Raw genomic sequence first — 55,963 nt, forward strand, 5'->3', positions numbered from 1 at the left:
GCCCAGCGTGCACGGCTGCTCAACGCAGTGCTCGCGGACCTTTACGGCCCGCAGACGCTGATCGCCAATGGCCTGCTGCCCGCCGAGCTGGTGTTTGGCCACAACAACTTTCTCTGGCCGTGTCAGGGCGTGAAGCCCCCTGAAGGCACGTTCCTGCACATGTACGCCGTCGACCTGGCGCGTACCCCGGACGGACGCTGGTGGGTCACTGCCGACCGTACCCAGGCGCCTTCGGGTGCCGGTTATGCGCTCGAAAACCGCCAAAGCGTCGCGCGCGCCTTGCCGGAGACCTATCGCGACCTGCAGGTCCGGCACCTGTCGGGTTTCTTCGACGCGTTGCAGCAGACGCTGGCCCGTCAGGCGCCCACCAGCAACGAGGCACCGCTGATCGTCCTGCTGACGCCGGGCCGTTTCAACGAAAGCTACTTCGAACATTTGTACCTGGCGCGACAACTGGGCTATCCGCTGGTCGAGGGTGGTGATCTGACGGTGCGCGATGCCACGGTCTACCTGAAAACCCTCAGCGGCTTGCGTCGGGTTCACGCCATCATGCGCCGTCTGGACGATGACTTCTGCGACCCTCTGGAATTGCGTACCGACTCCGCGCTGGGTGTACCGGGGCTGCTTGAGGCCGTGCGTCAGGGCAACGTGCTGGTCGCCAATGCGTTGGGCAGTGGTGTGCTGGAGTCTCCGGGGCTGCTGGGCTTTTTGCCGAAAATCAGTCAATACCTGTTCGGCGAGGATCTGATCCTGCCCTCGGTGGCGACCTGGTGGTGCGGAGAGCCGCCGGTGCTGGCCCAGGCGCTGGAAAAACTGCCGGATCTGTTGATCAAGCCGGCGTTCCCCTCGCAACATTTCGCGCCGGTGTTTGGCCGTGATTTGAATGAGGAGCAGCGTCTGGTCCTTGCCCAGCGCATGCAGTCGCGGCCCTATGCCTACGTCGCGCAGGAGCTGGCGCAGTTGTCCCATGCTCCGGTGCTACAGGCTGATGGCACCGGTTTACAGCCGCGCGCCATTGGCATGCGTGTGTATGCAGTGGCCAGTCTTGATGGCTATCGTGTGCTGCCGGGCGGCTTGACCCGAGTGGCCGCTGAAGCCGACGCCGACGTGGTATCGATGCAGCGTGGCGGGGCGAGCAAGGACACTTGGGTGCTGGGTGAGCGCTCGCACCTCGGCGAGCCGTGGAAAGGCCAGCGTAAGCTGGGTGTCTACGACCTGATTCGTCGCGACCCTTATCTGCCGTCACGGGTGGTGGAAAACCTGTTCTGGTTCGGACGTTACTGCGAGCGCTGTGACGACAGTGCACGCCTGCTGCGTATCATGCTGACGCGCTACGTCGACGACGATGACCCTCTTGCGCTGCAAGCCGCCGTCGCGCTGGCCGAGAGTCTGGGCATGCTGCCCGAGGCGCAGGAAGGCGAAGAGCTGAAGGATCGCCTGCTTGTCGCGCTGATGGGTGACGAGTGGCCGTTCAGCCTGCGCGCCAATTTGCAGCGTTTGCAGTGGGCCGCTTCGCAAGTGCGTGGCAAGTTATCCAAGGAAAACTGGCAGGCGCTGGTCGAGTTGCAGCGCGAAGCCTTGAGTCTGGAAACCGAAGAGCCGGATTTCGGCGAACTGCTGGATTTTCTCAACCGTCTGGTGATGTCGCTGGCAGCGCTCTCCGGTTTTGCGCTGGACGACATGACCCGCGACGAAGGCTGGAGCTTCCTGATGATCGGGCGACGTATCGAGCGCCTGAAGTTTCTCAGTACCAGCCTGTCGGCGTTTTTGCGCGGGCTGGTGGTTTTCGAACAGGCCGGGCTGGAGTGGTTGCTGGAGCTGGGCAACAGCAGCATCACCTATCGCTCGCGGTACATGGCGGTGCCGCATCTGATTCCGGTGCTGGACCTGTTGTTGCTCGACGAGCAGAACCCGCATGCGGTGCTGTTTCAGCTCAAGCTGGTGCAGCGCTCGTTGCGCCGCCTGAACGACGAGTTCGATGCGCCACGCGACAGCAGCCTGACGGTGTTGGCGCAGCGTCTTGCCGCGTTCGACCTGGGCAGCCTGGAGAATCCTTTGTTTGGCCAGAGCAGTATCGACGCCTTACTCGACGGGCTGGCGGACCTGCTGCAGAGCATTGGCGACAGCAGTGGCCTGGCGTCCGATCGCTTGGCGTTGCGCCATTTTGCCCACGTCGATGATGTCAGCCAACGTACGGTGTCTGTCTGATGAGCGCTTTCTACCAGATTTTCCATGACACACATTACAAGTACGACAGCCCGGTCTCGTTGGCCCAGCAACTGGCGCACCTGTGGCCGCGCAGCAGTCCCTGGCAGCGTTGCACCGAGCAGGCGCTGGAGATTCTTCCTGAACCCACCACGCGTCGCGATGAGCTGGATGTATTCGGCAACCCGCTGACCCGTCTGGCCTTCGAGCGTCCACATGATGAATTGCAGGTCAATGCGCGGTTGCGTATCGAGGTGATGGAGAAGCCGTTTCTGGACTTCAATCTGTCGCCCGAATGGGAAGTGACCCGCAGCGCGCTGACATACAGCGCCAAGCCGATGACCGAAGATATTCTGGAGGCCTGCCGCTATCGTTTCGAATCCCCCTACGTTCACCTGAAGCGCTCGTTCGTCGAGTTCTCGCAGGTCTGTTTCCCGCCGGGCCGTCCATTGTTGCTGTGTGTGCAGGCCTTGATGGAAAAGATCTTCGAGGAGTTTACCTTCGATGAAGAGGCCACTCAGGTCGCCACGCCGCTGGTGGAAGTGCTGGAGCGGCGGCGAGGCGTGTGTCAGGACTTCGCCCATTTGATGCTGGCGTGTCTGCGCTCCCGTGGCCTGGCGGCGCGCTATGTGAGCGGCTATCTGCTGACCCAGCCGCCACCGGGCCAACCCCGGTTGATCGGTGCCGACGCCTCGCACGCCTGGGTCTCGGTATTCTGTCCGGCCTCTGGCTGGGTGGACTTCGACCCTACCAACAATGTGCAGCCTGCGCTGGAGCACATCAGCCTGGCCTGGGGGCGCGATTTTTCTGATGTCTCGCCGTTGCGTGGCGTGATTCTGGGCGGCGGCACGCATGATCCTGAGGTGCGGGTGACGGTGATGCCGGTCAGCGCCTAATTACCTGCTCCCGTGAATCGTTCTTCAGAAGGGCGCTCCGTCGCGAGCGTCCGCGGGACCATTTGACGCACGTTCTTGGAACCCCGGCCCTGATCGGGCACTCTCTTCTTACATCAGTTTTACGTTAATCAAGTCCTGCCCTGGAGATTCAAATGATTCGCACGCTTGTAGCGATTTCGCTGTTGTCATTGGCCAGTGGTCAATTGCTGGCTGCCGAGTGCTCGGTCACAGTCGATTCGACCGATCAAATGATGTACGACACCAAAGCCATTGAGATCGACAAGAGCTGCAAGGAATTCACCGTCAACCTGACTCACTCCGGCAGCCTGCCGAAGAATGTCATGGGCCATAACTGGGTGCTGGGCAAAAAGGCCGACACCCAGGCAATCGTCACCGACGGCATGGCGGCGGGCATCGACAAGGACTATTTGAAGCCGGACGACAGCCGCGTCATCGCCCACACCAAAGTCATCGGCGCTGGCGAAAAGGACGCGGTGACGTTTGACGTGTCGAAGCTCGACCCGGCACAGGAATACCAGTTCTTCTGCACCTTCCCCGGGCACATCAGCATGATGAAAGGCGCTGTGACCCTGAAGTAACGACAGGTCCCTTGAGGCGGGTGAGGAGCGTCGCACGACTTGGGGTCATCGTTCCTCACGCTCCAGCGTGGGAATGCCTTGGGTGACGCTCTGCGTCACAGATCTGCGCCACGCCGTACATTCCGGATAGGACGTAGAGCGTCCAGAAAGGCGTACCCACGCGGAGCATGGGCACGATAGTGTTGCGGCTCTCTCGTTCCGCACCCTCTCACGGCGCGTACGGCAATTCGCGTTTGTGCTGAGTCTTGGCGTAGGTTTCGCAAATGATCCGGAACGCTTCTTCGCGCACCGGCTCGCCGTGCAGGAAGGCGTCGATCTCGGCGTAGGTCACGCCGTGCGAGGCTTCGTCCGGTTTGCCGGGTGACAGGTCTTCCAGGTCCGCAGTCGGTACTTTCTCGACCAATGATTCCGGTGCGCCGAAATGGCGGGCGATGGCGCGTACCTGGTTTTTCACCAGACCGCTCAACGGTGCCAGGTCGCATGCGCCGTCGCCGAACTTGGTGAAGAAGCCCATCACCGCTTCGGCCGCGTGATCAGTGCCGATCACCAGCCCATGATAGGCCCCGGCGACGGTGTACTGCGCGACCATGCGCATGCGCGCCTTGGTGTTGCCGAGCACGAAATCCACCGAGGTCGCCGGAAGTCCATCGAACGCCTTCACCTCGGCGGCCAGTGCCTTGACGCTGCTGCCGATGTTGATGGTATGGCGCTCGTCCGGCTCGATGAAATCGACAGAGGCCTGGGCTTCGTGCTCATCGGCCTGCACCACATAAGGCAGGCGCACCGCGATGAAGCGATAAGCATTGTCGCCCGTGCTTTCACGCAGTTCCTTGACCGCACGCTGAGCGAGCAAGCCGGCCGTCAGCGAGTCGACCCCGCCGCTGATACCGAGCACCAGGGTCTTGAGCCGTGCGTTCTGCAGGCACTCCTTGATGAAGTTGACGCGGCGGGCGACCTCGGCCTGCAGCGCGTTCTGGTCCGCGAAAGGTGGCTGGACCTTGAGCTGTTCAGCAATCTGGCGCTGTACGGCGTGCATGATTCACTCCTCGTAAATAGGACAATTCAAGCGGGTTTTTCCGGGCTCGGCAAATCCGGCACCTTGAACACATGCCGCAGGTAGGCGACAAAGTTCGGATCCTTGCACTGCGTCTTGCCGGGCTCGTCAGAGATTTTCGCCACGGCCTGACCGGCGCAAGCCGTCATTTTCAATACCATGTTCATCGGCGCAATGCCGGGGATGTCGGCCGTCAGGTTGGTGCCGATACCGAAGCTGACATTGATGCGTCCGCGCAACGCACGAAAGATATCGAGCGCCTTGGGCAGGTTCAGCCCATCGGAAAACACCAGCGTCTTGCTCATCGGGTCGATACCGAGCTTCTGGTAATGCGAGATGCATTTTTCGGCCCACTTCACCGGGTCGCCCGAATCATGGCGCAAACCGTCGAACAGCTTGGCGAAGTACAGATCGAAGTCGTTCAGGAAGGCATCAGTGGTGATGCAGTCGGTCAGCGCGATCCCCAGCAGGCCGCGGTATTCGCGGACCCAGCAATCGAGCGCGGCGATCTGACTGTCGATCAGACGCGGTCCCAACTGCTGATGGGCCATGATCCATTCGTGAGCCATGGTGCCCAAGGGTTTCAGGTCCAGCTGACGGGCCAGATGAACGTTGCTGGTGCCGACGAACTGACCTGGAAAGTCGTTTTTCAGGACACCAAGCATTTCTTCCTGCACACGATAGGAAAACCGCCTGCGCGTGCCGAAGTCCGCCACTTTCAGCTCGGCCAGTTCATCCGCCGTGGCATGCGTGGTCAGCCATTCGAACTTGTCATACAGACGATCCCGCGCCTGACTGAGCAGGGTATCCGGGTAACGATGCCGGTTGCGCACTTCGCTGACGATGGCCAGCAGCGGCACTTCAAACAAAATGACATGCAGCCACGGCCCATGCAGGCGAATGCACAGTTCGTCATTCTCGATGGTGGTTTTCACGTAGCGGGTATTGAAGCGGAACAGCCCGAGAAAGCGCAGGAAATCCGGTTTGATGAAGGTGATGCGCTCCAGAAAAGCCAAATGTTCAGGGCTCAGCGACAGCTCGCACAACAGCTCGATCTGGTGCTTGATTTCATCCAGATAGGGGCGAAGGTCCTCCCCGTTGCGGCAACGGAACTCCCACTCGACGTCCACGTTCGGGTAGTTGTGCAGGACGGCCTGCATCATGGTCAGCTTGTAGAAATCGGTATCGAGCAGGCTTTGCACGATGCTATTGGAAAAGGCGCTCTCGCTCATTGAATCAGGCTCTCCAGAGCAGCCGGATAAAGTGGGGCGCGTGACTTCCTGTCTGTCACCATGGAAGGCTCACGGCCGGATGGGTGTGCATTGTCGCCCTTAAGCGGGGGGTTGATCCAACTGTTCCAGCATCCACTGTAGAAAAACCCGGATTTTGGGCACGTCGGCGGTGTGTTCCGGATAGGACAGGTAGTAGGCGCTGTTAGTGCTGGGCAATGCGTAATCCCAGGCAATCACCAGTTTGCCCTCGGCCAGTTCCTCCTCGACCAGAAAGCGTGGCAGCAGCGCAACGCCGCAGCCAACCTGGGCTGCGCGGATGCACATATAGAAGGTTTCAAAGCGCGGCCCGTGATAGCTGTGGTCGGTGTGATAGCCCTGGCTTTCGAACCATTCATGCCAGGCTTCGGGGCGGAAGGCATTCTGCAGCAGGACCAGCTCGCTCAGTTGGGTCGGGTCGCTGAGCGGCTCGTCCGGCAGGCTTTCGGGGGCGCACACCGCCACCAGTTCCTCGCTGAACAGCTTCACGCTTTCTGCACCGGGCGTGGCGGCCTGGCCGAAATAGAACGACACGTCGCAACGGCCTTTGATCAGATCATCGGATTCCTGCTCGTTGATAAGGTCCAGATGAATGTGCGGGTGACGCAAGCGCCAGCCCTTGAGGCGCGGCACCAGCCAGCGGGCGCCGAATGTCGACGGGGTGGAGACGCGCAGTACTTCGGTTTCTCCGCCGTAGGAGCGCAGGAAGTGGGTGGACATCTCAATCTGGGTCAGGATCTTGCGCACTTCGGCCAGGTACAGCGCCCCGGCTGGCGTCAGTTGCAGACGGCGGCGCACGCGCTGGAACAACAGGTGCTGAACCAGCTCTTCGAGTTGCGCGACCTGCTTGCTGACGGCGCTCTGGGTCAGGTTGAGTTCTTCTGCCGCGCGCGTGAAGCTCAGGTGCCGGGTCACTGCCTCAAAGCATTGCAATGCGGCTATCGAGGGCAGATGACGTTTGTTCAGCATGATGACTTCTCTGTTTGCGGCGCGAAGGGGCTGGCGTAAGCAATATGAATTATCGGAATGATATCTCGCTTAAAGGTCGTTTGTCGGGCGCATGCAGGGAGGTTATTACTGGCGCCGCGTGACGCGCTTTTCAGAATCTGACGATGGCTGCAGCAGGTCCCGTTTAATCCGCTAGCCTCAAATGGTGCGTCTCGTAGCGTTCGCGCACCGGGCGTGTGCAATTCGGTGACGTGTGCTGTTACAGGTGGGTTGCCCATCACGGCATGTGCCGGTTGCTACTCGAGTACGCTTGGGTTGCTCTTTTTTCGTCCGGGGTTGCACCTTGCGTGCTCGAAGCAACCAGAGTGCCCCTATTGCGCGGCGTTGCATGATGGATCGATACGAAGAACACGACATCTCCCTCAACTAAAAAGCGATGGCACGCGCCTTGCTCTGAGCAACTCTGTATCTGTTTGATCATGAAAGTGCCAACTAAAAAAATATCCTCAGGAGCACCACTTATGTCGCATACGTTTTACAGGAAAGGTTTTCTGGCAATCGCAGTGGCTACTGCATTGGGCGTGTCTTCGTTTGCACAGGCGGACGTGAAAATCGGCGTAGCGGGCCCAATGACCGGCGCGAACGCGTCGTTTGGTCAGCAATACATGAAGGGCGCGCAGGCAGCAGCCGACGCGATCAATGCGGCAGGTGGTGTCAACGGGGAGAAAATAGTACTGGTCGCGGGCGATGACGCCTGTGAGCCCAAGCAGGCCGTGGCGGTTGCCAACCGTCTGGTGGATCAGGAAAAAGTGATTGGTGTCGTCGGTCACTTCTGCTCGTCGTCGACCATCCCTGCTTCGGAGATCTACGGCGACGCTGGCATTATTGCCATTACGCCAGGCTCGACCAACCCGGCCGTGACCGAACGTGGCCTGAAAGAGATGTTCCGCATGTGCGGCCGTGACGACCAGCAGGGTGTCGTTGCGGGTGACTACATCGTCGACGTGCTCAAAGGCAAGAAAGTCGCCGTTATCAACGACAAGGACACTTACGGTAAGGGCCTCGCTGACGCAACGGCCAAGCAACTGACCGCGCGGGGCGTCAAGCCGATCCTCGAAGAGGGTCTGACCCGTGGCGAAAAAGATTTCAGTGCGCTGGTCACGAAGATTCGTTCGGTAGGCGCTGACGTCGTGTACTTCGGTGGTCTGCACCCGGAAGCCGGTCCGCTGGTTCGTCAGATGCGCGAGCAGGGCCTCAAGGACGTCAAGTTCATGTCCGATGATGGCGTCGTGACCGACGAGCTGGTCACCACTGCAGGTGGTGCACAGTACGTCGATGGCGTGTACATGACCTTCGGCGCTGACCCGCGCGCATTGCCGGACAGCAAGGCTGTCGTGGACCAGTTCCGCAAGGCCGGTTACGAGCCTGAAGGCTACACCCTCTACGCGTACGCTTCGGTACAGGCCCTGGCGGCCGGTTTCAATGGTGCCAAGTCCAACAAGGGTGACGCAGCCGCCACGTGGCTCAAGGCCAACCCGGTCAAGACCGTCATGGGCGAGAAAGCCTGGGATGCCAAGGGTGACCTGAAAGTCTCCGACTACGTGGTTTACCAGTGGGACGCCGCCGGCAAGTACAAGCAACTCGAAAAACAGAAGTGAGATAGACCTCGCGTCGGCCCTGCGCGTCAGGCGCTGATCCGATGATGGGCTCGCCCAGGAGCGAGCCTGCATCTCTTTTATCGTTTTCGGACCTGTCGGTCATGCCTCACGAGGGCGTGACTGACAGGGTGCTGAGCTGCCTTTTTGTGTGAGCGTGCGTGATGGATGGAATCTTCCTGCAACAAATGGTCAACGGACTCACCCTCGGGTCTGTCTATGGCCTCATCGCCATCGGCTATACGATGGTCTATGGCATCATCGGCATGATTAACTTCGCCCATGGCGACGTGTACATGATTTCTGCCTACCTGGCCGCCATCGGCCTCGCGGTTCTGTCTTTCTTCGGACTGGAATCCTTTCCGTTCCTGATTCTCGGTACGCTAATCTTCACCATCGTGGTGACCGGTGTTTACGGCTTCGTCATCGAGCGCGTGGCGTACAAGCCACTGCGCAACTCGACCCGTCTGGCGCCGCTGATCAGCGCTATCGGTATTTCCCTGATCCTGCAGAACTACGCACAGATCAGCCAGGGTGCGCGCCAGCAAGGCGTGCCTACACTGCTCGAAGGTGCGTGGCGCTTTGAAGTCGGCAGCGGCTTCGTGCAGATCACCTACACCAAGATCTTCATCCTCATTGCCGCCTTCGTCGGCATGGGCGTGCTGACCTACATCATCAAGTACACCAAGCTGGGCCGCATGTGCCGGGCCACCCAGCAAGACCGCAAGATGGCCTCGATTCTCGGTATCAACACCGACCGGGTCATTTCCTATGTGTTCATCATCGGCGCGGCCATGGCGGCGTTGGCCGGTGTGCTGATCACCATGAATTACGGCACGTTCGACTTCTATGCCGGCTTCATCATCGGCATCAAGGCGTTTACTGCCGCCGTGCTGGGCGGGATCGGCTCGTTGCCGGGTGCCATGCTGGGCGGTTTGATCCTGGGGGTTGCCGAGTCGCAGTTCTCCGGTCTGATCAACTCCGATTACAAAGACGTGTTCAGTTTCGGCCTGCTGGTGCTGATCCTGATTTTCCGTCCCCAAGGCCTGCTGGGTCGCCCACTCGTGGCGAAGGTATAAGTATGTCCGTTCCTGTTGCTGTTCCTGTTTCCAAACCTGTCGACATCAAGAAGAGTCTGATCGATGCCGTGGTTGCCGGGTTGCTGGCGCTGATTGTGTTCGGCCCCATCGTCGGGATCGTGCTCGATGGCTACAGCTTCAACCTGCAACCGACCCGCGTGGCCTGGCTGGTGGGCGTGGTCATGATCGGTCGCTTCCTGATCAGTCTGTTTCTGCAGACGCCCAGCGGCCTGCGTGTTTCCCAGAGCTTCGAAAGCTCCGACTCCGGCGTGCATGTGCTCAAACCGGATCATCGATCGCGCCTGTACTGGATCATTCCGCTGCTGATCGTGATTGCCATCGTCTTCCCGATTTTCGCCAACAAGTACATTCTGACTGTGGTCATCCTCGGTCTGATCTACGTGCTGCTGGGCCTGGGGCTGAACATCGTGGTCGGTCTGGCGGGGCTGCTCGATCTTGGCTACGTGGCGTTTTATGCCATCGGTGCCTATGGTCTGGCGCTGGGCTATCAGTATCTGGGGCTGGGCTTCTGGTCGGCGTTACCGCTGGCGGCGATTGCGGCGGCGCTGGCCGGATGCATTCTTGGTTTCCCGGTGTTGCGCATGCATGGTGACTATCTGGCCATCGTGACCCTCGGGTTCGGCGAGATCATTCGTCTGGTGCTGAACAACTGGCTGTCGTTCACTGGCGGCCCGAACGGTGTGCCGGTGCCCGCGCCCACCTTCCTGGGGCTGGAATTCGGCCGACGCGCCAAGGATGGCGGGGTGCCGATCCATGAATATTTCGGCTTCGATTACAACCCTGACCTGAAATTCATCTTCATCTACGCCGTGCTGTTTCTGGTCGTGCTGGCGGTGCTGTTCATCAAGCATCGCCTGACCCGCATGCCGATCGGGCGTGCCTGGGAAGCCTTGCGCGAGGACGAGATCGCCTGTCGTTCGATGGGCCTCAATCACGTGCTGGTCAAGCTGTCGGCGTTCACGATTGGCGCATCGACCGCAGGCCTTGCCGGGGTGTTTTTTGCCAGCTATCAGGGCTTCGTCAACCCAACCTCATTCACCTTTTTCGAATCGGCGCTGATTCTGGCGATTGTGGTGCTGGGCGGCATGGGCTCGACCGTCGGTGTGGTGATCGCCGCGTTTGTGCTGACCGTTGCGCCTGAGCTGCTGCGCAGCTTCTCCGAGTACCGCGTGCTGCTGTTCGGGATTCTGATGGTGCTGATGATGATCTGGCGACCACGCGGCCTGATTCGCATCAGCCGCACCGGGGTGAAACCGCGCAAGGGCGCGCTGGTGACTGAGGAGGCTGCGCGATGAGCACTGAAGTGATTCTCTCCGTAGAGCACCTGATGATGCACTTTGGCGGCATCAAGGCCCTCAGCGACGTCAGCCTCAAGGTCCGTCGCAATTCGATTTTCGCCCTGATCGGCCCCAACGGTGCGGGCAAGACTACGGTCTTCAACTGCCTGACCGGTTTCTACAAGGCCACTGGCGGACGCATCGAACTGCACACTCGTGGCAAGACCACCAATGTGATCAAGCTATTGGGCGAGCCGTTCCAGGCGACCGACTTCGTGTCGCCGAAAAGCTTCCTCAGCCGGGTGTACTACAAGATGTTCGGCGGCACCCATCTGGTCAACAGGGCAGGGCTGGCGCGCACGTTTCAGAACATTCGCCTGTTCAAGGAAATGTCGGTGGTTGAAAACCTGCTGGTCGCCCAGCACATGTGGGTCAACCGCAGCCTGATCAGCGGGATCCTGAATACCAGGGGCTATCGCAAGGCCGAAGAGGACGCGCTGAATACCGCGTTTTACTGGCTGGAGGTGGTCGATCTGGTGGACTGCGCCAACCGTCTGGCTGGCGAATTGTCCTATGGGCAGCAACGCCGTCTGGAGATTGCGCGAGCCATGTGCACGCGGCCGCAGGTGATCTGCCTGGATGAGCCGGCTGCCGGCCTCAACCCGCAGGAAACCGAGGCGCTCAGCGGCATGATCCGTCTGCTGCGTGACGAGCACGATATGACCATCGTGCTGATCGAGCATGACATGGGCATGGTCATGGGGATTTCCGACGATATTGTGGTGCTCGACCATGGCAACGTGATTGCGATGGGGGGGCCGGAACAGATCCGTAACGATCCGAAGGTGATTGCCGCGTATCTGGGCGCTGATGAAGAGGAGCTGGTATGAGCAAGCCGATCCTCGAACTGAAAGAGATCGATGTGTTTTACGGGCCGATTCAGGCCCTGAAGAAAGTCTCGCTGCACATCAATGAGGGCGAAACGGTGAGCCTGATCGGCTCCAACGGCGCGGGCAAGTCCACGCTGCTGATGTCGATCTTCGGTCAGCCGCGCGCGGCCAGTGGGCAGATCATCTATCAGGGCACCGATATCACCCAGAAGTCCTCGCATTACATCGCCTCCAACGGTATTGCGCAGTCACCGGAGGGGCGGCGGGTCTTTCCCGACATGTCGGTCGAGGAAAACCTGATGATGGGCACCATTCCGATTGGCGACAAGCATTCGGCCGAAGACATGCAGCGCATGTTCGAGCTGTTCCCCAGGCTCAAGGAGCGCCGCAATCAGCGAGCCATGACCATGTCCGGAGGCGAGCAGCAAATGCTCGCCATCGCCCGCGCGCTGATGAGTCGTCCGAAACTGCTGCTGCTCGATGAGCCAAGCCTGGGGCTGGCCCCGATCATCGTCAAACAGATCTTCTCGACCCTGCGTGAACTGGCAGCCACAGGCATGACGATATTCCTGGTCGAGCAGAACGCCAACCATGCGCTCAAGCTGTCCGACCGGGCTTACGTCATGGTCAATGGCGAGATTCGCCTGTCCGGCACCGGGCAGGAATTGCTGGTAAATGAAGAGGTAAGGAACGCTTATCTGGGCGGGCATTGAGTTCGTCAAAACCCTGCCGTTTTCTTCGCGCGCCCCGGATGCTCAAACATCCGGGGCGCGGTCGTATGCAATTGTGGAAAACAATTTTGGCGCGGCTGATAAGTGCGACATAAAACCGCTGCAAATGGTTGTTTTGTCACCGTTTTGACTTGTTCAGGTTTACTGTGGAACCGGCTGTTAATAACTTGGGAGTATTTGCCTGCAGCCCTTTATGCATAAGGCCTGTAGAAGAGTGGTTAAATTTCGCACAGTGGTTTTCAACCGGCCTGATGGGGCGTTTGTCAACAGCATGGGGGCTGGTCGTTCATACAGGTTTTTCAGGTGAACAGCCTGTGGATAAGTCTGTTAACAAGCCTTGGAAAGACTGCCCCGGACGTTATAGGGTCTGGGCTACAGGCCATCACCGTTTTCTGACGCTTTCCGGCCTCTTGTCAGTGTCGGGCAAAGTCAAGGAAAAAACTTCGCCTGATACGCTGCAGGCCCCGAAACACGTGATGTCCAGCGCCACTCACTTGCCCCCAGAGATTGTGGGTCTGACTGTGGATAAGGTGGGCAAAAGTACCTGCGAGGCCCGTGGCGCAAGGCTTGCTCCGGGTTGGTTGTTTTTTGTACAAATGCACTCGGTTGTTGCATCGATGTCCCGCTGACGGGCATTCTGCTGCCCTTGCCAGAAACTTATTAACAGGCAGCGCTGTTTTTGCGCCATGTCAGGAGAATGAAATGACTTCCACTGTATTCATCACGGGCGCCACTTCCGGTTTTGGCGAGGCGTGTGCCCGCCGTTTCGCCGAGGCGGGCTGGTCGCTGGTGCTGACCGGTCGACGCAAGGACCGTCTGGATGCCTTGAGCGCCGAGCTGTCGAAGCAGACCAAGGTGCATACGCTGGTGCTGGATGTGCGTGACCGCAAGGCGATGGAGAGCGCCATCGCAGATTTGCCTGAAGAGTTCGGCACCATTCGCGGGCTGATCAATAATGCCGGCCTGGCGCTGGGAATCGATCCTGCACCCAAGTGCGATCTGGATGACTGGGACACCATGATCGACACCAACGTCAAAGGTCTGGTCTACACCACGCGTCTGCTGCTGCCACGCCTGATCGCGCATGGTCGCGGCGCGAGCATCGTCAACCTGGGTTCGGTCGCCGGTAACTACCCTTATCCGGGTGGCAACGTCTACGGTGGCACCAAGGCCTTTGTCGGGCAGTTCTCGCTGAACCTGCGCAACGATCTGATCGGCACGGGCGTGCGAGTCACCAATCTTGAGCCAGGGCTGTGCGAGAGCGAGTTTTCGCTGGTACGTTTCGGCGGTGATCAGGCCAAGTACGATGCGACCTACGCAGGTGCCGAGCCGATTCAGCCTCAGGACATCGCCGACACCATCTTCTGGATCATGAACACGCCAGCGCACGTCAACATCAACAGCCTGGAACTGATGCCAGTCAGCCAGACCTGGGCCGGCTTTGCGATTGATCGCAACCGCGGTTGATTGATGTGCTGATCGGGCCGCGCAGATGCGGTCCGATCAGCTGGGTCTGATCAGCTATCTGCCGGCGTTGGCGGCGGGAATGCGCTGACGAAGCGATTTTCGACGAAATCTGCCAGGCCGATGTAGCAGGTGGCCAAGTGGTAGGGCGTCGTCGACGGCATATCGCTGCGGCTGACTCTGCCATCGGGCTCGACGCACTCGTTCCAGCCCCTGGCATGCAGAAAGCGCTGCTCGAAGGCCGACAGCTGCCGGGTCAAGGCCGCTTCGCAGTCGGGGCGCAGGGCCATCGCCCGCAGGTATTCCGCTTGGGCCCAGATACGCTGGGTGGCATCGCGCACCGTACCATCGAGCGCCAGCATCGCCGTCACAGCCCCGCTGTCAGGATCGACACCCTGCGCCTGAGCGTAGACGAACGCGCGGGTCATGGATTCATGCAGCTCGCGCCCGTGTAGTTCCGGGGACGATTGCAGCAGGAAGAACCATTCGAACTGATGACCTGGCTCGTACCAGTTATCCACAGCGCCCAGAGGCTTCTCCAGCATCACGCCGGTTGCCGTATCGACGAAACGGCGTTGCATGTGGATAACCAGCGCGTCCAGTGCAGCCTGTGTGGCAGGGTCGGCACGCACCGACAGGGTGGCCAGAAAGGCCTCTGCCAGGTGCATCAAGGGGTTTTGCAACGGTCCGGTGCCCAGTATCGACCAGTCTTCATCGAGCTGCGCCTCGTACAGCCCGTCGTTGTCGGCAAAGCGTTCGGCCACAACGTTGAGCGCTGCGTTGAGCACCGACTCTGCCAGCGGGTCCTGAGCTTTCGCCCAGTAGTGTGCACAGGCAAAAATAATGAAGGCGTGGGTGTAGAGGTCCTTGCGGCGATCCAGCGGCTTGCCCTGTGGATCGATGCTGTAGAACCAGCCGCCATGCTCGGCATCGTGGAAGTGCTGTTGCAGGGAGCGGAACAATTCACCGGCCCGCGCCCGTGCATCCGGCACTTGTGCGTGATCGATGAGGCTGGAAAACAGAAACAGCTGACGGGCACAGGCCATGGCGCGATAGCGTTGCGGCGGCAACGGTTGATCGCCGGCGTCGAGTGCTTCGTAAGGCAATGCCAATTGTGCGTTCCAGCCAGGACCCTGCCACAGCGGAACGACGACCTGCATGAAGTGCTGCTGCAAGGCGGCGAACAACGAGGTCAATTCAGGCGTGGAGGCGGAGCGGGTCACATGAGGCATCGGCTGGCATCGCGGCAGTGTCGAAGTGCGCAGCATGTTATCAGGATTGCTGCACGAGGGCGGGTGATGATCGTTCCTCACGCCAGGCGCGTGAGGAACCTCTGGCAGTCAGCCAATCAGCGCCAGTCGCTCATTGATCGCGGCTTCGATCCCTTGGGCATCCAGGCCGCACTCGGTGAGCATCTGCGCAGGCTTGGCATGCTCGACGTAGACATCCGGCAAACCCAGGTGCAATACCGACTTGAGGATATTGGCGCGCGCCAGGAATTCGCTGACCGCAGCACCTGCACCGCCCATGACGGCGTTTTCTTCCAGTGTGACCAGCAACTCGTGGTTGGCGGCAGCTTCGCTGACCAAGGCTTCGTCCAGTGGCTTGACGAAACGCATGTCGATCACCGTTGCATCGAGCTTCTCGGCCACCACCAGCGCCTCGGCCAGTTGCACGCCGAACGCCAGTATCGCAACGCCCTGGCCCTGACGCCGCACAACGCCCTTGCCGATCTCGACCGGGTCAAGACTGGCCTCGATCACCGCATTAGGGCCGGTGCCGCGTGGGTAGCGTACTGCCGCGGGGCCGGTATGCAGGTAACCGGTGCTGAGCAGCTTGCGCAGTTCGTTTTCATCGCTCGGCGTCATCACCAGCATGCCGGGGATACAGCGCAGGTACGAGAGGTCGAAGCTGCCTGCGTGAGTCGGGCCGTCTTCACCCACCAGCCCGGCGCGGTCGATGGCGAACAGCACGTCGAGGTTCTGTACCGCGACGTCGTGGATCAGCTGATCGTAACCACGCTGCAGGAAGGTCGAATAGATCGCTACCACCGGCTTGCTGCCTTCGCACGCCATACCGGCCGCCAGGGTCACTGCGTGTTGCTCGGCAATGGCCACGTCGAAGTAGCGCTCGGGGAAGCGTTCGCTGAACGCAACCAGGTCCGAACCTTCCTTCATCGCCGGCGTGATGCCGACCAGCCGTGCGTCAGCGTCGGCCATGTCACAGATCCACTGGCCGAACACACCGGAGTATTTCGGTGCGCTGATCTTTTTCTGCGCGGCAGGCGCATTCAGCGGCTCGAGCTTGGTAATGGCGTGATAGCCGATCGGATCGACTTCGGCCGGCGCAAAACCCTTGCCCTTCTTGGTCACCACATGCAGAAACTGCGGGCCTTTCAGGTCACGCATGTTGCGCAGGGTGGCGATCAGGGTCGGCAGGTCGTGGCCGTCGATAGGACCGATGTAATTCCAGCCCAGCTCTTCGAAGAGCGTACCCGGGACCAGCATGCCTTTGGCGTACTCTTCGGTGCGCCGCGCGATTTCCCAGGCACCGGGCAGGCGCGAAAGCACCTTTTTGCTGCCTTCACGCATGCTGCTGTAGGTGCGGCTGGAAAGAATCTTGGCCAGATAATTCGATAGCCCGCCGACATTGCGCGAGATCGACATGTCGTTGTCGTTGAGGATCACCAACATGTCGGCGGCCACTTCCGGCGCGTGGTTCAGCGCTTCGAAGGCCATGCCGGCAGTCAGCGCACCGTCGCCGATCACGGCAATCGATTTGCGCTCGCTGCCCTGCAGGCGCGAGGCAATCGCCATGCCCAGCGCGGCGCTGATCGAGGTGCTGGAGTGCCCGACACCAAAGGTGTCGTACTCGCTTTCGCTGCGACGCGGAAAGGCCGCAACCCCGTCCTTCTGGCGCAGCGTGGACATGCGCGCGCGACGGCCGGTGAGGATCTTGTGCGGATAGGCTTGATGACCCACGTCCCACACCAGACGGTCGTCCGGGGTGTCGAAAACGTAATGCAGCGCGATGGTCAGCTCGATGACCCCGAGGCCGGCACCAAAATGCCCTCCGGTCTGGCCAACGGAATACAGCAATTCCAGGCGCAGTTCATCAGCCAGGGTTTCCAGCTCGGCTTCGCCCAGACGGCGCAGGCCGTGCGGGGTGTCGGCTCGGTCGAGCAACGGCGTGACCGGGCGCTCGCGTGGGATCTCTTTGAACGTCGTGGGCATCAGGCGAATCGTTATAAGTAAAAGAGGCGGCAGTTTACCTTATGCATCGCACGCTGCCCATGAAGTGAGTCGGCGGATGACCTGCCGACTGACATGTGTACTCACTGAGACCACCGTGACGCGTGGTTGATTCAGCGGATTTTCCGGTTCGGGTGACAGTGATCAGTGGCGACGTTCGACGATGTAGCGTGCCAGCTGGCGCAACGGCTCTGCGGCGGCATCGAACGGGCTCAGTGCCTGCAGCGCCTGATCACGCAGTTCCAGTGCGTAGTGTTTGGCCGCTTCCAGGCCCAGCAGCGCCGGGTAGGTCGGCTTGTCGCGGGCGATGTCGGCGCCCTGGCGCTTGCCGAGGGTCGCGGTATCGCTTTCGACATCGAGAATGTCGTCCTGAACCTGAAAAGCCAGGCCGATTGCACGCGCGTAGACCTGTAGGGCATCGAGGCGGGGCTGATCGGCGTGACCGCTGGCCAGTGCGCCAAGGCGGACGCTGGCTTCGATCAATGCACCGGTCTTGTGGCGATGCATGTATTCCAGCGCCGCCTGATCGAGCTTCAGCCCCACTGAACCCAGATCGATAGCCTGGCCACCCACCATGCCCGCCGGTCCGGCCGCCGTCGCGAGGGCAGTGACCATCTGCAGACGCGTCTCGGCATCGCGTGACGTCAGGTGAGGGGCGAGCAGGGCGGTGAAGGCCAGGCTTTGCAGGCCGTCACCGGCGAGGATCGCGCAGGCTTCATCGAAGGCCTTGTGTGTGGTTGGCTGGCCGCGACGCAAGTCATCGTCGTCCATTGCCGGCAAATCGTCATGGACCAGCGAGTAGGCATGAATCAGCTCAACGGCACAGGCGGCGCCGTTGGCATCCTCGGCGACACCGCCCAGTGCTTCGCAGGCGGCATACGCGAGCAGCGGGCGTACGCGCTTGCCGCCGTTCATCACGCTGTAGCGCATGGCTTCGTAGAGGCGTTCGAGCTCAGGGCCCGGGGCCTTGAACAGCCCGTCGAGTGCTGCGTTGACGCGAGTCTGGCTTTGCGCTTGATAGCTCGCGATCATTCGGGGAGTTCCGCATCGTCGAACGGCTCTTCGCTGAGCTCGCCATCGCGTTCCAGCAATACCTGAACCTTCTGCTCGGCGTGGGTGAGGGCGCTCTGGCAGTCGCGGGTCAGGCGTACACCTTGCTCGAAGGCGGTCAGGGAGTCTTCCAGCGACAACTCGCCATTCTCCAGCCGCTCTACCAGCGCTTGCAGGTCAGCGAGTGACTGTTCGAAATCCAGTGCAGCTTTCTTGCGGGCCATGAGGGCATTTCCGGTAGAGGTTAAACCGCGCGACACTAGCAGAGCGTTGGCGTCTGGGCAAATTGCGGCGACGGACCTGCGCTCTTCAAGCCGCTGCAGGGGTCAACCTGCCGCGAATCCGTTCTGCAGATCCGCGATCAGGTCTTCCGGGCTTTCCAGGCCGACCTGCAGCCGCAGCATCGGGCCGCTACCGCGCTCGGGACCGTGTTGTTCGACTTCCGTGATCAGGCTTTCAAAACCACCCCAGGAGTAGCCGACGCCGAACAGTTTCAACGCGCCGGTAAAGCGATCCAGCACCTGCCGGTCAACGGTGTTGAATTCAAAACTGAGCAAGCCGTTGCAGCCATGGAAGTCACGCTTCCAGATCGCGTGGCCCGGATCGTCCGGCAACGCGGGATACAGCACGCGGGCAACCTGGGGCTGAGTCTGCAGCCATTGTGCGATCTGCAGCGCGTGACGCTCATGCATGGCCATGCGCGCCGCCAGACTGCGGGCGCCACGCAGCACCAGATAGGCATCGTCGGGGCTGACGGTGTTGCCCACGGCGGTGTTCATGGTTTTCAGGGTATGCCAGTGCGCTTCGGTGGTGCTGACGCTGCCCATCATCACGTCGGAGTGGCCGGCCACGTACTTGGTCAGGGCCATCAGCGAAATGTCCGCGCCCAGTTCCAGCGGCTTGTACAGCACCCCCGAGCCCCAGGAGTTATCCACAGCCAGCAGCAGATTCCTTGCTTTGCACAGCTGTGACAGGGATGGCAGGTCACACATGTCGAATGTCAGCGAGCCGGGCACCTCGGCATAGATCATCCGGGTGTTGGCCTTGATCAGCGATTCCACGTTACTGCCGTCGGCCGCGTAGAAATCGAACGGGATGTCGAAGGCGGTCAGCATGGTTTTCGCCAGCCGCCGAACAGGACCATAGACCGATTCGGTGATCAGGACATGATCGCCAGGGCGTAGAAACGATTGAAACATCTGTGCCACTGCGGCCAGCCCGGTCGGGTACAGGCAGGTGCCGTGTGCACCTTCGAGCTCGGAGATCAGGTCCTGCAAGGCAAACGCAGTCGGGTTGCCGTTGGCGCCGTAAGTCAGCGAGCGCTCCGGTCCTGCGGTGCGAATTTCCGCCTGCCGCAAGCTTTCCAGACTGTCGAACAGCACCGTACTGAGGCGCACGACGGGTGGGTTGACCGCAATCCCCGGCCCGCTGGCAGCACTGCGACCGCGTTGCGACAGGGCGGTGTGGGCACGAGGGTCTTTGTCTTGCGGCATTGGAGGCTCCGGGTGAAAAAGGCTTGCAGGCTGCGGCTCAGGTACCCGCAAGCGTAATGCATCGTGCGCCTGGCAGGTATCACTGATCGTTCAACACAGCACTCGCGTAGAACTCATGCAGTTTCGCTTGCAGTAACTGTCTGTCCGGCAGGCGGGTCTGGTACTCGGCAATCAACGCGGGTGAAAGCGAGCGGTTCAGAGCGTACTCGACGACTTCGTCGTTTTTGCTGGCGCAGAGTAAGACGCCAATGGCCGGGTTTTCATGGGGTTTGCGTTCGTTGCGGTCCAGCGCTTCCAGGTAAAAGTCCAGTTTGCCGAGGTATTCGGGCTCAAAGCGGCCGACCTTGAGCTCAATGGCAACGAGGCAATTGAGGCCTCGATGGAAAAACAGCAGATCCAGAGCAAAGTCCTGGCTGCCGACCTGCAGCGCGTACTCGGAGCCGACAAAACAGAAGTCGCGGCCTAGCTCGATCAGAAAGTCCCTCAGGCGTTTCAACAAACCGCCATGCAGGTCCGCTTCGGCGTGCCCCGGTGGCAGCTCCAGAAACTCCACCATGTAGGCATCACGGAATATATCCAGTGCGGCCGGCCGAGTTTCCTTGAGCATCGCCGAGGCTTTGGCTGGCTGGGTGACAGTACGCTCGAATAGAGCGTTCTTGAATTGGCGCTCAAGTTCGCGTTTTGACCACCTTTCCTGAGTTGCCATTTTCAGGTAGAACTCGCGTTCTTCAGGACGCTTGCTCTGGCTGAAAATGATCAGGTTATGTGACCAGGATAATCGTCGCGCCAGTGGCGCGACTTTCTCTTCTGCACGGTAAATCTCATAGAATTGGCGCATGCGAAAAAGGTTGCTGCGTGTGAAACCACGCAGTCCTGGCTGGGTGGTGGCCAGATGCTCGGCAAGCTGGGTGACCACCGCGTCACCCCATTCAGCGTTTTCAAGCTTGCGACTGATGTAAGCGCCGACTTGCCAGTAAAGCTCGATCAATTGCGTGTTCACCGCCTGTGCGGCCTGCTGTCGAGCGCTCCGGATCATGGCGAGCACTTCATCAAAGCGATCATGTACAGGCGTATGCGGTGTGTTGGGAGTACTCATACTGAAAGTACTCCACTGCGTAGCAACCTGATGGGCGATTGCGAGCGAAAGTCTGGAAGAACGGTTGTTCGGCTCATAAAGGCGCGTCCTTGGGCGGTGGTTAAGGTCGGCTACTTTACGTGCAGATCAGGACGTTCTGTTCCAGAGTTTCCTGTGGGTTTGTAGCATCAGGTTTCTGTCCGCGAAGGACTTGACGTGTGCCTTATTTATCCAGATCGGATGCCTGATGCCGCTCCGGAACCTGATCGGCTTCTTCGCCCCAGGTGCGATTGACCTTCTGGCCTTTGATAACGGCCGGGCGTGCGGCGATCTCTTCCGTCCAGCGAATCAGGTTCGGGTATTCGTGTACCGAGAGGAATTCGGCAGCCGAATACACTTTGTTCCGCACCAGCGCGCCATACCATGGCCAGACCGCGATATCGGCAATCGTGTAGGTATCGCCAGCCAGGTAGCGGTGCTCGCCCAGGCGGCGGTTGAGCACATCGAGTTGGCGCTTGGCCTCCATCGCGAAGCGGTTGATGGGGTATTCGAGTTTCTCGGGCGCGTAGGCATAGAAATGCCCGAAACCGCCACCCAGATAAGGCGCGGCGCCCATCTGCCAGAACAGCCAGTTCAGCGTTTCGGTACGGCCTGCCGGGTCGGCCGGCAGGAAGCTGGAAAACTTCTCAGCCAGGTACAGCAGGATAGAGCCGGACTCGAATACCCGAACAGGTGTTTCATGGCTTCGGTCCAGCAATGCCGGGATCTTGGAATTGGGATTGATCTCGACAAAGCCGCTGGAGAACTGATCGCCCTCGGAGATGCGGATCAGCCAGGCATCGTATTCCGCGCCGCTGTGCCCGAGCGCCAGCAGCTCTTCGAGCATGATCGTGACCTTTACACCGTTGGGTGTGGCCAGTGAATAAAGCTGCAGCGGGTGTTTGCCGACCGGCAGCTCCTTGTCGTGCGTGGGGCCGGCGACGGGCCGGTTGATGCTGGCGAACGTGCCGCCCGCTTTTGTTTCCTGGTGCCAGACCTTCGGCGGAGTGTAGGGCGTTTGCGTCATGAGAAGCCTCGCTTGTTCAAGGGGGATCGCTGGACCGGTCGTGTTGCAAAGGACCGTTGACGTTATAGATCAACGCGCGTGCAGGGAAGTGCCTTGCGATCGTGAACGAGTGTAGCGAGGGGCTCAGTTCGCTGCCGTTGGTAGCTTGTGGAATATTCCCACAGGAACTAAGGCGGCGTCCTATAGCTGTAGCTGGGTAAAAGAAGAGAACATGTGTTCGCAGCGTGAGGCCATAAGGTTATCCATTTATGATCTTGGTTGTCAAAGTCGCTCTCTCTGATTTACCTATTAATAGCTGGATACCGTATGCCGTCTTTCTGCAGTCCGGGCGTGATGAAGTGGCGTGACCTGATCATCAATCTTGTTTCCAAGGAAATAAAAATCCGTTACATGGGTGCAACGTTGGGTTTTGTCTGGTCGTTGGGTAACCCATTGGTTGTCACGCTCACGTATTACACGGTGTTCACTTATATTCTGCCCAGTAGTCAGGACCGCTTTGCGCTGCACCTGGTGACAGGGGTTGTCCATTGGATGCTTCTGGCACAAATTGTTTCGCAAAGCGGAGAGTGGCTGATCAATAACGGCAACCTCATTCGAAAGTTGCGTTTTCCCCGTCTGTTGTTACCCATTTCCGGGGCGCTGGCCATCGTCGTTTTCTGGGCCGGCTGCATGCTCGTCTATGCATCGCTATTTACCATGCTGGGCGGTGTCTTTTCGCGTGCACTGTTGTTTTATCCGATTGTGCTGATCGCATTCATGGCATTGATCATGGGCGTTGGTCTGGCACTCAGCGTCATCCAGGTCACCGTACGGGATGCCAAGCACTTCACCGATGTGTTTCTACCCTTGTTGTTCTGGCTCACACCCATCGTATGGGTGACCTCATCGCTGCCCGACGGTGTCGCCCGCATTGCGGCCTATAACCCGGTAGGCCTGTACTTCAACAGTTTTACCAGCATTCTGCATGCCGGAATCGTTCCCGAGCCCCGTGATTTGCTGCTGTGCGTGTTCATGGGCGCTGCGTCGCTGCTGGTGGGCCTGTTGATGTTCAGGAAGGTGGACCGCGTGGTGGAATATCTATGAGTCGCGTCGTCATCAAGGCAGAGAACCTTACCAAACAGTTTGTTCTGCGCCATAACAGAGGCGGTTTGAAGAAGAAGTTTCTGGGGCTGTTTGACACTCGATATCGTGAGCGTGCCGAAACATTCACGGCAGTCAGTGATGTCTCGTTCACCTTGCACAAAGGTGAGTCGCTTGCACTGGTGGGGCATAACGGTTCAGGTAAAAGTACCTTGTTGCAACTGGTCTCACGCATTCTTGTGCCCACCAGTGGGCGGCTGACCAGTGTGGGGCGAGTAGCACCGCTAATCGAAATAGGAGTGGGTTTTCACCCTGAACTGACCGGCGAGGAAAATATCTACCTCAATGCCAGTCTGTTTGGATTGAGTAACAAGGAAGTGCGTTCGCGCTTCAACGAGATTGTCGATTTTTCCGGGTTGGGAAACTTCATCGATACACCGGTAAAGAACTATTCGTCAGGCATGTACATGAGGCTGGGTTTTTCAGTTGCCGTTCATGTCGAGCCTCAGACATTACTGGCTGACGAAGTTCTTGCGGTAGGGGACGAAGAGTTCAAGCGCAAATGCCACGAACGAATTCGCATGATGCAGGATGACGGGATGGCCTTGATTCTTGTTACCCACGCAGTAGAAGAAGGTAAAGAGTTTTGCCAGCGTTACTTGACGCTCGAGCGTGGCCGGATGACCGAGCAGGGTTATTACTGATTCATTGTTTCGTGATGCCATGCTTCCAGTCAACTTGGCCATCACTCAATTCATAAAGGTATTTCCATGTTGCAAATTATCGTTCCGATGGCCGGGGCCGGGAGTCGCTTTGCGGTTGCGGGCTACACCGACCCCAAACCGTTGATCCCTGTACATGGTGTACCGATGATCAAGGTCGTGATCGACAACCTGACGCCGAAGTGCCCGCACAGATTCATCTTTATCTGTCAGTCGGAACAGGTCGCACGTTACGGGCTGAGGGAAAGACTGAATGCCTGGGCGCCCGGCTGCGAGATCGTCGAGCTCGGCGGCCTGACCGGGGGCGCTGCGTGCTCGGTGTATGCAGCGCGGCACCTGCTCGACGACAGCCAGCAAGTGATGATTGCCAACAGCGACCAGTACGTCGATGTGGATATAAACGCCTATCTGCAGGCAATGAGCGAGAGCGATGCAGAGGGTTTGATCATGACCATGAAAGCCAGCGATCCGAAATGGTCGTTCGTGGGCTTCAGTGCAGCAGGCCTGATCGACCGTGTGGTGGAAAAGGAGGTTATCTCTGACGAGGCCACTGTCGGCATCTATAACTTTCGCCGCGCAGGTCAACTGATATCGGCCATTGAGGCGATGGTCGCGAAAGATCTTCGCGTCAACGGCGAGTTCTATGTCGCACCGGTTTACAACGAGCTCATCGGGCAGGGCGCCAGGGTCATTCATTACAGCATTGGTGCAGAAGGTCATGGCATGTATGGCCTGGGCATCCCGGCAGACCTCAACCAGTTCCTGTCGTTGCCGCTGAGCAGGCAGGCAGCCTCGGGAAAAGAGGCCTGACATGCAGATCATCAGCCATCGCGGCTATTGGCTGCAAAGGCCGCAGCGCAATCTGCCCGAAGCCTTTCATCGATCATTCGACCTTGGCTTCGGCACCGAAACCGATGTCCGTGATGTGGCTGGCCAGTTGGTCATCTCCCACGACATGCCTGCAGGCGGCGAGCTGACGCTGGACGGCCTGCTCGACATCATGGCGGGCCGCAACCTGCCTCTGGCCATCAACGTCAAGGCGGATGGCCTGGCACAGGCTCTCGCTGCAACCTTCGCCCGTTACGGCCATACCAACTGGTTCGCCTTCGATATGGCGGTGCCGGACATGCGGAGTTACCTCAACGCCAACCTCACCACTTACACCCGTCTCAGCGATGTAGAGCCGTCGCCAGCCTGGCTCAAACAGGCTGCAGGCGTCTGGCTTGACGGTTTTGAGGGTGAGTGGTTTTCCAACCAGATCATTGGCGATCTTCTTTCCCTGGGCAAGCAGGTTTGTGTGGTGTCACCCGAATTGCACGGGCGTGGTCATGGCGCCCTGTGGCAGCAATTGCTCGAGTTCAGGTCGCAGGACCGTTTGATGCTGTGTACTGATCTTCCCGCAGACGCAGCCACTTTCTTCACGTGAGGCAATCATGATCAAGGCAGTGATTTTCGATATGGACGGTGTTCTTATCGACGCCAAGGAATGGCATTACAACGCACTCAACAGAGCGCTCAGCCTGTTCGGTTACAACATCAGTCGCCACGAACACCTCACCGCCTACGACGGTCTGCCCACCTCGCGCAAACTCGACATGCTGAGTGTCGAACGCGACCTGCCGGTTGCGTTGCACGCCTTCATCAACGAGATGAAGCAGCAGTACACCATGGAGATTGTTTACGCCCAGTGCAAACCGACCTTTGTGCATCAGTACGCGTTGTCATCACTGAAAACGCTGGGTTACAAGCTGGCAGTGGCGTCCAACTCCATTCGCAACACCGTGGAGGTCATGATGAACAGGGCGGATCTAGACCGATACCTCGATCTGCGGCTCTCCAACGAAGACGTCAAGCATGCCAAACCAGCGCCGGATATCTACACCAAGGCCATCAGCCAACTGGGTCTTCAGCCTGAAGAATGCCTCATCGTCGAGGACAACGAGAATGGCATCAAGGCCGCCAGAGACTCAGGCGCACATGTTCTGGTCGTGGCTGAAACCTGCGATGTAAACCTCAATAACATTCTTGGCAAAGTTGAACAGATCAACTTCGACAAGGCGGCAGTCCTGTGAGCGCGTTGAATATCATTCTTCTGACCGGCAGGCAGACAGAGGCGCCGCATGATGAGGGCGAGTACCCGCACTACCTGTGCGAACACAAAGGCAAGCCGCTGATTCATACGCTGATAGACAACTGCGCAGTACTTCAGCCGCGCAGGATGATCTGCACATTCTCGAACAACGATATCGCCCGGCTGCACCTTCGCAACATGGTCCCGCAAATGCACCCGTCGGCCAGTGTTCTACCGGTCCACAACATCACCCGTGGTGCGGCTTGCACAGCGCTTCTGGCGACCGAAGAAATCGACAACGATGACGAACTGCTGATTCTCAGCGTCAGCGACTTTCTGGATATCCAGCTGCTGGATGCAGTGCGTGCGTTTCGGCAACGTCATGAGGATGCCGGAGTGGTCATCTTCAATTCTCTGCACCCTCGTTATTCATTCGCGCGCCTGGACAGCGACTGCCGGGTTATCGAAGCAGCCGAAAAGAACCCGATCAGCTCAAACGCCATTGCCGGTGTGTACTGGTTCAAGTCCGGCTCGCTATTCGTATCGGCGGCCAAGGAGATGATTCGCAAGGACGCCAGGGTCAACGACAACTTCTACATAGCCCCCGCTCTCAATGAGCTGGTGCTGTTGCAGAAGAAGATCGGCGCCTACCGGATCGAACCCAATCAGTACCGGCCACTGAAAACCGACAGTCAGCTCCACGCTTTCGAAGCAGGAGAGATACGATGAAAACGGCAAGACTGGAAGACATGGTCAAAGGCTGGTTCGTGGGTGGATTCGAACCTGCAGTTTTCAGTACCGAGTCCTGTGAGGTCGGGGTCAAGACCTACAAGGCAGGTGAAAAGGAAGTGGCTCATTACCACAAGGTCGCCACCGAGATAACCGTACTCATTGCCGGGTCGGTCAACATGCGCGATCAGGTCTGGCATGCCGGCGACATCATCGTTCTGGAACCGGGCGATATCACGGCGTTCGAAGCGCTCACCGATGCGACCACCGTTGTCGTGAAGGTGCCGGGTGCGCTTGCTGACAAGTACGTCGTCTGACCATGAAAACGACCCATCTCCAGCACCACCCAAGCCTCGGTTACATAGCGGCGGGCAGTCTGCGCAGCCTCCCGGTGGGGCTACTGCTGCCCCATGAGTGCTCCAGCTTCATCTCGTTCCGCGCGCATCCGTTTCGCAAGCCTGAACGGGTGATCAGGAAACTGCATGCCGCACGGCGTCCGTTGTGCTTGTATGGGGCGGGTAGCTACTGTTTTTATGGTGTTCAGAGTGATTCACCGCTGTCTCCGCTGCTGCTGTGGGACGGTGCGCACTTTCTGAATGTTGGCGAAAAGATCACGGTTATCGAAGACACGCCAATCGAGTGTTATCTGGATCGTGATTACTTCGCGGGATCGCTCAAGGTCATTGCGCGTTCGGCCAACTCGGTCACTTACAGGAAAGTATCCAGGCTGACTGCGGAATCTAACGACGATCTCGACAGCTGGACCTTCGGCATTCCTGTCGGTCCAGGCGACGCCACTGTTCTCAATGCCGTCGTGAAGCGCATTCTGGAAATTGACATCCCGCACAAGGAGATACTGCTGTGCGGCACACCGGGAAGTAATTTCGCCTATTTCGACAAGGTCCGCATCGTGGGGGAGGACATCACTGCCCCGCCCGTGCAGATCTGCAAGAAGAAAAACCGTCTCGCACTGGAGGCCAGACACAGCAATCTGGTGATCCTGCACGACCGCGTCTTTCTGCCAAAACACTTCGGGGAAGTTGTCCGCCGCTTTGGCCCGCGCTATCCGTTGATGACCTTGCAAAGCATGTTCTTCGATAACCGAATCAGCATGCATCCGCGGCGTTACTCGGATTACGGCATGGCTATGGACGAGGTCGCGCAGGGGCTGCTGGGGCTGCACCGTACCAGCGGTAATGCTCAGTCCATTGCGCCGTCAATATTCCCGGACGTCGACCGGACCGGGTTCTGTTTCGCCAGCCCGATGCGCTACAACAGTGACGCCAGCTACCCGACAGGCAGCCTCTACATTTGTCGCAAGGATGTCTGGAATGCCTGCCCGCTGGACGAGTCCCTGCACTGGGTGGAGTACGAAGACATCGAGCATGCGTTGCGAGCGTCGCGCGTGGGTATTCCAAACCGTATCAATCCCTTTGGCATCACTCAGTCGGTGACCTCCCGGGCGCTGCTGGGTGGCAATGCTCCGGTCGAATCCGTTGACGGATGTCTCGGAATATCCGGGCCTTGTTATGTGTCCCTGCTGGAAAAGAAACCTCTTTTGAACCTGTCTGCCGAGACCGCACTGGCCAGATTGCGGCAGTTCGCTGACAAATACCTGGCCAATCCGTCGGCGGTCGTTATTCCAACCGGTCTTGATCACCTCCCTGTTCGAGCCTGGATCGAACTGATCGATAATGTAGTGCAGCAGTCCACGTTCAAAAACGACAGTGAGACGGTCAGAGCGTTTATCAACGACTTCGAGAGGCTCGTGTTGTTCGACCAGCTACCGAGCATGCGTCAGGAGTTTCTGGTCAATCGCTTCCTCACAGACCCTGTGCTGGCCAAACAGACACTGATCACACAGAGCTGCGAGGTGCGCAATATGTTGCGTCAACGCGGCAGGCAGACCTGGTTTGCTCGCCAGCAGGATGATTACTTTCACCACAACCTTCTGTCGCTCCCCGGCATTTTGATTTCGGCCATTCGGGCTTATCGAAACAACGGGAAAATTTTCTATTTTGAAAGCCTGTGGGCTGCTGTGAAGGCCATCTACAACTCGACTCCCTTTATGTCCTACAGCAAGGGGGCGAAGTGAAGGTATTCGTCGTTTCTCATTTGAGCGCCAGCAACGCCAGCCATCAGTTGATCTGTCAGTTGGCGCGCATTCAGCACGAGCATAGGAAGACCGTTCCCGTCCTTGTGATTGATGACCGTTACAACCTGACCGAACTACCCGTCAGCGATTCATCGACCGAACACGCTTTGTTCAGCCTGGATGATTTTCTTCACTGCAATGCTGTAAGCGGCATCGTGGCAAACAGAGTTGCCCAGCACATGGATAAAGTCGAAAGCGACTGGGTGCTGATCGATTTTGGCCAGCATGACTCTGCTACCTGCATGGACTTCATCCAGAAAATTGCTCGCTACAACTATCTGAGCACCAAGCTGCGAAAGCGAAACCTTGTGATCATGGTGCCCGCCATGCACCTGGGCACTTATTCGCGAACCCTCAATGCGTCGTTCAACAATTTGCCGGCAAGCACAACAGCCTCAGCCCGTTCCGTTCAGATTGGCAGGCTATTCATGGTCACTCGTCTTGAAAGAGTACTGATAAGTCTTCCATTGCTGGCGGGCATCCTGCGTCGAATGCGGCGTGTTGCTCTGCGCGTCTTTCGGCGTGTTGCAAGATGCCATTGACCGCTCTGCCGCTAGCCGTCGGTAGCAGGCGCTTCTCATTACAAGGTTAAACACATGCCTCATCTTGTGGCCGTCGACTCCAGAAAAATCAGCGTGGTTATTCAGGGGCCCCTGTATCGCAACCTGAGTTCCAAACGAAATATCTTCGCCTGCATCGTATCGATCCGGACGCACCTGCCAGATGCCGAAATCATCGTTTCGACCTGGCGTCATGAAGATACGTCCGATGTGAAGGCGGACCAGATCGTCATGTCGGATGATCCGGGTGCCTTCGTTGATGACGCCGGTAATCAGATCAACATCAATCGCATGCTGCGGTCGACGCTATGCGGTATTCAAAGCGCTTCAAGACCCTATGTCATGAAAATGCGCGCCGATCACAATCTGACCAGCGCTGCGCTGGCTGTCATAGGTCAGTCCGATGATACCGAGCCGGGGGAGACACAGCTGTTCGACACGCCCATCACCACCACGACGCTATATATTCGCGACCCTGAACGGTTGCCGATGTTGTTCCACATATCGGATCTCGTTCAATTCGGCACGCGCGAAGCAATGCTCGCCATGTGGGAGCAACCACTGTTCGAAAGGGACGCGCTTTTCAACGACAGGCCGTCTCGCAACCCGTTTGGCAACTTCATTGGCTACACGTCCGCGCGCCTGGTGAGCGAGCAGGCACTGATGCTGGGTGTCATGCGCAGGAAGGGCATCGACGCCCGGCTCGCACGACCCTGCGAGGTAGGGCTGAGCAACCTGAAGTTATGGGACAACGTCTTGAGACGCAACTTCAGAGTCCTCAACCACTGCGAGGCTGGCGTCGACTTCCCGGAACGTTTTCTGACCAGCCCCCGCGTACTGACCACACTCTACAAAGCCTCTGCGATAGAGCAATTGCAAAGGCTCGACCCGAAGGGTTACAGGCTGAGAATAGCGCGCATCTGGCTCAATCAATACCTACTGACCTGCCTGCGCCCCGGCTGGTGGGTGTCCTTTGCGACCATCGTACTGTTCAGCACCTCGCCGACTCTTGCGAAGCGCGTTCGCTCTTACTGGCGCACGCTGAGGAACGTGGCGCATGCGGAGTCGTATCGGGTCTAGCAATCTGACCCGAGTGCTTAAACGATCTTAACGAAGTGTAACTGTATCGATAATATTTGATGTTATTTCAAGTCGGTTACTTTATTCTCGCCGCGCTCTTCTGTGTGGCCAATCGCCACTTTTTGCTGCGGCATGTTCTCGCTACGCATGGAAGCGCCCCCCCCACATAAGGAATGAATCGTGAACTCTGTGATGTTTCGCAAGACCCTTCTCGCCATGGCTGTAGCTGCAACTGCTGTTCCTGCTTTTGCTGAAACAGTCGAACTGACCAACGCTGGTTATAAAAGCGAGGGTCAGACCCATACCGGCAACCTTGAGATCAACGGTGCCTATACGGGGAGTGCGGTTAAAGATGCGATTCAGCTAAGTGGTTCGACCATTGAAAAGAACCTGATCCTCAACGCGAATATCAGCGGTTCCGGCACCTTTGCCAATGGTGAAGTAGTCAAAGGCATCAGCCTTGAGGGCGGCAAGATTAGCGGCAACGTTATCAACCGAGGTCTGGTTGACGTTACTGGTCAAGGCGCGACGGCCCTGGATGTCGCCACGAGTCTGAGATATTTCGAAAACCATGGCGGCCTCTCCGCTAGCGGCGCGGGATCTCAAGGTCTTCGAATCGACGGGGCCACCATGATAGGCAATAGTGCGGACATAACCAACACCGGGACGATCCGCGGCGAGAGCGCTGCTATTGTGATGGGCACCACTAAGTTCTCTATGATCGGCGCTCAGCCTTGGTACATCGAACGAGGCGACTTCAATATCTATAACGAAGGTTCGATCATTTCTGCTGACAGGGCCATCGACGCTTCTGGAAGCAATCGTCCGATCGAGCTGATCCTGAGAAAGGGCAGCATCGTTGTCGGTAACCTGATCGACGTGAGCAATATCGAGCTGGAAGGGGATACTTCCTTCACGGGTACTGACAGCCGTAAAGATGGCTACAATATTCGCCTGAAGAGCGGCGGATCGGTTTACGTTGGTGGCACCTCCGACAGTCCTACTACCATGACTTTCGAGTCCGCACACAGCAGCATTGGCGGCGATCTGTATGTCGACGGCAATTCGGCGCTCGGTCTGAATCTGAGTAAGGCCACTGATGCTAAAACCGCGGTGCTGAAAGTTACCGGCACTACTCAGTTCGAACCGGGAGCGCAAGTAAAGCTCGCAGCCAAGGGTGACGACTTCAATGCCAACGGCACTGCTTACACGCTTATCGAATCAGGCAAGATCGAACTGCTGACCAAGGATGGAAGCGCGGTCGACCCTGCTGGCAAACTGGATGTAGTCAGTACCTCGGCGCTGCTTAAAATCGACAGCTATACCGTTGACGGCAAAGACGTTGTGGCTGTGGTCACCGCCAAGGGCAAGGAAGAGGTCGCTCAGGTAGTTGCCAACAACGGTGGCTCAGTCAATGAACAGACCACACTGGTCAATCTGACCGGCGACAGCATCATCAGCAAGCTGAACGACAGTGATGCGTTCAAACAGCTTTTGTTGAACGCTGACGGTGGGCAGCTCGCCAAGCTGGCCTCTCAGCTATCGCCGGAGGTCAACGGCGGGGCCAGAAGCGCCGCTACTACCAGCCAGGGCCTGATCAGCAACGTGACTGGCAGCCGCACCAGCTCGATACGCGGTGCTTCTTCTGGTGAGAGCTTCAAAAATGCAGGTGTCTGGGTCCAGTCGCTTTACAGCGACGCCACTCAAGGCCAGCGTGACGGGATTGCGGGCTATAACGCGTACAGCAGCGGAATTGCGGTGGGCGCCGACGGCAAACTCAACGACAACCTGACGCTGGGGCTGGCCTACAGCTTCATCAATACCGACGTGAATGGCAAAAGTGGTAACAAAACCGAAGTCGACAGCCATGCATTCACACTGTACGGCGGCTTCGAACAAGGCAATTACTTTGTCGATACAAGCCTGACTTACGGCCTCAATGACAACCAGGGCAAACGCAGCATTGCAGGTACGCGTGCCAAGGCAGATTACGACAGTGACCTGCTGGGCCTGAATCTGGTGGGTGGTTACACCTATCACGTCAACCCGCAAGTATTGGTCGAACCACGCCTGGCGGCGCGTTACAGCCAAGTGAACATCGACGGCTATCGTGAGAAAGGCTCGTCGGCTGCGTTAAAGGTTGAAGACCAGCGTTATGAAACCATTGAGCTGGGTGCAGGCATGCGCGTGGCTGGCAGTTTCCTCGTGGGCGCAGGAACGCTGGAGCCACAAGCCAAACTGATGGCTTACCACGACTTCGCCGCCGACGAAGCGCAGAGCACGTCCACCTTTCTGCTCGGCAGTACACCGTTTGTTACCAGCGGCGCCAAGGCCGTGCGTGACAGTTACGAAGCGGGTGTGGGTGCCGATTACAAACTGGGGGCCGTCACACTGGGCGTCAACTACGACTACATCGGTAAATCGGGCTTCGATGCCGATGTGTTCTCTGCAAAAGTGCGTTACGACTTTTGATGTGGAGTTACCGCCTTGGTCGAAAACGCTTGGGCGGTACCCTTGCAGTCGTGATGGCGCTGCTGTTGAGCGGAGCCATCGCCGGTTGTCAGTCGCCGCGCGCTGATCTACAGCAATTGGCCGACCAGCATGGCCGACAGATGCAGATTCTGTCGGCACAGCCCTTTCCACTGGCGGCGCTGTTACCGCCAGAGACCTTCAGAGCGAACCGTCTGCGGGTCTATCTGGAAGGCGACGGTCATGCCTGGGCCACCGCCACTCAACCCAGTCTCGACCCGAGCCCACGTAAGCTCCTCGTGCCGCAGCTGGCAGTCAACGACCCGACGCCCAGCGCCTATCTGGCACGACCATGCCAATTCATCACGGCCCCGGCCTGCAACGCTGCCCTCTGGACCAATCGCCGTTTCTCCCAGGCAGTGGTCACCAGCCTCAGCAGTGCGCTGGACCAGATGAAACAACGTTACGGTAATAACGAGTTCGAGCTGATTGGTTATTCAGGCGGCGCAACCCTCGCGTTGCTACTGGCTGGACAACGAAACGACATCACCCGGATCCAGACCATCGCTGGCAATCTGGCCCCGAATCAGTGGACAGCACTAAAAGGACTTTCGCCTCTCAATGGATCGTTGGACCCACTCGATTACATTCAGCGCCTGGCATTGATACCTCAGCGTCACTTGTCGGGCACGCGTGACGAAATGATCCCGACTGAACTGGCAAAGGGTTACAGCAGGCAACTGGGCAACGGTGCGTGCAGCCAACTGATTATCGTCTCGGGGCCGAGTCACGAAGACGGTTGGGAACAGGTCTGGAAGCTGTGGAGAGGGCGGGACGTAGTAGGCTGTCCGTGATCGTCCTATATCTGACCAGAACGGACTGCATTGAATCGCTATGAGTCATTCCTCTCGCAAGCGCTCATCCAGCAAAGCTTCGCGATTGTCGATCATGGGCGAGTCATCGAGTCCAGCTTGCTGAGCAACATGTACGGATCAGTCCCGATCCCCCGACAGACATCCATGAACTCAATGACATCGAGCCTGCGCTCGGCATTCTCTGTCTTTGAGACAAACGAATGCGGTCGCCCTAGCCGGACCGCTAATTCTTTTTGCGTCATACCGGCTGCGTTGCACGCTTCCAGCAAAAGATCAAGCAACACCTGATAGCGAGCGTTATGGATGGTTTTCACTTGGCAAACCCTCTAATAGTCCGGTTACCTGAATAAACCTGACTTGGGATTATCCTAAAGTGGGTTTCGACCGGGACAACCAGCAAGGTGCTGCCAGCGGCTGATTTGGCGGGAAGCTTCTCAAGCAGATGATATCCACTGCCCAGCCGCAGGAAGAAAGCAGCAGACATTAAAAAGCCGGCTTGTGGCCGGCTTCTCGTAGGCGGTTCTGATCTATTTTTGATAGACCGCAATCGCCTTCAACAGGTACGCCTCTTGAAGAAGCGCGAATAGACAACAGGGCAAACGGATCACATGCCCCGTTCAAACACCGCATCGCATGACTGCGTCAGGTGCTCTGGATGGCGAACAGGATACTGAACTTCGCCTCCCATGCCCAGCCCGAATGCCTTTCAGCCGTAAACACCTCATAACAGCAGCATGGCATTGCGTCGGCTGTTCAGGGTCGACCACCAGAATATCCAGCCCAGAATCCGTATTTTCTCCCGGTCGATGTCTTCGGCGCTGAACAGTTCGTCCGGGTATTCGGCGTCGTTGTGGCTGCGCAGGCGTAGGCCGCCGTTGGGCAGGCGGTAGAGGTAGCGGACGCGCAGGATGCCGCCGTGTTCGAGGGCGTAGATTTCGCCGTCGATGACCTGGGTCAGTTCGCGGTCGACGCCGAGGATCGAGCCGTCCTGGATCTTGTCGGCCATGCTGTTGCCGACCATGGCGACGCACATGCAGTTTTTCGGGTCGATGCCCATGTTCTGCAGGACTTGCAGGGGCAGGCGGATTTTCTGTCCGGGGGCTTCGGCGAGGACGGTCTTGCCGAGGCCTTGGGTGGATTCCGCTTCCATGAAAATCTGGATTTCCACGTCGCCGCGCGACACGTTTCTGGCCTGATGAATGATGACGCGGGTATTGCCGCCGGTGTTTTCATTGGCGCATTCGTTAGGGTGTTTGGGGCCTTCGCCGGTGCGCAGCCAGCGGGCGTTAACGGTCAACAGTTCAGCCACCTCGTCAATCCGCGCCATGGGCACGCCACGCTTGAACCAGTTATTGACGTGTTGCGGCGTGATTTTGCGGTTGGCGGCAAAATCAGTCGCTGTGAGATGGCACTCCCGAAGGAGGATGCGGAGTCGATCACCTGATGTATTCATAGTGGCGAAGTCTACGGGCGTCGTCTGGGCGTTTAAATGAACGAGGTGTTGACGTCGACGTTATCCCAGGGTGGGCGTGGCTATCCGGACTACGGATGGAATGAATGTCGTGTAGGTGGATTCCGTAATAGCGCTTTTGGCGCTAAACGAGGTATTGCGCGTTTACCCCCGCTATACGGGCATTAACGAACTGTTCATTGAATGTCTAAAAGGCGGGCGCATTTTTAAACGTGCGTGCTGCAAAAAAACGGGTGATTTCATTTCAGCAAGAGAGGTGTGCGGGGAGGTGCAGCGAGGAGGGGGGGGGAGCGTGTTTCAGGGCACGGGTGTTCGCGCCCTGAAACGCCAGATCGGTGATCAGCCTTTGAAGGCCGCAACCGATTTGGTGATCTCGGCGCGGGCAGCGTCAGCGTTGCCCCAACCTTCGATCTTCACCCATTTGCCTTTTTCGAGATCCTTGTAGTTCTCGAAGAAGTGCTTGATTTGCTCCAGCAGCAGCGGCGGCAGATCGGTGTACTCTTTCACGTCGACGTACAGCTGGGACAGCTTGTCGTGTGGCACCGCGATAACTTTGGCATCGCCGCCGCCGTCGTCAGTCATGTGCAGGATGCCGACCGGGCGTGCGCGGATAACCGAGCCTGGAGTAACCGGGTATGGGGTTACCACCAGCACGTCCAGCGGGTCGCCGTCGTCAGCCAGGGTGTTGGGGATGAAACCGTAGTTGGCCGGGTAGAACATTGGGGTGGCCATGAAACGGTCAACGAACAGGCAATCGGAATCTTTGTCGATTTCGTATTTGATCGGCGCGTGGTTGGCCGGGATTTCGATCGCGACGTAGATGTCGTTCGGCAGGTCTTTACCCGCCGGAATCTTGCTGTAGCTCATTGGGCATTGCCCCCCTAGTTGACCAGACAGATTGTGGCGCGAACCGCCATAAAGTGGTCCGGATTATAGGCATATTCTGTTTTGGTTGCCACGCATGGCCTTGGCGGCCGTCAGCTGTCCCGGTAAGCCGGGTCCTGTTGACGCAGCAGGCCGAGCCGCGCCAGGGTGTCCTGGCGGTAGAACGCTTTCAGTTGTTCGTAGACTGCCGGGTAACTGCTGTGCAGCAGATCGGGTGCGCTGAAGAAGTATTCGCTGGTCACGGCGAAGAATTCGGCGGGGTCTTCGGCGGCATAGGGATCGATGGCGGGCTCGGCGTCGGGGTTGTGGTCCAGTTGCCGGTTGAGATCATCGAACGCGCTTTGCATGACGCGAGCCCATTCGGTCACCTGCATATCGCTGTGCAGCGGCGGCAGGCCATTGGCGTCGCCGTTGAGCATGTCGAGCTTGTGCGCCAGTTCATGGATCACCAGGTTGTAGCCGTCCCAGTCGCCGCTGCTCAATACGCCGGGCAAGGCCAGAATCACCGGGCCCTGCAGCCAGGCCTCGCCACTGTGCTCGCCATCCCACTCGTGTTCGACGCCGCTGGCATCGCGATGGCGCTGCGGGCTGACGAAGTCGTCGGGGTACAACACGATTTCATGAAAACCCTGATACCAGTTCAGTTCGCCCAGGTTCAGCAGCGGCAGTTGCGCCTGGGCGGCGAGGACCAGCCGTTGTTCGTCATCCAGATCAACGCCCGGCAGTGCGCTGAGGTGTTTGTCATGCAGAAACAGCACGCAGGCGTCACGCAGTTGCGCGTGTTGCCCGCTGCTCAGGCCATCAAGGATCGGCAGACGTGCGCAGACGTTCTGCCATAGTTCTTCAGCAACCGGGTGTCGGGCCAGCGTGCGCTGCCTGCGCCAGTGGCTGAATGACCACATGGTTCAGCGCGCGTCGACCGGACGCGCGGTGCGGCTGCGCACCACGCCGATGACCATCGGCACCAGTGACAGCAGGATGATTGCCAGTACCAGGAAGGTCAGGTTGTGCTTGATGAATGGCACGTTGCCGAAGAAGAAGCCCAGGGTCACCAGACTGCCGACCCACAGCACCGAACCCAGCACGCTGAAGCCCACGAAGCGCGGATAGGACATCCTGCCCACACCGGCCACGAATGGCGCGAAGGTGCGGATAATCGGCAGGAAGCGCGCCAGCGTGACGGTCTTGCCGCCGTGGCGTGCGTAAAAATCCTGGGTACGCAGCAGGTAGTCGCGGCGGAAGATGCGCGATGACGAATTGCTGAACAGTTTTTCGCCAACCGTGCGGCCAATCACGTAGTTGGTGCTGTCGCCCAGAATCGCTGCGAGCATCAGCAACCCGGCCAGCAGGACCGGGTCCATGCCGCCACCGGCAGCCACGGCGCCAGCGATGAACAGCAGCGAGTCGCCCGGCAGGAAGGGCATGATCACCAGCCCGGTCTCGCAGAAAATCACCAGAAACAGAATCGCGTAAACCCATGTGCCGTAGTTGGTCACCAACAGGTCAAGGTAAACGTCGAGATGCAGAATAAGGTCGAGCGGGTTGAATTCCATTAAAGCACCTGAGGCGAGAACCCTGTCCGGGGTCGCATGCGGAAGAAACGACTGTGCGTATGCGCGGCATTATAGAAGCAGAATGCGCAGAAGGGGCTTCGGAATAAGCGGCGGGGTTGAATGGGGGGGGGGAGCGGTACGTCTTCAGAAGGGATGAACAGGCCGCAACGTTCATCCGGGCTGATGCCATACGCCGGGCTGATTACGCGAATCGACCCGGCGGCTTGGAATGGCATAAGCCTGCATGGGGCCTAATGCGGCGCTGCAGGACCGTCGAGCAGGAAGTTGCCGATGGGTTTTTCTGAATGATCATCAGTGCCGTCTGATTCCAGAATCTGCAGCTCAGCTTCGTCCTTCAGATTGACCCCGGAAATCTGCCGCCTGCAGGCCTCGCGCATCAGGTACAGCAGCCGATGAGCGGCCATGCCGTAGCTCAAGCCTTCCAGGCGCACATTGGAAATACAGTTGCGGTGCGCGTCGTTCAGCCCGACCTTTGGCGCGTAGGTGAAGTACAGGCCCAGACTGTCCGGGGAGCTGAGACCGGGGCGCTCGCCGATCAGAATGACCACCATCTTCGCACCGAGCAGTTCGCCGACCTCATCGGCCACCGCGACGCGGCCCTGTTCGACCATGATCACTGGCGACAGCGACCAGCCCTCGGCACTGGCCTGTTCTTCCAGGCGAATGAGGAAAGGCACCGCATGCCGATGCACCGCCAGGGCGGACAGACCGTCGGCTACCACTACCGCCAGATCAAGACCGCCCGGATGAGCCGCAGCATAGTCACGCAACGTCTGCGCTGATTCGTCATTCAGGCGACGGCCCAGGTCCGGGCGCTGCAGGTAGCTGTCCCGGTCGACCGCGGCGCTGTGCAGCAACAGGGTTTCACGACCTTTTTCGGTCAGTTGTGCGCTGATCGCGGCATGGTCGAAGGCCAGATGCACCGCGTCGCGTGCCTGCGCATGAGCGGCTTGAAAGTCCAGTTGCGCAGAGGTCGGCAGGCTGGTGCCGGTACGACCCAGCGCAATACGCGCAGGGGTCAGGCGGCGCAGTTCCAGCCAGGGATTGGTGGGGGCGGCGCTGTCTTGTAGTTCGTTCATCGGCTCGTCACTCATACTAGATGCGCCAGCGCCTGACGGAAGGCAGGCGGCAGGCTGTCGCCGAAGCGCACACGACCGTCGGCCTGGGTGAAGATGCCCATTTTCTCCAGCCAGGCTTCGTATTCCGGTGCAGGACGCAGGCCCAGGCTTTGCCTGGCGTACAGCGCGTCGTGGAACGAGGTGGTCTGGTAGTTGAGCATGATGTCGTCGGAGCCGGGAATGCCCATGATGAAGTTGATCCCCGCGACGCCCAGCAATGTCAGCAGAGTGTCCATGTCGTCCTGATCGGCCTCTGCGTGGTTGGTGTAGCAGATGTCACAGCCCATCGGTACGCCCAGCAGTTTGCCGCAGAAGTGATCCTCCAGACCGGCGCGGATGATCTGTTTGCCGTTGTACAGGTACTCGGGGCCGATGAAACCGACCACGGTGTTGACCAGAAACGGATTGAAATGCCGGGCGACGGCATAGGCGCGGGTCTCGCAGGTCTGCTGGTCGATGCCATGGTGCGCGTTGGCCGACAGCGCGCTGCCTTGCCCGGTCTCGAAATACATCAGGTTTTGCCCGAGGGTGCCGCGGTTCAGGCTCAGGCCCGCTTCATAGCCTTCCTGCAACAGCTTGAGACTGATGCCGAAGCTGGCGTTGGCGGCTTCAGTGCCGGTGATCGACTGAAACACCAGATCGACCGGTACGCCACGGTTGATCACTTCAATCGAGGTGGTGACGTGGGTCAGCACGCAGGATTGCGTGGGGATTTCATAGCGCTGGACAATGGCGTCGAGCATTTCCAGCAGAGCAACGATGGACGAGGTGCTGTCAGTGGCCGGGTTGATGCCGATCATGGCATCGCCGTTACCGTACAGCAGGCCGTCGAGCACGCTGGCGGCAATGCCGGACGGGTCGTCGGTGGGGTGATTGGGTTGCAGGCGTGTCGACAGCCGGCCGCGCAGGCCCATGGTGTTACGGAAGCGTGTCACCACGCGGATTTTCTGCGCCACCAGCACCAGATCCTGCACGCGCATGATCTTTGAAACGGCAGCGGCCATTTCCGGGGTCAGGCCGGGAGCCAGCGCGCGCAGACTGGTTTCGTCGGCCTTGTCGCTGAGCAGCCAGTCGCGAAAGCCGCCGACTGTCAGATGACTGACCGGGGCAAACGCCAGTTTGTCGTGGGTGTCGATGATCAGCCGGGTAACTTCGTCCCGTTCGTAAGGGATCAGGGCTTCTTCAAGAAAGTGCTTGAGCGGAATGTTCGCCAGCGCCATCTGCGCGGCGACTCGCTCGCCGTCGTTCTGCGCCGCGACTTCGGCCAGATAGTCGCCGGAGCGCGCAGGACTGGCCTTGGCCATAACTTCTTTGAGGCTGTCGAAGCGGTACGTCTGCGCACCGACAGAATGGGAAAAGCTCGCCATACAGATTCTCCATGACGTCGCGCTGCTTGCGTCGGACGTAGTCTTTCGCTGAAACGGATACGTCCCGGTTCAAACGACTGTGGGAAGCGATGCAAGCAATTAATACTCCATCCTGGCCGGGAGTGCGAGTTTGCAACCATGAACGGAGGATTCAGAGCAAAGATGCATCACGCCAGGGCGGTGGGCCAGGGCGCGATGCACAGGGTTGGTGCGCGATGTTTTTGAGATGACTATCGCGCAGTGCGCGGGAGCGATAAACATCTTGAGACGACTATCGTGCCAATGCTCCGCGTTGGCATGCAGTTCGTGACGCTTTGCGTCATATCGCGGGCGGGTGCTAGAAGAAACCCAGCGGATTGGTGTCGTAGCTCACCAGCAGGTTTTTGGTCTGTTGATAATGCTCAAGCGCGATTTTGTGGGTTTCGCGGCCGACGCCGGATTTCTTGTAGCCACCGAACGCGGCGTGTGCCGGGTACAGGTGGTAGCAGTTGGTCCACACGCGTCCGGCCTTGATCGCACGGCCCACGCGGTAGGCGCGGTTGATGTCGCGGGTCCACAGGCCTGCGCCCAGACCGAACTCGGTATCGTTGGCGATGGCCACGGCTTCTGCTTCGTCCTTGAAGGTCGTGACGCTGACCACTGGGCCGAAGATCTCTTCCTGGAACACGCGCATTTTATTGTTGCCTTTGAGCAGCGTCGGCTGAATGTAGTAGCCAGTGGACAGGTTGCCCTCCAGCTTCTCCACTTTGCCGCCGGTCAACAGTTCGGCACCTTCGCCCTTGGCGATGTCCAGGTACGAAAGAATCTTGTCGAATTGTTGCTCGGATGCCTGCGCGCCGACCATGGTGTCGGTGTCCAGCGGGTCGCCGCGTTTGATCTTCTCGACCTTGCGCATCACCGCTTCCATGAACTGCGGATAGATCGACTCCTGCACCAGCGCGCGAGACGGGCAGGTGCAGACTTCGCCCTGATTGAAGAACGCCAGCACCAGGCCTTCGGCGGCCTTGTCGATGAACTCCGGCTCGGCGCTCATGATGTCTTCGAAGAAGATGTTCGGCGACTTGCCGCCCAGTTCCACGGTGGACGGGATGATGTTGTCCGCCGCCAGTTTCATGATGTGTGAGCCGACCGGTGTCGAGCCGGTAAAGGCGATTTTGGCGATGCGTTTGCTGCTGGCCAGCGCTTCACCCGCTTCGCGGCCATAACCCTGCACGATGTTCAGCACGCCGGGAGGCAGCAGGTCGCCGATCAGTTCGATCAGCACGCTGATGCCCAGCGGCGTCTGCTCGGCAGGTTTGAGCACGATACAATTACCGGCAGCCAGCGCAGGGGCGAGTTTCCAGGCGGCCATCAGGAGCGGGAAGTTCCACGGGATGATCTGCCCGACCACGCCCAGCGGCTCATGAATGTGATAGGCCACGGTATTGCCGTCGATTTCGGCGGCGCTGCCTTCCTGCGCACGCAGCACGCCGGCGAAGTAGCGGAAATGGTCGGCGGCCAGCGGAATATCGGCGTTGAGGGTTTCGCGGATTGCCTTGCCGTTGTCCCAGGTTTCGGTGATGGCCAGGACTTCCAGATTGGCTTCGATGCGATCGGCAATCTTCAGCAGGACCAGCGAGCGTGCCTGCACCGAGGTCGAGCCCCAGGCCGCAGCGGCGGCGTGCGCAGCGTCGAGTGCCTTGTCGATGTCTTCGGCGGTGGAGCGCGGAAATTCTGCAATGGCCTTGCCGGTGACCGGCGAGGTGTTGGTGAAATACTGGCCTTTCACCGGTGCGACGAACTCGCCGCCGATGTAGTTACCGTAGCGTTCCTTGAAGTTGACGATAGCGCCTTCGGTACCGGGATGAGCGTAACGCATGGTATGTCTCCTGGTTCTTGTTGTGAGGGAGTCTGTGTCGATTCTGCTTTCGGGTATCTGGCAATAAGCGTTCAAGAATAGGCCATTTGCATTCGGCCGTGCCTAGGACTTTAGGCTTATCTGCCTGGCATTGAAATGGCTTGCGCGCGCGAGACGACGGACAAACTCAGGGTGCCATTTCACCGTCCCTACGTTAACCTGCGCAGATGTTCTGAGAGGTTGGTCATGCATATTCATATCCTTGGTATCTGCGGCACGTTCATGGGGTCTCTGGCGGTGCTCGCCAAAGAGTTGGGGCACCGGGTCACGGGCTCCGACGCCAATGTCTATCCACCGATGAGCACCCAGCTCCAGGCGCAGGGCATCGAGCTGACCCAAGGCTATGATCCCGTGCAACTGATTCCCGCGCCGGACCTGGTAGTGGTCGGCAACGCGCTGTCGCGTGGCAACCCTGCGGTTGAATATGTGCTCAACACCGGTTTGCCGTATGTGTCTGGCCCGCAGTGGCTGGCGGACCATGTGCTGCAAGGCCGCTGGGTGCTGGCCGTGGCCGGCACGCACGGCAAGACCACCACCAGCAGCATGCTGGCCTGGGTGCTGGAACACGCGGGCATGAGCCCCGGCTTCCTGATCGGCGGCATCCCGCAGAACTTCGCCGTGTCGGCGCGTCTGGGCGAGACCCCGTTCTTTGTGGTCGAGGCCGATGAGTACGACAGCGCGTTTTTCGACAAACGCTCCAAGTTCGTTCACTACCGCCCACGGACAGCGATCCTCAACAATCTTGAGTTCGATCATGCCGACATCTTCCCCGATCTGCCGGCCATCGAACGCCAGTTTCACCATCTGTTGCGTACTATCCCGAGCGAAGGCCTGGTGATCCATCCGACTACCGAGCCGGCGTTGTCGCGGGTCATCGAGATGGGCTGCTGGACGCCGGTACAGACCACAGGCCAGAACGGTCAGTGGCAGGCACGACTGTTGAGCGAAGACGGCTCGCGCTTTGAAGTGCTGTTCGAAGGCGAGCTTCAAGGCACCGTCGACTGGGACATGACCGGTCAGCACAACGTAGCAAACGCCCTGGCGACGCTGGCAGCCGCTCGCCATGTTGGCGTGGTGCCGCTGCTGGGTGTGCAGGCGCTCAGTGCATTCAAGAGCGTCAAACGGCGTATGGAAAAGGTGGCCGACGTGCGCGGCATCACGATTTATGATGACTTCGCTCATCACCCCACGGCCATCGCCACCACGCTGGACGGCCTGCGCAAAAAGGTCGGTGATGCGTCGATCATTGCAGTCATCGAGCCGCGCTCCAACTCGATGAAGCTTGGCGCGCATCGCGAAGGCCTGCGGGAAAGCGTGAGTCAGGCGGATCAGGTGGTCTGGTATGCGCCCCCCAATCTGGGCTGGGACCTGGCGGCAACAGTCGCGGGAGGCACTGTGCCGGCGTTGGTCTGTGATTCCCTCGAGGCAATCATCGCCCAGGTCAAAAGCCAGGCGCAGCCCGGCACGCACATTGTGATCATGAGCAACGGCGGCTTTGGCGGTCTGCATGGCAAACTGGCGGAGGCGTTGCAATGAGCGGCCCGGAGCGCGTCACCGTCGCCATGACCGGTGCATCAGGCGCGCAATATGGCCTGCGCCTGCTGGATTGTCTGGTGCGTGAGGACCGGGAAGTACATTTCCTGATCTCCAAGGCGGCGCAACTGGTGATGGCCACCGAGACCGACGTGCGCCTGCCGCCCAAGGCGATGATGATGCAGGCGTTTCTGACGGAGTACACCGGTGCGTCTGCCGGGCAGATTCGCGTCTATGGACGCGATGACTGGATGTCGCCAGTGGCTTCCGGCTCGGGTGCGCCCAGCGCGATGGTGGTGGTGCCGTGTTCCACCGGTTCGCTGTCGGCGATTGCCACCGGGGCTTGCAACAATCTGATCGAGCGCGCCGCTGACGTCACGCTGAAAGAGCGGCGCCAGTTGATTCTGGTGCCGCGCGAAGCGCCGTATTCCAGCATTCATCTGGAACACATGCTCAAGCTGTCGAACATGGGCGCAGTGATTCTGCCTGCGTCTCCCGGCTTTTATCACCAGCCGCAGACCATCGACGACCTGGTGGACTTTATCGTCGCGCGGATCCTCAACCTGCTGAATATTCCTCAGGACATGTTGCCGCGCTGGGGCGAGCACCATATTGGCGGCGATGAATAAGCTGCTGCTGGTAGCGCTTGCGCTGGCGCTGACCGGATGCGCAACGGCACGCACGCTCAATGCGGCCAAACCTGGTGCGCCGGTGGTGTATGCCGGTACGCGGTTGAATATGTACGCGCTGCAGGGTGGTTGCTGTGCCTCCGACCGATTCGGCGCAGACGCTCCCAGCTACCCGGGCCTGGACCTGCCTGGCAGTGCGCTGCTCGACACCCTGCTGCTGCCACTGTCATTGCTGACCGCGGCGGGACTGGGGGTTCAGGCTACAGGCGGGCTTTAGGGGGGCGGAGCGACACCTGGGCTATCGGGTAAGGCTCCCTTGGGTGACGCAGAGCGTCACGGACTGCATTCCCACGCGGAGCGCGGGAACGATCAGCGCTGGGCCCCGGCGATCATCACCTACTTGCCCAGCTTGCGCAGCTCATCCGATTCGACGATCCGTTCGCCGTTCTGCTCTTCCAGCGCCAGCCGCCACAGGGCGCGGGCCAGTTGGCAGGCTTCGATGGCGCCGTATTTGCCGGGGATCAGTTTGGCGATAGGTGCCGCCAGTTGCTCGACCCAGCGGGTTTCAGGACGGCTGCCCACCAGCAGGGAAGGGCGGGCGATGGTCAGTTGCGGCCAGCCTTGCGCGCGAAGCGCCTGTTCCATTTCGCCTTTGACACGGTTGTAAAAGGTACTGGACGCCGGGTCTGCGCCGACTGCGCTGATCACCAGCAAGTGGCGAGCACCGAGTTCGCGGGCGCGGCTGGCGAACGCCGTGACCATGTCCAGATCGACGGCCTTGAAGGCTTCCTGTGAACCGGCCTGTTTGATCGTGGTGCCCAGGCAACAGAATGCGATGTCCACCCGGCCGGACAGCGTTGGCAGCAAGGTCGCCAGCTCGCCGATCGGGTTTTCCAGGTGCGAGTGCTCGGCCAGCGGCTTGCGGGTCGGTGCCAACACGCGGCTGACGGTCGGCTCGCTGAGCAGCCGGTCCAGCAAATGCTCGCCTGTAAGGCCTGTGGCTCCTGCGAGCAGGATGTGTTGCGGCGTCAGGTACATGTGGCTTCTCCCTTAATACACATAAGCCTAGCGGCTAGTCGAAGTCTTCGCTTCCGTGCGGTTCAACGCCGTACTCAACGCGCGTTCGGCCTGGCTCTTGCGCAACTGCTGCCAGCGCGCCAGGACTCCTTTGGGTGCCCATATCTGCGGTTCGGAGGCTTCGAAGTTGTCTTCGGTCTCACGTTGCGCAACATAGGCCTTCGCTTCGTTGAAAGCGTGTTGCAGGTCATCGGTTTCGACCAATGCCCTGGCAAATAGTGCATCGCCAAAATAAGTGAAGTCCGCTTCTTCCGAGCAGCCGAACGAGACACGGTCGGCGCGCGAGGCGGTCATGATCAGCGTGCGCTCATCTTTCAGGTCGGGAATGAACCCGCCCGAATAACAGGCTGAAATCACCACGACCTTGTCACGGTTCTTCAATGGCGCGAGGGCTGCTGCCAGGGCGTCGGCGGGCAGGTCTGCCAGCGACAGGCGCGGCTGGTCGAGCACCAGTTCATGATCCTGAGTGCCGTGGCTGGTCAGGTAAATGAACACCAGATCTTCCGGGCCGGTGCGCTGGGCGAGTGTCTGCACTGCGCGGGTGATGGTTTCACGCGTCGCCATCGGCCGGTCGTCCATGTGATCGCGATGATTGACCAGGCTGACCTGTCCGACGGCCCCGAAACGCGACTTGAGTAGATTGCTCACGTAGTCCGCCTCGCGCATGAACACGCTCTGCTTGCCGTCGCCACCTACCACGAGCGTGTACAGCTCGGTAGCGGGTGTCGACGCCGGCACGGCTGCCAGTGCCTTGTCCAGCAGCGAACCCTGGACCAGCAGCCCTGCTTCAAGTGGGTCCGGCAGCAATTTGCCTTTGGCATCACGGATCCGCTGACCATTGGCCCAGATGCCGCGCTGCTCCTTGCCATCGGCGGAAATCAGCACACCGTCGCCCTGGTAAGTGTCATCGGCAAACTGGCCGATGTAACGGCTGCCATCGGCCAGCAGCAACTGGCCCTGACCCATGAAGCGCCAGTTGTCGAAATCACCCTGATAGCGGCTGCCGTCAGAGCCGATCAACTCGCCTTTGCCGGTCAGCGCGCCTTCCTTGAATTCACCGCTCCAGACGTCGCCGTCACTGTTTTCGTAGCGACCCTTGCCATCCAGCTGGCTGTTGTGGAAATTACCGACGTATTGATCGCCGTCAGCGCTGGTGAAGCTGCCGGTGCCCTGCAATTGTCCGTCGATGAAATTGCCGCTGTACTGGTTGCCGCTGGCGTCGCTGCGCGAACCCTCGCCATTGGCCTTGCCATTGGCGAACATGCCCTGATGCTGGCTGCCGTCTTCCAGCTCCAGGCGACCGGGCCCGTCGTACACGCCGGCCTTGAACTGGCCACGGTAAAGCACGCCCTTGTCTTTCTGGGTGCCTTCGCCGTCGCGCATGCCAAGCTTGAAGTTGCCGACATAACTCGCGCCAGCGCGGGTGGTCAGGCGGCCCTGGCCATTGAACAGACCTTGCTCGAAGCCACCCTTGTAGACGTCGCCGGTGCTGGAGTGCCATTCGCCCTGACCTTGACGCAGGCCGTTTTCGAACTGACCTGCGTACCAACTGCCGTTGGGGTAATCGATGCGGCCCTGGCCCTGTAGAACGCCATTGACCAGATCGCCCCGGTAGCGTCCGCCGTCGGGCAGGCGGCCGTCTGGCGGCAAAATTGATTCGCCATCACCGCAACCTGCGATCAAGAGTGTCAAAGCCAATGGAGCGAGCGCGCGCATGTGAGATCCCGGAAGAATGATTCAGGGGCGAGCCCGGCTCCGCTTGAGCAGATGTTAGGGGGCACGACCGCAGGGGAGTATGCCGCAGCGGGTCAGCGGGATGAAACAGTCTGTTACGACTGTTTCATGTTTTAAACGCCTTATACGAAACACAGCGTTAAAGGCTCGGCCACAAAAGCGGGTTTTTCCTGACCTTCTATCTCCAGTGTGGCCATTGCCTTGAGCAACCACTGACCGGGTTTTTTCTCGCTTACGCCGGTCAATTGGACCTTGAGGCGCACCCGCGAGTTGACCGTCACCGGTTGAACGAAGCGCACACTGTCCATCCCGTAATTGACCGCCATCTTCAAGCCTTCGGGCAGTACCATGATGCCCTCCATGAGCTTGGGGATCAGCGACAAAGACAGGAAGCCGTGTGCGATAGTCGTGCCGAACGGGGTCTGCGCTGCTTTGACCGGGTCGACATGGATGAACTGGAAATCCCCTGTGGCGTCGGCGAACAGGTTGATACGCTGCTGATCGATGGTCAGCCAGTCTGAATAGACTGCGTCCTTGCCGATGTATTGTTTGAGCTCTTCGACGGGTACAAAAGGCATGCCGCTCTCCTTGTCTGATGAGGGGGTATGGAGCTGCCACTGCCCGCATCCGCTGATGCCTGCGGGCGAATGACCAGATCAGCAGAGGGCGGTTGCCCGGTCAAGCAACTGCGGCAATGCGAATACCCACTCATGACCTCTGGCGCAGCGTGTTTATAATGACGCCGATCGTTCGCCGGGTTCGTTTATCTGCTGGAGTCCTCATGCTGTTAAGGGGTTTGACATGGCTGGTGCTGTTCCAATTGCTGGGGACCGCGCTCAACCATCTTTTTCTGTCGATTTTGCCGGGGCCGATCATCGGCCTCGTGCTGTTAATGGGCTATCTGATGTGGCGCGGTGAAGTCAGCGAGCCGATCAGCACTGCTGCCAGCAGTCTGTTGCGCTATCTGCCGTTGCTGCTGGTGCCGCCTGCGGTCGGGGTGATGGTTTACGCGTCGGCGATTGCCGAGGACTTCTGGGCGATCTTCGGCACGCTGACCCTGTCGCTGATGATTTCCGTGACCTTCGTCGGCTGGCTGATGCAGACCCTGATCAAGCGTCAGGCTCAGCGCCGGGAGTTGCCATGAGTCTTGACTGGCACGGTGCATGGCTATCGGTGATTCATCACCCGCTTTTCGGCATCGCGATCACCCTGGGCGCCTATCAACTGGCGATGGCTGCTTACGAAAGAACCCGCTGGCTGTTTCTGCAGCCCGTGCTGGTCTCGATGGTGGTGGTGATCGGGGTCGTGCTGTTCTGCGACCTTGAGTACACCGAGTACCGCAAAAGCACCGAGATTCTGGGCACGCTGCTGGGTCCTGCAACCGTCGCGCTGGCGGTCCCGCTCTATCTGAATATGCGACGGATCCGCCAGTTGTTCTGGCCGGTCTTGACTACGCTGGTAGTCGGCGGGGTGTTTGCCACCGGCCTGTGCGTGGGCTTCGGGGTGCTGTTCGGTGCCGACCACATGATTCTGATGACCATGGCACCGAAGTCGGTGACATCGCCCATTGCCATGCTGGTCGCCGAGCAGATCGGCGGGGTTGCCGCCCTGGCGGCGGTTTTTGTGTTGATTACTGGCGTATTCGGTGCCATTTTCGGCCCCGGTCTGCTGTCGCTGATCGGGGTGGATAATCCTGCTGCCCGAGGCATGGCGCTGGGGCTCACTGCACATGCGGTAGGCACATCCGTGGCATTGCAGGAGGGCGAGGAATCGGGGGCTTTTGCTGCGTTGGCAATGAGTCTGATGGGCGTTGCGACGGCGTTGTTCCTGCCGCTGGCAATGTCGCTGGCCATTTAAAAGGAGGCTTTTCTATGACGCTGCCATTGTTTCCACTGAACGCTGTGCTGTTTCCGGGGTGCGTGCTTGATCTGCAGCTGTTCGAAGCCCGTTACCTGGACATGATCGGCCGCTGCATGAAGCAGGGGGAAGGGTTCGGTGTGGTGTGTATCACCGAGGGAAGTGAAATCGGCCCAGTGCCGGGCGGCTACTCGCTGATCGGCTGCGAAGCGCTGGTTACCGATTTTCAGCAGCAGGAGAACGGCTTGCTGGGCATTCGGGTCGTCGGCGGGCGTCGCTTCCGCGTCGTTGCCGCTGAGGTTCAGCGCGATCAACTGTTGGTGGCTGAGGTTGAATGGCTGGAAGAGCCCGTGGAGCGCCCGTTGCAGGAGGAAGATGCTGACCTCGTGGCCCTGCTCGAAGCGCTGGCCGAGCATCCGATGGTGGCTTCCTTGAACATGGGCATGTCTGCCGGTGGGCAATACGCGTTGTCCAACCAGCTTGCCTACCTGCTGCCGTTCACCGAAAAAGACAAAGTGGAACTGCTGGAAATCGACGATCCCGAAGAGCGTCTCGACGCGATTCAGGAATTGCTCGATGAAATGCAGGGCGATCTGCAGGCCTGAACCCGGATCGCGCTGTTCATTGCGCAGGGCAGCAAAGTGTCTGGATCGCCATGCCGACGCAGCGCATCGGCACGTCAGTTGCGGTTAGCGCGGTGGATACTGCTCCAGAATTTTCGCCACCGTGGTGCGCATGGCCTGATCGCGTTCGGACGGGCTGCCGGCATTGTCGTTGAGAATGCGCTCGGTGCTTCCACGCCAGACCAGTTTGCCGTCCTTGCCGTCGAACATATCGATCTGCACGGTGCCGACCTTGTAGTCGACGCTGCGGGTTTCGGTGTTCATCGGCCCGTTCCAGTAGCCATAACCACCCCAGGGGTTCCAGCCCCCGCCATAGTTGGTGCTGACCGTCTGCTGACGGTTTTCGACAATCAGCCAGGCCTGCACTTTCAAATCCGGCCGGGCCCCGGCTGTTGCCATGCGCAGACCACGCTGGTCCAGCTGTTCGCCGACCGACTGGCGAAGGCGCTGCTCGGTCAGGTCGCTCTTGAGCCGCGGATCATTGTCAGGCTGATACTGAACGGCGGGCTCCTTCCAGCTCCAGCTGCGATAGCCGCCGAAATCCCGCTGGGCATCGAAGTCGCGATTGATCGAGTTGCTCTGACAGGCCGTCAGCAGCACGGCACAGGTCAGCAGAACGATACGGCGAAACATGGCAGTTCTCCGAAAGGGTTACGAAGGCGGGTAGGCCGCCAGAGCCTGTTGCACGGCCTGGCGCAACGCACTGCTGCGGTCGGCCAGATTATTGCTGGCGCGCGCATCGGCGCTGGCGCTCCATACCGGCTGGTTGCTGCGCGCGTCGATCAGGTTGATCTGCACCACCATGACCTTTTCCTGATAGGTGCGTACCACCGGCACGCTGGCGTAGCCGCCGTAACCGGGCCGGTAACCATCGTAGCGGCCATAGCCCATGCCGCCCCCATAGTAGGGATCGTAATCTTCACGCACCTGACGCAGCCGGGTTTCCTGGCGGGTCGTGGCAGTGACGTACAAGTCTGCCGGCTGATTGCCGCGAGCCGGTCGCAAACCACGCTGGTCCAGACCGTTGCTCACGGCTTCGACCACCTGCGCCGAATCCACCCACGCCGTACCGGGCGGCAGCTGGCCGTTGAGCCAGCCCCAGGACCGATAACGCCCATAGTCCCGCGGCGGCGCAGGGTAGGCGCTCATGTCCAGCGTCCTTGCCGCCTGCGCAGGAGCGGGCGGCATGGGCAGAGAGCTGGCGACATACGGGTTGTCGCTCTGGCAGGCGCTGATCCCGAACAGACTGGTCCCCAGCAGCACGGCAAACAAGGCAGAACGGTGTTTCATGGTGGGCTCCGCAGTGATGTCAGACCGGACGGCACATCCAGTGAAGGTATCGACCCAGCCCGGCAAAGGCTGGATGACGTCGATGCGCCAGTTCCATTTCCAGCAGATCCGTCAGCTCGGCCCGAGCCTGGAATTCAACCGGCATGTAATCGTGAAATACCCGCACCCCGCTACGGGTTTCGACTTGCCACAGGCCTTCAAGTTGCGTCGCCAGTTCCCGGGGGTCGAGCGGTTGCTGAGGCGTCAGGCTCTGTTTTTCCCCGGCCATGTCATTCTTGCGCATCTTGCGGAAATGGCCCTTCAACAGGTTGCGATAGATCAACGCATCGCGGTTGTAAAACGCCAGTGACAACCAGCCATCGTCCCTGGTCAACTGGCGTAGCACCGGGAGGATGGTATGCGGCTCGGCCAGCCACTCCAGCACCGCGTGGCACAGCACCAGATCATAAGTGTCGCTCAGTAACTCCGGCAGCGCCTGCCACGGAGCCTGAATGAAGGTTGCCGTCTGTCCGGCATCGGCGAAGCGCTGACGTGCGCCTTCGAGCATCGGCTCGGCGGGTTCGGCCAGGGTTACCTGATGACCCTGTTCGGCCAGCCACAGTGACATGTGTCCCAGCCCGGCGCCGATATCCAGTACACGAAGCGGTCGTGCGGGCAGGGTCTCGGTCAGGTCGGCCTGCAGCACCGCCAGACGAATGGCTCCCTTGGCACCGCCATAGATCTTTTCCGCAAAGCGGGTCGCCAACTGGTCGAAATGCCGATCACTCACTTGGCAAATCTCCGCTCGCTGTCAGCCAGCTTGTTACGCACCACCGTGTCCATGTCCAGCCCCAGTTCGCTGCACAGCAGCAACAGGTAGAGGACGATGTCGCCGACTTCCTGGCCGGCGTGCTCCAACTGTTCGGCAGGCAGCTCGCGGGACTGGTCTTCGCGCAGCCATTGGAATATTTCCACCAGCTCGGCCATCTCCACACTGGCAGCCATGGCCAGGTTTTTCGGGCTGTGAAATGGCTTCCAGTCATTCTGGTCGCGGATGCGGTGCAGGCGTTGGGTCAACTCGTCGAGGTTCATCGTGTTCTCCTGAAGACGCATAGCTTCAGGGGGAACGGTTCGCCAGGCAAGTGGGCGTTGAGGTTTGTTCAGCCGTTGATGGGAGCAATGCTCCCGTCAGAGGTGTTCATCCGGCTGTGCGTCACTCGCTGACAGGCTGCCAGCTACCGACCATATGCACGATGCCCTCCTGGCCTTCGACACGGAACTGGCCATGCGAGCCGGCGGCACTGGTCGACAGCGTCACGTCGGCAGGCAGGCGTACAGGCTTCTGGAACTGCACGCTGATCTCGACATTCGAGGCCGGCAAATGCTCGCCCAGCGCCGCGAGCGCACGGGCCTTGAGCCACATCCCGTGGGCGATGGCGCGTGGAAAACCGAACAGCCTGGCGCTGGGGGCGCTGAGGTGAATCGGGTTGTAGTCGCCCGACACCTTGGCGTATTCGCGGCCTATCTGCGCCGTTGCCCGCCAGCCTTGCAGCTCGCTGAGCGGTAGCGGCGCGGCTTCGGGATAGCTCACAGGGCTGTCTTCCAGGTGCACAGCGGTGCACAGCATGGTGCTTTCTTCTTCCCACAACAGCCCCATGCCGTCTTCGGCCTGAGTGACCAGAGTGAACGTCGCGCCCTTGGCGTGCGGGCGCAGATCAGTGGCCTGTACGCTGATGTACAACTGGCTCACACCGCCCAGTGGACGATGCGTGCGGGTGCGATTGGCGAGGTGAATCAACCCCAGCAGCGGGAATGGAAAGTCCTCGGAGGTCATCAATTGCATTTGCAGCGGAAACGCCAGCACATGCGGGTAGGTCGGAGGCAGCAGGCTGCTTTCTTCGAAGCCGCAGACCTTGCGGTATGCCTCGAGCTTATCGGTATCGACCGCGATCCAGCTGCGCAAGCCCAGATCGGGTAGCTGCATACCGGTGACCTTGCGCCTGAGCGCAGCCTGGATGAACAGGTTGGACAGGGGCTGCAGGGAATTGAGGTAGCGCCAGTGAGCCGTCATCATCCATCTCCTTGAATTCGATGCGGGTGCTTAAGCCCCGATCACGTTTTGACCACATACACGTAGAACCTGACCGCTCACCGCGCCGCTGCCCGGTTGGCTGAACCACGCCACTGCTTCGGCAACGTCCTGTGGCGAGCCACCCTGACCCAGCGAACTCATGCGCCGCCCGGCTTCACGCAGGGTGAACGGCATGTGCGCGGTCATTTTCGTTTCGATGAAGCCCGGCGCGACGGCGTTGATGCTGATGCCGCGTGACTTGAGTCCGGGGGCCATGGCCCGTGCAAAACCGATCAGACCGGCCTTGCTGGTGGTGTAGTTGGTTTGCCCGCGATTACCGGCGATACCGCTGATCGAGGCCATGAGCACGATGCGGGCGTTGTCCTTCAAGGCTCCCGCGTCGAGCAGCACTTGAGTCAGCACTTGCGGCGCATTGAGGTTGACCGCCAGTACCGAGTCCCAGAAATCTTCCGGCATGTTGACCAGCGTCTTGTCGCGCGTGATGCCGGCGTTGTGCACCAGTATGTCGACGCCATCGGGCAGGTGTTCGAGCAACTGTGCCGGAGCATCCGCCGAGCAGATATCCAGCGCCAGAGCCTGACCGCCAAGCCGCGAGGCCAGTGCCTCCAGCTCGTTTTTGGTCTGCGGTACATCCAGCAGAATGACCTGCGCACCATCACGTGTCAGGGTTTCGGCTATAGACGCGCCAATGCCGCGTGCAGCGCCCGTTACCACTGCCTTGCGCCCGGCCAGCGGGCGAGTCCAGTCCTGCACCTTGCTCGTGCAGGCACTCAGGTGGACGAACTGGCCGGAGATGAACGCAGCCTTGGGCGTGAGGAAAAAGCGCAGGGCGCCCTCCAGTTGATCCTGCGCGTCGTCATCCACTTGCAGCAGTTTGACCGTGGCGCCGTTGCGCACTTCCTTGGCCAGTGAGCGGCTGAAACCTTCGATGGCCTGTTGAGTGCTGGCGGCCAGCGGATCAGCGAGTGTCTCGGGGGATTTACCGAGAATGACCACATGTGCGCAGTGATCGAGATTGCGCAGCAGCGGCTGAAAGAAGTCCCGCAACTGCCTGAGCTGCTCGGTGCGCAGGATCTGGCTGGCGTCGAACACGACTGCTTTCAGGCGCGGCCCCTGGTTGGACACCCACGTCGTGGCACCGGGCATCTCACTGCCGAAACTGTACAGCGAGTCGGTCAGGCGGCTGGCGAACTGGCGGACCTGATCCCCCAGCGGCCCGGCGCTGATCAGCAGCGTCCCTTCGACGGGCCGCAGACGTCCGGCCTGCCAGCGCTCCAGGTGAGTGGGGGCGGGCAGACCGGCGGCCTTCACCAGGCGCCGACCCATGTCGGAGTTGGCGAAATCAATGTAGCGATCTGACGGCATGGAACACTCTCCTGAAGTCGGGGTTCAAAGGAATGGACCACGGTGGCATGACGTTTGTTCTTGCGATCGGCACGGCTCATTCATTCGCTTGAAGAAAGGGAGTTTTCCATGACGCATCCTCGTCGGGTCGCCATCGTCGGCGGTAACCGCATTCCGTTCGCGCGCTCCAATGGCCCTTACGCCACGGCCAGCAATCAGGACATGCTCACGGCTGCTCTGGAAGGGCTGATCGAGCGCTTCAATCTGCACGGGCTGCGCATGGGCGAGGTGGTGACGGGCGCGGTGCTCAAGCACTCCAGAGACTTCAACCTGACCCGCGAATGCGTGCTCGGCTCGCGGCTCTCGGCACAGACCCCGGCCTACGACATTCAGCAAGCCTGCGGTACGGGGCTGGAAGCGGCGTTGCTGGTGGCCAACAAGATCGCTCTGGGGCAGATCGAGTGCGGCATTGCCGGCGGCGTTGACACCACGTCCGATGCACCGATCGGCGTCAACGAGGGGCTGCGCAAAATCCTGCTGCAGGTAAACCGCAGCAAGACGCCCGGTGACAAGCTCAAGGCCCTGATGCAGCTGCGTCCACACCACCTCAAACCGGAGCTGCCGCGTAACGGCGAGCCACGTACACGCTTGTCGATGGGTCAACATTGCGAGCTGATGGCGCAGACCTGGGGCATAGAGCGCGGGCCGCAGGATCAACTGGCGCTCGAGAGCCATCTGAAAATGGCGGCAGCCTACGCCGAGGGCTGGCAGGATGATCTGATGACGCCGTATCTGGGGCTGATCCGTGACAACAACCTGCGTCCGGACCTGACGCTTGAAAAACTGGCCAGCCTCAAGCCCGCGTTCGAGCGCAGCGCCAAGGGCACCTTGTCGGCGGGCAATTCGACACCGCTGACCGATGGCGCATCGGTGGTGTTGCTGGCCAGCGAGGAATGGGCTCGCGAGCGGGACCTGCCGGTGCTGGCCTATTGGCGCGATGGCGAAGCTGCGGCGGTGGACTTCGTCAACGGAGCAGAAGGGCTGCTGATGGCACCGGTCTACGCCGTTCCGCGTCTGCTGGCCCGCAATGGCCTGACCCTTCAGGACTTCGATTACTACGAAATTCACGAAGCCTTCGCCGCGCAGGTGCTGTGCACCCTCAAGGCCTGGGAAGACGCCGATTACTGCAAGACCCGTCTGGGGCTGGATGCGCCGTTGGGGTCTATTGATCGCAGCAAACTGAACGTCAAGGGCAGCTCACTGGCTGCCGGCCACCCGTTCGCCGCAACCGGAGGCCGCATCGTCGCCAACCTGGCCAAGCTGCTGGATGCGGCAGGCAGCGGACGTGGACTGATCTCGATCTGTGCCGCAGGCGGCCAGGGCGTGACGGCAATTCTGGAGCGTTAGGCAAATGGCTGGGGTCATGGGCATAATCCACAACTGAACTACGCAGAGCACTGGCACGATAAGTGTTCTTCCGGGCACCTATCGTTCCTCACGCTCCAGCGTGGGAATGCATGCCGTGACGCTCCGCGTCGCATCCGTGCGCGGGATGATCAATCAGCATTGTTGGCCTGTAACGTTGAGGTAAGGCATGGGGTTCATCATTGGGGTATCGGTACTTCTGATTCTGATCGGCACCGTGCTCTATCTGTTCGACAAAGGCGCGCGGACTCGCTGGCTGAGGCCCTATATCGGGCTGATGCTGATCGGCTTGCTGATCGGCGGGA

Annotated in this window: 56 protein-coding genes (2 of these 56 running past the window's edge); 29 read left to right on the plus strand and 27 right to left on the minus strand. The window is 59.6% G+C overall.

All coding sequences use genetic code 11. The features are described from left to right. The 3 genes from BLR16_RS14990 to azu form a co-directional block, all read left to right on the plus strand. Positions 1–2,208 carry the 3' portion of a circularly permuted type 2 ATP-grasp protein gene (locus tag BLR16_RS14990; protein WP_074806816.1) on the plus strand. The gene continues 288 nt to the left of window position 1, outside the view, so 2,208 of the gene's 2,496 nt are visible here — the last part of the coding sequence; its start codon lies beyond the left edge, outside the window; its stop codon occupies positions 2,206–2,208. Next, entirely contained in the window at positions 2,208–3,101 is an 894-nt protein-coding gene (locus BLR16_RS14995; RefSeq protein WP_003431929.1) for a transglutaminase family protein, read from the plus strand. Before BLR16_RS14990 ends, BLR16_RS14995 begins: the two co-directional genes overlap by 1 nt. Before the next feature lie 152 nt (positions 3,102–3,253). Beyond that, positions 3,254–3,700: an azurin gene (azu, locus tag BLR16_RS15000; RefSeq protein WP_003431928.1), complete on the plus strand. Its 447-nt coding sequence runs from the start codon at positions 3,254–3,256 to the stop codon at positions 3,698–3,700. A gap of 208 nt (positions 3,701–3,908) precedes the next feature. On the opposite strand, the gene nadE is transcribed toward azu, so the two are convergent. The 3 genes from nadE to BLR16_RS15020 form a co-directional block, all read right to left on the minus strand. Further along, positions 3,909–4,736, minus strand: coding sequence for an ammonia-dependent NAD(+) synthetase (gene nadE / locus BLR16_RS15010; RefSeq protein ID WP_003317217.1), 828 nt, complete (start codon positions 4,734–4,736; stop codon positions 3,909–3,911). Positions 4,737–4,762: 26 nt separating this feature from the next. Next, entirely contained in the window at positions 4,763–5,986 is a 1,224-nt protein-coding gene (pncB, locus tag BLR16_RS15015; RefSeq protein WP_074806819.1) for a nicotinate phosphoribosyltransferase, read from the minus strand. Positions 5,987–6,085: 99 nt separating this feature from the next. Beyond that, the gene (locus tag BLR16_RS15020) at positions 6,086–6,991 is read right to left on the minus strand and encodes a LysR substrate-binding domain-containing protein (protein WP_074806823.1); all 906 of its coding nucleotides are present in this window, start codon (positions 6,989–6,991) and stop codon (positions 6,086–6,088) included. A gap of 500 nt (positions 6,992–7,491) precedes the next feature. Between BLR16_RS15020 and BLR16_RS15025 the strand changes: the two genes are divergently transcribed. From BLR16_RS15025 to BLR16_RS15055, 6 genes are all read left to right on the plus strand, one after another. Then, complete coding sequence (locus BLR16_RS15025; RefSeq protein ID WP_003431923.1) at positions 7,492–8,628, plus strand: branched-chain amino acid ABC transporter substrate-binding protein; 1,137 nt, start codon at positions 7,492–7,494, stop codon at positions 8,626–8,628. Between the two features lie 161 nt (positions 8,629–8,789). Then, on the plus strand, positions 8,790–9,704 hold the full coding sequence (locus tag BLR16_RS15030; RefSeq protein ID WP_003366358.1) for an ABC transporter permease subunit: 915 nt from the start codon (positions 8,790–8,792) through the stop codon (positions 9,702–9,704). A 2-nt stretch (positions 9,705–9,706) separates the two neighbouring features. Next, positions 9,707–11,020, plus strand: a complete 1,314-nt coding sequence (gene livM, locus BLR16_RS15035; protein WP_058397717.1) for a high-affinity branched-chain amino acid ABC transporter permease LivM — start codon at positions 9,707–9,709, stop codon at positions 11,018–11,020. Continuing rightward, entirely contained in the window at positions 11,017–11,892 is an 876-nt protein-coding gene (locus BLR16_RS15040) for an ABC transporter ATP-binding protein (RefSeq protein ID WP_003431920.1), read from the plus strand. The genes livM and BLR16_RS15040 overlap by 4 nt, the downstream gene beginning before the upstream one ends. Further along, positions 11,889–12,605 carry an ABC transporter ATP-binding protein gene (locus BLR16_RS15045; protein WP_004407872.1) on the plus strand — a complete coding sequence of 239 codons (717 nt, stop codon included), beginning with the start codon at positions 11,889–11,891 and terminating at the stop codon, positions 12,603–12,605. Before BLR16_RS15040 ends, BLR16_RS15045 begins: the two co-directional genes overlap by 4 nt. A gap of 720 nt (positions 12,606–13,325) precedes the next feature. After that, positions 13,326–14,090, plus strand: a complete 765-nt coding sequence (locus tag BLR16_RS15055) for an SDR family oxidoreductase (RefSeq protein WP_003431917.1) — start codon at positions 13,326–13,328, stop codon at positions 14,088–14,090. Positions 14,091–14,140: 50 nt separating this feature from the next. On the opposite strand, the gene BLR16_RS15060 is transcribed toward BLR16_RS15055, so the two are convergent. The 7 genes from BLR16_RS15060 to yghU all read right to left on the minus strand — a co-directional run bounded on the left by BLR16_RS15060 (position 14,141) and on the right by yghU (position 22,022). Continuing rightward, positions 14,141–15,355, minus strand: a complete 1,215-nt coding sequence (locus BLR16_RS15060) for an AGE family epimerase/isomerase (RefSeq protein ID WP_003431916.1) — start codon at positions 15,353–15,355, stop codon at positions 14,141–14,143. Between the two features lie 72 nt (positions 15,356–15,427). Continuing rightward, a complete protein-coding gene (gene dxs, locus BLR16_RS15065) occupies positions 15,428–17,320 on the minus strand; it encodes a 1-deoxy-D-xylulose-5-phosphate synthase (RefSeq protein ID WP_024662689.1) in 1,893 nt (630 codons plus the stop codon). A 162-nt stretch (positions 17,321–17,482) separates the two neighbouring features. Continuing rightward, positions 17,483–18,370 (minus strand): polyprenyl synthetase family protein, encoded by an 888-nt coding sequence (locus BLR16_RS15070; protein ID WP_010407759.1) that lies wholly within the window; start codon positions 18,368–18,370, stop codon positions 17,483–17,485. Continuing rightward, entirely contained in the window at positions 18,367–18,612 is a 246-nt protein-coding gene (locus BLR16_RS15075) for an exodeoxyribonuclease VII small subunit (RefSeq protein WP_054986038.1), read from the minus strand. The genes BLR16_RS15070 and BLR16_RS15075 overlap by 4 nt, the downstream gene beginning before the upstream one ends. Positions 18,613–18,714: 102 nt before the next feature. Continuing rightward, complete coding sequence (gene metC, locus BLR16_RS15080) at positions 18,715–19,881, minus strand: cystathionine beta-lyase (protein ID WP_074806832.1); 1,167 nt, start codon at positions 19,879–19,881, stop codon at positions 18,715–18,717. Positions 19,882–19,960: 79 nt separating this feature from the next. After that, entirely contained in the window at positions 19,961–20,977 is a 1,017-nt protein-coding gene (locus tag BLR16_RS15085) for a PDDEXK nuclease domain-containing protein (RefSeq protein ID WP_003366377.1), read from the minus strand. 202 nt (positions 20,978–21,179) lie between these two features. Then, positions 21,180–22,022, minus strand: a complete 843-nt coding sequence (yghU, locus tag BLR16_RS15090; protein ID WP_044309280.1) for a glutathione-dependent disulfide-bond oxidoreductase — start codon at positions 22,020–22,022, stop codon at positions 21,180–21,182. Between the two features lie 306 nt (positions 22,023–22,328). Between yghU and BLR16_RS15095 the strand changes: the two genes are divergently transcribed. The 12 genes from BLR16_RS15095 (at position 22,329) to BLR16_RS15150 (ending at position 33,742) form a co-directional block, all read left to right on the plus strand. Next, a complete protein-coding gene (locus BLR16_RS15095) occupies positions 22,329–23,105 on the plus strand; it encodes an ABC transporter permease (RefSeq protein WP_003366380.1) in 777 nt (258 codons plus the stop codon). Further along, positions 23,102–23,806 (plus strand): ABC transporter ATP-binding protein, encoded by a 705-nt coding sequence (locus BLR16_RS15100; RefSeq protein WP_003366382.1) that lies wholly within the window; start codon positions 23,102–23,104, stop codon positions 23,804–23,806. Before BLR16_RS15095 ends, BLR16_RS15100 begins: the two co-directional genes overlap by 4 nt. Before the next feature lie 66 nt (positions 23,807–23,872). Next, a complete protein-coding gene (locus BLR16_RS15105; RefSeq protein WP_003366384.1) occupies positions 23,873–24,634 on the plus strand; it encodes a glycosyltransferase family 2 protein in 762 nt (253 codons plus the stop codon). A 1-nt stretch (position 24,635) separates the two neighbouring features. Continuing rightward, positions 24,636–25,250, plus strand: coding sequence for a PI-PLC domain-containing protein (locus tag BLR16_RS15110; RefSeq protein ID WP_003431900.1), 615 nt, complete (start codon positions 24,636–24,638; stop codon positions 25,248–25,250). A gap of 7 nt (positions 25,251–25,257) precedes the next feature. Continuing rightward, on the plus strand, positions 25,258–25,896 hold the full coding sequence (locus tag BLR16_RS15115; protein ID WP_003366391.1) for an HAD family hydrolase: 639 nt from the start codon (positions 25,258–25,260) through the stop codon (positions 25,894–25,896). Then, on the plus strand, positions 25,893–26,624 hold the full coding sequence (locus BLR16_RS15120; protein ID WP_161437904.1) for a glycosyltransferase family 2 protein: 732 nt from the start codon (positions 25,893–25,895) through the stop codon (positions 26,622–26,624). The genes BLR16_RS15115 and BLR16_RS15120 overlap by 4 nt, the downstream gene beginning before the upstream one ends. Then, positions 26,621–26,941 (plus strand): hypothetical protein, encoded by a 321-nt coding sequence (locus BLR16_RS15125; RefSeq protein WP_003431896.1) that lies wholly within the window; start codon positions 26,621–26,623, stop codon positions 26,939–26,941. The genes BLR16_RS15120 and BLR16_RS15125 overlap by 4 nt, the downstream gene beginning before the upstream one ends. 2 nt (positions 26,942–26,943) lie before the next feature. Next, positions 26,944–28,719, plus strand: coding sequence for a hypothetical protein (locus BLR16_RS15130; RefSeq protein WP_092194333.1), 1,776 nt, complete (start codon positions 26,944–26,946; stop codon positions 28,717–28,719). Beyond that, the gene (locus BLR16_RS15135) at positions 28,716–29,321 is read left to right on the plus strand and encodes a hypothetical protein (RefSeq protein ID WP_092194335.1); all 606 of its coding nucleotides are present in this window, start codon (positions 28,716–28,718) and stop codon (positions 29,319–29,321) included. Before BLR16_RS15130 ends, BLR16_RS15135 begins: the two co-directional genes overlap by 4 nt. Positions 29,322–29,375: 54 nt before the next feature. After that, positions 29,376–30,419, plus strand: coding sequence for a WavE lipopolysaccharide synthesis family protein (locus tag BLR16_RS15140; protein WP_060708621.1), 1,044 nt, complete (start codon positions 29,376–29,378; stop codon positions 30,417–30,419). Between the two features lie 192 nt (positions 30,420–30,611). Beyond that, entirely contained in the window at positions 30,612–32,891 is a 2,280-nt protein-coding gene (locus BLR16_RS15145) for an autotransporter family protein (RefSeq protein ID WP_003431887.1), read from the plus strand. After that, entirely contained in the window at positions 32,891–33,742 is an 852-nt protein-coding gene (locus BLR16_RS15150; protein WP_054081319.1) for an alpha/beta hydrolase, read from the plus strand. Before BLR16_RS15145 ends, BLR16_RS15150 begins: the two co-directional genes overlap by 1 nt. A 92-nt stretch (positions 33,743–33,834) precedes the next feature. On the opposite strand, the gene BLR16_RS15155 is transcribed toward BLR16_RS15150, so the two are convergent. The 8 genes from BLR16_RS15155 to BLR16_RS15190 form a co-directional block, all read right to left on the minus strand. Further along, positions 33,835–34,077, minus strand: coding sequence for a helix-turn-helix domain-containing protein (locus BLR16_RS15155; protein WP_003366400.1), 243 nt, complete (start codon positions 34,075–34,077; stop codon positions 33,835–33,837). A gap of 407 nt (positions 34,078–34,484) precedes the next feature. Beyond that, positions 34,485–35,216, minus strand: coding sequence for a LexA family transcriptional regulator (locus tag BLR16_RS15160; RefSeq protein WP_032609236.1), 732 nt, complete (start codon positions 35,214–35,216; stop codon positions 34,485–34,487). Between the two features lie 357 nt (positions 35,217–35,573). Then, a complete protein-coding gene (ppa, locus tag BLR16_RS15165) occupies positions 35,574–36,101 on the minus strand; it encodes an inorganic diphosphatase (protein WP_003366402.1) in 528 nt (175 codons plus the stop codon). Positions 36,102–36,211: 110 nt separating this feature from the next. Then, positions 36,212–37,021, minus strand: a complete 810-nt coding sequence (locus BLR16_RS15170) for a M90 family metallopeptidase (RefSeq protein ID WP_074806842.1) — start codon at positions 37,019–37,021, stop codon at positions 36,212–36,214. 3 nt (positions 37,022–37,024) lie between these two features. After that, a complete protein-coding gene (locus BLR16_RS15175) occupies positions 37,025–37,672 on the minus strand; it encodes a DedA family protein (protein ID WP_003366404.1) in 648 nt (215 codons plus the stop codon). A 251-nt stretch (positions 37,673–37,923) separates the two neighbouring features. After that, the gene (gene eutC / locus BLR16_RS15180; protein ID WP_074806846.1) at positions 37,924–38,787 is read right to left on the minus strand and encodes an ethanolamine ammonia-lyase subunit EutC; all 864 of its coding nucleotides are present in this window, start codon (positions 38,785–38,787) and stop codon (positions 37,924–37,926) included. Next, positions 38,784–40,178 (minus strand): ethanolamine ammonia-lyase subunit EutB, encoded by a 1,395-nt coding sequence (locus BLR16_RS15185; RefSeq protein WP_074806849.1) that lies wholly within the window; start codon positions 40,176–40,178, stop codon positions 38,784–38,786. The genes eutC and BLR16_RS15185 overlap by 4 nt, the downstream gene beginning before the upstream one ends. A gap of 337 nt (positions 40,179–40,515) precedes the next feature. Next, entirely contained in the window at positions 40,516–42,036 is a 1,521-nt protein-coding gene (locus tag BLR16_RS15190; protein ID WP_044310536.1) for an acetaldehyde dehydrogenase ExaC, read from the minus strand. A 225-nt stretch (positions 42,037–42,261) separates the two neighbouring features. On the opposite strand from BLR16_RS15190, the gene mpl reads away from it, so the two are divergent. The 3 genes from mpl to BLR16_RS15205 are packed head-to-tail and all read left to right on the plus strand — an operon-like array spanning position 42,262 to position 44,514. Then, positions 42,262–43,611 (plus strand): UDP-N-acetylmuramate:L-alanyl-gamma-D-glutamyl-meso-diaminopimelate ligase, encoded by a 1,350-nt coding sequence (mpl, locus tag BLR16_RS15195; protein ID WP_003414574.1) that lies wholly within the window; start codon positions 42,262–42,264, stop codon positions 43,609–43,611. Continuing rightward, positions 43,608–44,237 carry a flavin prenyltransferase UbiX gene (gene ubiX, locus BLR16_RS15200; protein ID WP_003366410.1) on the plus strand — a complete coding sequence of 210 codons (630 nt, stop codon included), beginning with the start codon at positions 43,608–43,610 and terminating at the stop codon, positions 44,235–44,237. Before mpl ends, ubiX begins: the two co-directional genes overlap by 4 nt. Continuing rightward, positions 44,230–44,514: a YceK/YidQ family lipoprotein gene (locus tag BLR16_RS15205; RefSeq protein WP_074806852.1), complete on the plus strand. Its 285-nt coding sequence runs from the start codon at positions 44,230–44,232 to the stop codon at positions 44,512–44,514. The genes ubiX and BLR16_RS15205 overlap by 8 nt, the downstream gene beginning before the upstream one ends. A gap of 119 nt (positions 44,515–44,633) precedes the next feature. On the opposite strand, the gene BLR16_RS15210 is transcribed toward BLR16_RS15205, so the two are convergent. From BLR16_RS15210 to BLR16_RS15220, 3 genes are all read right to left on the minus strand, one after another. Continuing rightward, positions 44,634–45,275, minus strand: a complete 642-nt coding sequence (locus tag BLR16_RS15210; RefSeq protein WP_003431871.1) for an NAD(P)H-binding protein — start codon at positions 45,273–45,275, stop codon at positions 44,634–44,636. Positions 45,276–45,302: 27 nt separating this feature from the next. Beyond that, positions 45,303–47,030 (minus strand): C13 family peptidase, encoded by a 1,728-nt coding sequence (locus BLR16_RS15215; RefSeq protein WP_003366418.1) that lies wholly within the window; start codon positions 47,028–47,030, stop codon positions 45,303–45,305. Between the two features lie 140 nt (positions 47,031–47,170). Beyond that, positions 47,171–47,626 carry a MaoC family dehydratase gene (locus BLR16_RS15220; RefSeq protein ID WP_003366420.1) on the minus strand — a complete coding sequence of 152 codons (456 nt, stop codon included), beginning with the start codon at positions 47,624–47,626 and terminating at the stop codon, positions 47,171–47,173. A 203-nt stretch (positions 47,627–47,829) separates the two neighbouring features. On the opposite strand from BLR16_RS15220, the gene BLR16_RS15225 reads away from it, so the two are divergent. The 3 genes from BLR16_RS15225 to BLR16_RS15235 are packed head-to-tail and all read left to right on the plus strand — an operon-like array spanning position 47,830 to position 49,510. Then, the gene (locus tag BLR16_RS15225; protein WP_003431869.1) at positions 47,830–48,192 is read left to right on the plus strand and encodes a CidA/LrgA family protein; all 363 of its coding nucleotides are present in this window, start codon (positions 47,830–47,832) and stop codon (positions 48,190–48,192) included. After that, positions 48,189–48,905 carry an LrgB family protein gene (locus BLR16_RS15230; RefSeq protein ID WP_003431868.1) on the plus strand — a complete coding sequence of 239 codons (717 nt, stop codon included), beginning with the start codon at positions 48,189–48,191 and terminating at the stop codon, positions 48,903–48,905. Before BLR16_RS15225 ends, BLR16_RS15230 begins: the two co-directional genes overlap by 4 nt. A gap of 14 nt (positions 48,906–48,919) precedes the next feature. Continuing rightward, positions 48,920–49,510: an LON peptidase substrate-binding domain-containing protein gene (locus tag BLR16_RS15235; RefSeq protein WP_003431867.1), complete on the plus strand. Its 591-nt coding sequence runs from the start codon at positions 48,920–48,922 to the stop codon at positions 49,508–49,510. Positions 49,511–49,594: 84 nt separating this feature from the next. On the opposite strand, the gene BLR16_RS15240 is transcribed toward BLR16_RS15235, so the two are convergent. The 6 genes from BLR16_RS15240 to BLR16_RS15265 form a co-directional block, all read right to left on the minus strand. Continuing rightward, entirely contained in the window at positions 49,595–50,161 is a 567-nt protein-coding gene (locus BLR16_RS15240) for a DUF4136 domain-containing protein (RefSeq protein WP_072364973.1), read from the minus strand. Between the two features lie 18 nt (positions 50,162–50,179). Next, entirely contained in the window at positions 50,180–50,818 is a 639-nt protein-coding gene (locus tag BLR16_RS15245; RefSeq protein WP_002555543.1) for a DUF4136 domain-containing protein, read from the minus strand. A gap of 19 nt (positions 50,819–50,837) precedes the next feature. Continuing rightward, positions 50,838–51,587, minus strand: a complete 750-nt coding sequence (locus BLR16_RS15250) for a methyltransferase domain-containing protein (protein ID WP_003431865.1) — start codon at positions 51,585–51,587, stop codon at positions 50,838–50,840. Continuing rightward, complete coding sequence (locus tag BLR16_RS15255; RefSeq protein ID WP_003366436.1) at positions 51,584–51,889, minus strand: MazG-like family protein; 306 nt, start codon at positions 51,887–51,889, stop codon at positions 51,584–51,586. Before BLR16_RS15255 ends, BLR16_RS15250 begins: the two co-directional genes overlap by 4 nt. 121 nt (positions 51,890–52,010) lie before the next feature. Then, a complete protein-coding gene (locus BLR16_RS15260) occupies positions 52,011–52,868 on the minus strand; it encodes a MaoC family dehydratase (protein ID WP_058397703.1) in 858 nt (285 codons plus the stop codon). Between the two features lie 30 nt (positions 52,869–52,898). Further along, positions 52,899–54,254 (minus strand): 3-oxoacyl-ACP reductase, encoded by a 1,356-nt coding sequence (locus BLR16_RS15265; protein ID WP_003431863.1) that lies wholly within the window; start codon positions 54,252–54,254, stop codon positions 52,899–52,901. A gap of 108 nt (positions 54,255–54,362) precedes the next feature. Here BLR16_RS15265 and BLR16_RS15270 point away from each other — a divergent pair, with 108 nt between their 5' ends. Both BLR16_RS15270 and BLR16_RS15275 read left to right on the plus strand, forming a co-directional pair. Next, the gene (locus BLR16_RS15270; RefSeq protein ID WP_044310530.1) at positions 54,363–55,640 is read left to right on the plus strand and encodes an acetyl-CoA C-acetyltransferase; all 1,278 of its coding nucleotides are present in this window, start codon (positions 54,363–54,365) and stop codon (positions 55,638–55,640) included. Between the two features lie 187 nt (positions 55,641–55,827). After that, positions 55,828–55,963 carry the 5' portion of a hypothetical protein gene (locus tag BLR16_RS15275; protein WP_003431860.1) on the plus strand. Its footprint extends 143 nt past the window's final position, so the window shows 136 of its 279 coding nt (coding positions 1–136); the start codon lies at positions 55,828–55,830; the stop codon falls past the right edge of the window.

It is taken from the genome of Pseudomonas sp. BS3767 (assembly GCF_900099665.1).
GTDB lineage: Bacteria > Pseudomonadota > Gammaproteobacteria > Pseudomonadales > Pseudomonadaceae > Aquipseudomonas > Aquipseudomonas cerasi.

Coding starts and splice junctions, on each gene's coding strand:
- BLR16_RS15095 (WP_003366380.1), top strand. CDS start 22,329: ATGCCGTCTTTCTGCAGTCCGGGCGTGATGAAGTGGCGTGACCTGATC.
- BLR16_RS15075 (WP_054986038.1), bottom strand. CDS start 18,612: ATGGCCCGCAAGAAAGCTGCACTGGATTTCGAACAGTCACTCGCTGAC.
- BLR16_RS15140 (WP_060708621.1), top strand. CDS start 29,376: ATGCCTCATCTTGTGGCCGTCGACTCCAGAAAAATCAGCGTGGTTATT.
- BLR16_RS15185 (WP_074806849.1), bottom strand. CDS start 40,178: ATGGCGAGCTTTTCCCATTCTGTCGGTGCGCAGACGTACCGCTTCGAC.
- BLR16_RS15020 (WP_074806823.1), bottom strand. CDS start 6,991: ATGCTGAACAAACGTCATCTGCCCTCGATAGCCGCATTGCAATGCTTT.
- BLR16_RS15145 (WP_003431887.1), top strand. CDS start 30,612: ATGTTTCGCAAGACCCTTCTCGCCATGGCTGTAGCTGCAACTGCTGTT.
- BLR16_RS14995 (WP_003431929.1), top strand. CDS start 2,208: ATGAGCGCTTTCTACCAGATTTTCCATGACACACATTACAAGTACGAC.
- BLR16_RS15215 (WP_003366418.1), bottom strand. CDS start 47,030: ATGCGCGCGCTCGCTCCATTGGCTTTGACACTCTTGATCGCAGGTTGC.
- BLR16_RS15175 (WP_003366404.1), bottom strand. CDS start 37,672: ATGGAATTCAACCCGCTCGACCTTATTCTGCATCTCGACGTTTACCTT.
- BLR16_RS15270 (WP_044310530.1), top strand. CDS start 54,363: ATGACGCATCCTCGTCGGGTCGCCATCGTCGGCGGTAACCGCATTCCG.
- azu (WP_003431928.1), top strand. CDS start 3,254: ATGATTCGCACGCTTGTAGCGATTTCGCTGTTGTCATTGGCCAGTGGT.
- BLR16_RS15170 (WP_074806842.1), bottom strand. CDS start 37,021: ATGTGGTCATTCAGCCACTGGCGCAGGCAGCGCACGCTGGCCCGACAC.
- BLR16_RS15040 (WP_003431920.1), top strand. CDS start 11,017: ATGAGCACTGAAGTGATTCTCTCCGTAGAGCACCTGATGATGCACTTT.
- BLR16_RS15230 (WP_003431868.1), top strand. CDS start 48,189: ATGAGTCTTGACTGGCACGGTGCATGGCTATCGGTGATTCATCACCCG.
- ubiX (WP_003366410.1), top strand. CDS start 43,608: ATGAGCGGCCCGGAGCGCGTCACCGTCGCCATGACCGGTGCATCAGGC.
- BLR16_RS15115 (WP_003366391.1), top strand. CDS start 25,258: ATGATCAAGGCAGTGATTTTCGATATGGACGGTGTTCTTATCGACGCC.
- BLR16_RS15225 (WP_003431869.1), top strand. CDS start 47,830: ATGCTGTTAAGGGGTTTGACATGGCTGGTGCTGTTCCAATTGCTGGGG.
- BLR16_RS15085 (WP_003366377.1), bottom strand. CDS start 20,977: ATGAGTACTCCCAACACACCGCATACGCCTGTACATGATCGCTTTGAT.
- nadE (WP_003317217.1), bottom strand. CDS start 4,736: ATGCACGCCGTACAGCGCCAGATTGCTGAACAGCTCAAGGTCCAGCCA.
- BLR16_RS15105 (WP_003366384.1), top strand. CDS start 23,873: ATGTTGCAAATTATCGTTCCGATGGCCGGGGCCGGGAGTCGCTTTGCG.
- ppa (WP_003366402.1), bottom strand. CDS start 36,101: ATGAGCTACAGCAAGATTCCGGCGGGTAAAGACCTGCCGAACGACATC.
- BLR16_RS15100 (WP_003366382.1), top strand. CDS start 23,102: ATGAGTCGCGTCGTCATCAAGGCAGAGAACCTTACCAAACAGTTTGTT.
- dxs (WP_024662689.1), bottom strand. CDS start 17,320: ATGCCCACGACGTTCAAAGAGATCCCACGCGAGCGCCCGGTCACGCCG.
- BLR16_RS15220 (WP_003366420.1), bottom strand. CDS start 47,626: ATGCCTTTTGTACCCGTCGAAGAGCTCAAACAATACATCGGCAAGGAC.
- BLR16_RS15210 (WP_003431871.1), bottom strand. CDS start 45,275: ATGTACCTGACGCCGCAACACATCCTGCTCGCAGGAGCCACAGGCCTT.
- mpl (WP_003414574.1), top strand. CDS start 42,262: ATGCATATTCATATCCTTGGTATCTGCGGCACGTTCATGGGGTCTCTG.
- BLR16_RS15025 (WP_003431923.1), top strand. CDS start 7,492: ATGTCGCATACGTTTTACAGGAAAGGTTTTCTGGCAATCGCAGTGGCT.
- pncB (WP_074806819.1), bottom strand. CDS start 5,986: ATGAGCGAGAGCGCCTTTTCCAATAGCATCGTGCAAAGCCTGCTCGAT.
- BLR16_RS15130 (WP_092194333.1), top strand. CDS start 26,944: ATGAAAACGACCCATCTCCAGCACCACCCAAGCCTCGGTTACATAGCG.
- BLR16_RS15265 (WP_003431863.1), bottom strand. CDS start 54,254: ATGCCGTCAGATCGCTACATTGATTTCGCCAACTCCGACATGGGTCGG.
- BLR16_RS15045 (WP_004407872.1), top strand. CDS start 11,889: ATGAGCAAGCCGATCCTCGAACTGAAAGAGATCGATGTGTTTTACGGG.
- BLR16_RS15240 (WP_072364973.1), bottom strand. CDS start 50,161: ATGTTTCGCCGTATCGTTCTGCTGACCTGTGCCGTGCTGCTGACGGCC.
- BLR16_RS15255 (WP_003366436.1), bottom strand. CDS start 51,889: ATGAACCTCGACGAGTTGACCCAACGCCTGCACCGCATCCGCGACCAG.
- yghU (WP_044309280.1), bottom strand. CDS start 22,022: ATGACGCAAACGCCCTACACTCCGCCGAAGGTCTGGCACCAGGAAACA.
- metC (WP_074806832.1), bottom strand. CDS start 19,881: ATGCCGCAAGACAAAGACCCTCGTGCCCACACCGCCCTGTCGCAACGC.
- BLR16_RS15190 (WP_044310536.1), bottom strand. CDS start 42,036: ATGCGTTACGCTCATCCCGGTACCGAAGGCGCTATCGTCAACTTCAAG.
- BLR16_RS15055 (WP_003431917.1), top strand. CDS start 13,326: ATGACTTCCACTGTATTCATCACGGGCGCCACTTCCGGTTTTGGCGAG.
- BLR16_RS15150 (WP_054081319.1), top strand. CDS start 32,891: ATGTGGAGTTACCGCCTTGGTCGAAAACGCTTGGGCGGTACCCTTGCA.
- BLR16_RS15070 (WP_010407759.1), bottom strand. CDS start 18,370: ATGATCGCGAGCTATCAAGCGCAAAGCCAGACTCGCGTCAACGCAGCA.
- BLR16_RS15125 (WP_003431896.1), top strand. CDS start 26,621: ATGAAAACGGCAAGACTGGAAGACATGGTCAAAGGCTGGTTCGTGGGT.
- BLR16_RS15205 (WP_074806852.1), top strand. CDS start 44,230: ATGAATAAGCTGCTGCTGGTAGCGCTTGCGCTGGCGCTGACCGGATGC.
- BLR16_RS15235 (WP_003431867.1), top strand. CDS start 48,920: ATGACGCTGCCATTGTTTCCACTGAACGCTGTGCTGTTTCCGGGGTGC.
- BLR16_RS15060 (WP_003431916.1), bottom strand. CDS start 15,355: ATGCTGCGCACTTCGACACTGCCGCGATGCCAGCCGATGCCTCATGTG.
- BLR16_RS15030 (WP_003366358.1), top strand. CDS start 8,790: ATGGATGGAATCTTCCTGCAACAAATGGTCAACGGACTCACCCTCGGG.
- BLR16_RS15160 (WP_032609236.1), bottom strand. CDS start 35,216: ATGAATACATCAGGTGATCGACTCCGCATCCTCCTTCGGGAGTGCCAT.
- livM (WP_058397717.1), top strand. CDS start 9,707: ATGTCCGTTCCTGTTGCTGTTCCTGTTTCCAAACCTGTCGACATCAAG.
- eutC (WP_074806846.1), bottom strand. CDS start 38,787: ATGAGTGACGAGCCGATGAACGAACTACAAGACAGCGCCGCCCCCACC.
- BLR16_RS15245 (WP_002555543.1), bottom strand. CDS start 50,818: ATGAAACACCGTTCTGCCTTGTTTGCCGTGCTGCTGGGGACCAGTCTG.
- BLR16_RS15110 (WP_003431900.1), top strand. CDS start 24,636: ATGCAGATCATCAGCCATCGCGGCTATTGGCTGCAAAGGCCGCAGCGC.
- BLR16_RS15260 (WP_058397703.1), bottom strand. CDS start 52,868: ATGACGGCTCACTGGCGCTACCTCAATTCCCTGCAGCCCCTGTCCAAC.